We start from the raw sequence: 57,671 nt of genomic DNA on the forward strand, positions 1-57,671 counted from the left end.
ATAGCTGGTGACCATTAACTTAAAAGAGATTAAAATTTTCGGCTACTCTTTCTAATTACTTATTTTCTAATTTTTTTGTGGGTTATGTATGCACTTTTCCAATTTAAATAAGGTGGTTTTCACTGCCTCTCTTCTCGCCACTAGCTTATCTTATGCAGACAGTGACCGCCCACTGTTCTCTTTAAGCGTTAATCAATCAGGTGGTACTGCCTAAAATAATGAAGGATCATTAGATACGCGCACCCCAGCAAGCCAATCTCGTGTTCTTCCTATTTGGGGTGATGAAGCCCGCGCCCGTGGTTATGATTTAGCTGAGCCTTTTGGTGCAAGCTATAGTTATATGAATCTACGCCAAGATATCGTTGTGGATAAGATTGGTTTTATCATGCCTAAAAATCCGGATACAGCTGGCGCTTTAAAAATTGATGCGGGCCATACTCGCGAAAAAAGTGAAACCCATATGCTAAAACTAGATAGCTGGGTTTTTCCTTTTATGAACGTTTATGGCTTATATGGTCGAACTAAAGGTACATCAAAAACAATCCTGAATGGAGGTAGTTTTGCTGGTATGCCTTTACCGTTTGTAGAGGGTATGCCTTTTGACCTTGATTTTAAAGGTGATACTTATGGTGGCGGTTTCACTTTAGCAGGGGGTTATAATCAATATTTTGCTACTTTTGACTTAAATTATACAAAGACAAATCTTGATATTTTAGATGGTGATATCAAAGCATTAATAATTTCACCTCGAGTAGGTTATGAATTTGTATTTTCACCTCTAATTGCCGGACAAGGCAATACAAAACTACAAGTGTGGACAGGTGCAATGTACCAAGATATTACCCAACGTTTTAAAGGTGATATTAATAAATTAAACCTTCCCCCAGCATTTGCTGGTTTAATCCAAGCATTAGATGATCCTGGTATGAAATTCGACGTTGAACAGCATCTTGCTCATAAATGGAGCCAGACTTTAGGTGCGCGTTTAGAAGTTACTCGTAATTTTAATGTTATTACTGAGCTTGGTTTTAATAATCGTAATAGCTTCTTTGTTTCAGGTGAGTTCCGTTTTTAATGGTTAAGTACCCTTTTATTTTTGGGCTGGCATTTGCCAGCCTCTTTATTTCGCACACAGCACAAGCACAACTCTTTCCTGATAGGCAACAAATAGACCAATGGCTTGCCGAATTAGGGGGCGAAAATAGCTTTGATCACAGCAAAACTATTGACTGGGGGATTCTTCCAGGACCTTTTTATACGCCAGAATTAGAATTTGGTGTTGGCATCGCTTTAGTAGGGCTTTATCAAGCAGATATGCGCCCCGATAGCAAAATATCCTCAATTTCATTAAGTGGCTTTGGTTCATCAACCGGTGCTTTTGGCATGACTTTTAGCAACTACACTTATCTTGCGGATGACACTTGGCGCTTTTATCTCACTGGCACACTAAATAATGTACCAACGAATTTTTGGGGAACGGGCTATCACGAAGGGCGAGTTAACGAGCATTTTGGGGAGTATCGCTCTCAAGAATTACGCCTAACCCCTACACTACTGCGCCAAATCACTAAGAATACTTATATTGGTTTGGGATGGGATTACTCTAACTTACAAGCAGCGGCACCAGATAATCCATTCAAACAATATATGAATGAACGTAATTTACCGTTACGTTCCACCAGCTCAGGATTAAGTGTGCACTTTAGTTATGATAGCCGTGATTTTTTGCCTAATGCTCACCAAGGGCAGGCTTTTGATATTAGCTATACACACTACTCCCCAGATACGGGTAGCAATAATCGATTTAATGCAACTCAACTACAATATAATTACTATTATCCTTTAAGTGATAATTCAGTATTAGCATTTGATAATTACGCGCGCTTTACTTCTGGCGAAGTACCTTGGAGCCAACTTTCTAAATTAAGTAATGGACATCAAATGCGTGGTTATTACGAAGGGCGTTACCAAGATAACCATGTATTTTCTAGCCAAATAGAATATCGTCAGAAGCTGAATTGGCGTCATGGTATTGCACTATGGGCAGGTGGTGGAACGCTCAGTGATCAAGCGCGTGATTTAGGTAAAGGTCATTGGTTGCCAAGTATTGGTATCGGCTATAGGTTTGAATTTAAACCACGTATGAATGTGCGTTTGGATTTCGGTATTGGTAAAGAGAGCACTGGCTTTTATTTTCAGGTTGGCGAGGCATTTTGATGTTGAGGTTTTTTCCTTTTCTTAAAATTATTGCTTTTTTTCTACTGCTATCGGGCTGTACCAATGTTGCTTCTGTAAAACCGCTTTCAGCTAACCTTGAAACCGAAACACAAGAACAAGCCGCTCAAGCTTGGCAAGTACCTGCGCCACTTGAAGCGCCTAATGGCTTAAGGCCATGCTGTGCTTTTGGCTACAATTTAAAAGTCAAAGCGTTAGGGATCCCCATTCCTTTTTATCGTATTGATAATGTGGTTGAAAGCTCAACATTAGGTAACCACCGTTATAACGATAATTTTTGGTTAGGCACCGCAGCAGTATTTGGAATTGGTAGTGAGAAGTCTGGCTTAATTTATTCTCATAAAGGAGGATTTATTGATATTGCCCATGTCCGCGATACTGCCGATTACACTTATTACTTATTTACCCATATTTATCCTAACTTAGGAAAAGAGTGGACTCTCACTCTTAGTGATGAGCTAGCAGAACGTAAAATTTATTTTAAAGCCTTTACACCGCCTGAAGATAAAGCACAACGTTACACCTTAAGCGCTTATCTTGCAGCCCGACTTGGCTTTCGCCTTGCTGTATGGCATGAAATTGCACAATGGTATGGATTTCGTTCGGTTCCCGGCTTTTCAGAAAGCATTTCGGCCTTCTCCCCTGAAGATCTTTATTCTAACTTGATTGGTGCACGCCTTGCTCTTACGCTGATTGTGAATGGTCACGCCACAACACTAGAACACTACAATCAATCTATGCAGGGTATTATTCCTTCAGCATTAGCTCAATTAGAAGCTCAACCTCGCGCACTAACCCAGCAATGGTTTGATGTTATAGATGGTCAATGGTGGGATAGTCAACAGCGAATACCTGAAAAATTTCTCGTGTTAAAGCGTGATTATAATATTTCAGATAGACGTGTTCCGCTGTTACCTTTTGAAGAAAATAGCGCACCTCATTTTCTTACACTACCAAGTGTTTACTTGGGTTATAACTTAAAACAATTAGCAGAATTTCAGCTTTGGAAAACAGAACATATGGAAGATTTACCTATTCCTAAAACCTACTGGAGCGAAGCGGATTTTACTGATTTAGCGGAAAAAGCGCTTCACACAGATAGCAAAATAAGCCCAAAAACAACAAAATTTGAGTAATTTTTAAACAAAAAGTACATATTAAAAATCCCTTTTTAAAGTAAATTTGAGTTAAATTGCACTATTTTTCATAAGATAAATTAAATATTACCGAGGAAAAGCATTTTTTGTTAAAACAAAAATTGATTATAAAACGGTATGTTCCATCAACATAAGTGTTTTTACTTAGTAAATCACTCGTAGTTATCCTAATGTGAAGCGATATTTTGTAGCTATGAAAAAAGTAATTTGCTAGTATTCGTTCGATTTTTATCCAGTTAAACGAGGAGAAGCAATGCCCTCTCAATTGATGAGGACAAGTGCCGTCTTCGCTTTCTTGATTTCACTACTCTTTACTGGGGCAAGCTTTGCTTCCACCAGTACCGGCAGTTCCCATATGCTGCAGGAGTATTCTCTCAAAGGTGTGTCGACATCATTGCCTGATTTGAGAAAATATCCTTCGGGAACACAGCGTAAGAAAGCGTTTTTAAATGTCATTGTTCCTATTATTGAACAAGTCAATAATAAGATATTGCAGGATCGTGAGTGGTTACTCGCTCAACGTAAAGCCCAGCACTGGGGCAGCGCAGATTTAAAAAAACTGCGTGATATCTGTCAATACTATGGCATTACATGTACCAGTCCAAAAAAGGTAAATTGGGATTCGTTAATGGCTCGCGTTGATATTGTTCCGACACACTTTGTCGCAACTCAAGCAGCTACAGAATCTGGCTGGGGAACATCAAAATTGGCACAACAAAATAATAATTTATTCGGCATGCGATGCGCAAGTCAGTCTTGCAATAATGTACCAGGGAAAACCAAAGGCTATGCAGCCTACCCTGATATTGAAGGCTCTGTAATTGCTTATGTGCGTAATCTTAATACGCACCGTGCTTATACTTCGTTGCGTTCATCAAGAGCACAACAAAGAATGACACAACAGCAACTTGATTCGCGTCAGTTAATCACTGACTTAAGGGGATATTCAGAACTTGGTTCAAGTTATAACGATTATCTCACCGAAATGTTCGACTCAAATAAAAAACTGATCTCTCAAGTTCAGTTGCAATCGAAGCCGAATAGTTAAGCCTTAATAGGCTTTCATAATGAAAAAAGCCACTTTTCTGTATAAGGAAAAGTGGCTTTTATTTATCACAATATAATCTTTTGATTGAAAGCCTGCTAAGAATTCATAATATATGGGTAAACATGTTTGATATGACTTTTGAACCATACCCTTAGAGCCATTTATGAATTTTTTTTCATTCGAGTTTCTCGGAGCCTTTATTAGCTTTTTTGTTGTCTATTGGCTCTTCCAAAAGCAGGTCAAAATACAAAATATCTTACTTATAACAGTAAGTTATGGGTTCTTATTTTATGCAGATTATCGTCCTGCGATAGTCTTATTAAGTTATACACTCTGTATTTATTTAATTACCAACATATTAACCCGATATACTTCGGCTAAAGTTATTTATTGGCTATTAGGTATATTGGTAGCCATTTACTTTATCCTCTTTAAATATTACTCATTTTTCCAAGAATCTTTGACTCAAGTTTTTCAGCAATGGGGACTCAGCGTTGAGCTTCCACTGATTGAGTTACTTGCGCCATTAGGGCTCTCTTTTTATATTTTTCATTCCGTTAGTTATGTGGTTTCTGTTTGTAAAAAAGAAATCCCCAAAGCCCCGTTTCTTGATGTCGTGCTCTATCTGTGCTTTTTCCCTAGCATTGTTGCTGGACCAATTAATAGAGCTAAAGAGTTTCTACCTCAAATTCAAGCGCCAACCCGAAAGATCATTGATTATAAAGGGGCGTTAATGCTGATTGTCTTAGCCATTATGAAGCTGTTTTGGTTAAGCGGCTGGTTTTCCACTAACTATGTTGATCCGGTATTTAATGCACCCGATTTAGCGCAGAGTGGACAAGTATTAACTGCAATTTATGCTTATGCATGGCATATCTATTTTAACTTTTCGGGTTATACCAACCTAGTGACAGGTATTGCATTATTACTTGGATTTGTGGTTCCTCGTAACTTTAATGCACCTTATTTAGCGATTAACTTAGCGGACTTCTGGCGTCGTTGGCATATTAGTTTATCAACCTTTATTCGTGATTACGTCTATATTCCTTTAGGGGGAAATCGCAAAGGTGCGATAAGACAAAATTTTAATGCTTTTGCAGCAATGGTTATTTCAGGCTTATGGCATGGCGCAGCAATGACCTTTATTATTTGGGGTGCTATTCATGGTGTTGGTGTGGTGTTATTAAATATTAAACACCGCCTGTTCCCTGCGCGTAAAAATGCGGCACCTAACTTTTTATCTTCATTAAATATGTTGTTGTCATGGATAATTACATTCCATTTTGTCTGTTTTGCTTGGATATTTTTCCGCAGCCAAACTGTTAGTGATGCAATAGTACTTATCCAACAACTTTTTAGTACAGGTGCTTGGGCCTCATTACAAGCGCAAGGATTAACGCTAACAATGTTCTGGGGTTTATTCCTCCTCTATCCGTGCTTTGTCACATTAAGAGACGTTATTATCCGACTTGAACGTAGAATACCGTGGTATGTCTATCCAATTCCTTTAGCGCTTATTTTGACTGTCATTTTTATGTTGTCTCCTGATGGGGTTCCGGGGTTTATTTATGCCAGCTTTTGATTTCTGTTCAAATTTAAAAAAGACAGCAAAAGTTGCTTTTATGGCACTTGCAACTGCCTTGTTACTCATTTGGCTAAACCAAACCTCGTTAGAGCGTTTTTGGCAACAGCAATATCATCGTCCTGCACCTTGGTCTGGATTATCTAATCATTACGGGTGGCAAATTGGTGGTCAATTGCGTGACGGAATTTTTATCGCTGCTGAAAGTTATGGTGATTATCTACGCATTCATCACCCAGATAATCAAGCCAAACCGAGGGTGAAAGTCGATGTGATTGAACAGTTGCCAGAAGGCTTTGCTGTGGGACTGCATTTTTTCAATGGGTATACTCGTCCTGCTTATCAGTTAACTCAGCGCTTTCCGCAATTATTGCAACGACAACATGCCAAAGGTGCATTACCCTATATGTCAGCAACAGACATTTCTAATGCTGCTTTAGAAGCACCAAAACCGATAGTACAAAAAACCGAAGTCATTTTATTACCAAAAGATAAAGTCTTATTTGCTGGCGACTCGATGATGCAAGGTGTTGCGCCTTTACTTAAACGCCAGCTTCAATCTGATTATAAAATCAGTAGCATCGATTTAAGTAAGCAAAGCACAGGTTTAGCTTACCCTCGTTTTTTCAATTGGCCACAGACCATTGCCAACCGTTTAGCAAGCGACGATTCCATTAAGCTTTTAGTTGTCTTTTTAGGGCCTAACGATCCTTGGGATATGCCACCTGACGGTGGGGGTCGTTATCTTAAATTTGCCAGCGAAGCTTGGGAGTCGCTTTATCGCGCCCGTGTTGCCGGCATTATGGAAAATGCGCGTCAAAATAATGTTACTGTCATTTGGATTGGTCCGCCTAATATGCGCAAACAGAAGTTATCAGAAGGTATGGCCTATCTTGATAAACTTTACCGTGAAGAGGCCGAAAAACAGGGCGAAATTTATCTTTCTGTCAATGATATGTTTAAATATGAGAAAGATATTTACTCTGATTATATGGGTGATGGCAGCAGCCAAGTAAAATTACGTGCTGGCGACGGGATCCATTTCAGTTGGAAAGGCCAGCAAATTATTGCCCAACACGTATTCTCGCGAATTCATCTTCAAGAAGAACCGAAAGATGAAACCGTAGATGATGTAGATACAAAAGATAAAAATATGGTTATCTCAAATGAAACAAATAACGCACATCCTTGAGCGTAGAACCTTAGTCGGTAGCGCAATTATACTGGCTTTAGTTTCTCTCTTAGTGGCTTGTAATCAAGAGCAAGAAAAAACCGTTAAACTGCCGACATCAACGGTGTTGCCAGCTGATGGTTCAAGACAGCTTTATAATTATCATGACCCGAACTTTACTCGTTTTGTGCAAAAACTAAAGCAAGGCCATCAAACTGTACATATTGTTCAGTTAGGTGATTCGCATACGGCGGCTGATTTCTTTAGTGGCAAGTTACGTGATCGTTTTCAGGCGGATTACGGTAATGCGGGAATTGGTTTTGTGCCACCCAATACTATCCCAGGGCAGCGTACTGCCAATATGCAATATCAAAGTGATAAAAAAGCCTGGACGTTACTTTCAAGCCGCAAAGATAGTGATCCTGATTTCCCACTAGGTGGATTTATCAGTGAGCCTCAAGCAAAATGGGCAAAAATACAGTTATCAGAAAACCCAGCGACTCAGCAACGCTATCAATTACAAGCGTTATATAAAGCCCCTACAGCAGCGCAAATAAGTGTTCAGTCGTCAAATTCACGAACACTATCGTTATCGCAAACTCATGGTGAATGGCGATTTTCAAACCCTACACCGGTCACCTTCCCAGTGAATGTTACGCTAAATAAAAGCCAGCCAGTAAAATTAGGGGGGTGGTTAATTAGCAATCAAAAACCGGGGGTGATGCTATCTACTTTAGGTATTAATGGTGCAACTATTAATATGATGGATAAATGGGGTAGCCAATGGACGGAAACGTTAGGTCAATTACATCCTGATATGGTGATTTTGGCTTATGGCACCAATGAAGCCTTTAACGATACTTTTGATTTAGTCGCTTATCGTCAACAGTTAACCGATAAAATTCGCCAAATTCGCCAACAAGCTCCTAATAGCGCGATTTTATTAATTGGCCCTTCCGACTCTATCAAAAATAAAGAAGCGCCAGATTGTCGCTCTCAACAGCCACAATGGCTAACTGATATTGTAAAAATCCAAAAAGAAGTTGCTCAGCAAGAGAAAACACTATTTTGGGATTGGCGTAATTATATGGGTGGTGAATGTTCCATTAAGGCATGGGCAATTTATGATTTAGCGCGACCAGATGGTGTCCATCTTACTCGCGAAGGTTATGAAAGCAGCGCAAATACCTTATATGGACAGTTATCAGCACTAATCAAAAAAGGCTAATTTGTCTTTTATGATGACTAAAAAGGAGCTTCTTGCTCCTTTTTTAATTTTAGTAAGAAAAATCACTAAATTATTTAATTATTGAAGGATCCCAGCAATACATCAACATATTTAATCACATTAACGCTGGCTTGTTCCATTTGCTCAATATAGTGTTTTACTGCATTTTCATCACCGATTAAATTTGCAGCTAATGCCTGACGCCCACATTGGTGCACTAATTTATGTGGTTCTTCTAAACGGCGAAAAGCTTCTGTGCCGGCAAATTTACGTCCATCACCTTGGTAATACCATTTTCCTAAGCGACATTCAGTATGTTGATTAACACAATTTTCATCATCATTATTGAGTAAATGAACATAAATTGCTTCTTTCCACAAAACATGATCAAGTTTAACGGTGTTAAAAAATTGCTGCATCGACATAAATTGGCAGATATGTTTAAGCTCACCTGCATGTTCTGCAAGCGCACTTAAGTTTTCATGCCCTTCAGTAACAATTTTTTTAACTTCTTGTAATTGTTGCTGATTTTTTAATGTATTTTCTTTTACCGGAATAAATCGAGAACTGACATTATTATTAATTGTCGCAATAGCCGAAGCTTGGCGCTGAATTTCTAACGACAGTTTTTTCATTTCTTGAGCTAATACTGAAAAACCCGCACCCTCTCTACCAATATGTCCCGCTTCAATGGCTGAATTAATAGATAAAATATTTGCCTGACTTGAAAGCCGGTCAATATTGTTTGCGCTGTCTTTGATTTTTTTTAACCAACTAGAGAAGTTTTCAATTTCTTCATTGCTATGGGTAAAATGCCCATCAATTTCATTTAAAAATGAAGCCAATGATTGAGCATTATCTAACATGTCATGAAATAGTTGCTCCATCTCATCTAATAACACAAGCCTATCATGGAGTTTTTGACTGGATGTCAAAATGGAATCTCTGATAAGAGTAATCGTATGAATATTACAATCAGTATGTTGAATAAACAGCGTATTATAATCGACCATAAAGTTATGATCCCCACCTTGTTCACTAAGCAAATAAGGCTGTAGATTAATTAGCTGCTAATTATTTTCTGTCATAATTTATCGTTATTTATAGCAATGAAAAATGGCACATATATCGATGTGCCATTTCTAAAAAAGTGAATACTCTTTTTTATAAGAAGGCGAAGAAAACCATACCAATAATCGCCCCTGTCGTTCCTAAAATCGTTTCCATCAATGACCACGTTTTTAAGGTTTGTGATTCTGTCGCGCCAGTAAATTTACCGTATAACCAGAAACCAGAATCGTTTACATGACTTAAAATAATAGAACCACCCGCGATACAAATAGAAAGTGCAGCCATTTGTGCACCGCTATAACCTAATTCACCAATAACGGGTAAAACTAAGCCCACTGTTGTTAAACAAGCCACTGTTGCGGAACCTTGAATCACTCGCACTGCGCCCGCTAATACAAAGCACGCTATTGCAATTGGCATTCCCGCACTAATTAATGAATTACCTAAAGCAGGACCTACACCAGAATCGACCAATACTTGTTTAAAAACGCCACCCGCACCGGTAACTAATAAGATAATACCCGCAGGTTGAATAGCCGCAGAGCAAATCTCCATCACCTTTTCTTTACTCATACCACGGCGGATCGCTAAGCCATAAATCGCAACTAAACAAGCCACTAAAATCGCAATAAAAGGATGGCCAATAAATTCTAAGATATTGTATAAACGAGTACCTTGCTCTACAAAACGTGCACCAATGGTTTTACATCCCACTAAAATTAAAGGGAAAAGAACCAAAGCAAGACTAAAACCGAAAGAAGGCATTTTGTTATGACCTAAACTTGGTTCTTCTAAATCTTTTGGTAATTCTAATGTAACGTAACGACTAATAAAGTTACCAAAAATAGGGCCTGCAAGTAACATACTCGGGATCGCTGCAGATAAACCAATTAAAATCATCCAACCGAAATCAGCACCCATCTGGTCAGCTAATAACATTGGTGTAGGGCCTGGTAATAAGAAAGCGGCCGCCGCTGCAACACCCGCAAAAAGAGGAATAGCCATTTTAACGACATTGCCGCCAGTGCGACGAGCAACAGCAAATACCACACCAATTAACAGCACCACTGCAACATCAAAAAATAAAGGTAACGCACAGATAAGACCCGCAATACCTAACGCATAATTAGCGCGCTTTTCACCAAAATATTTTAATAATCGAACTGCTATTTGGTCTAATGCACCAGTTTCGTGTAATACCTTACCGAACATGGCACCTAATGCGACCACGATAGAGAGAAACCCAAGTGTACCTCCCATCCCGTTTTGCATGGTTTGGGTGATTTTTTCTAACGGCATTCCTGAAAAGATACCGGCACCAATAGCAACAATCATTAAGGCGATAAAGGCATGTAAACGTGCGTACATAACAAAAAAGAGTAGCAGTAATACAGAACCAACCGCAGTTAATACAAGCGTTAAAGTGCTCATACTTTATTCTCCTCAGAAAGCGCCGTTACTGATTTAACGGTGTTGATTACTTGTTTGATAACCGCATCAAGAGGCGCTGAAATATCAATTTCATACACATCTTTTTCATCTTTCGTTGGTTCTTCTAATGTTTCAAACTGAGTCACTAGCATTTGAGGTTTAAAGAAGTGCCCTTTACGTGCTTTTAAGCGGCTTTCAATCAGAGAATAATCACCTTTTAAATACAAAAAGTGTAAGCATTGGTTGCCGTCTCTTAGCAAATCGCGATACTGCTTTTTCAATGCAGAACAAACAATTAATGAAACTTCATTAGTACGTTGCATCGCAAAGGCGGCATCATTTAATGCTTTTAGCCAAGGTTTACGATCTTCATCATTTAGCGCATTACCTGACGCCATTTTGGTGATATTGGCACGAGGATGAAGAAAGTCTCCATCTAAAAATGCAGCGCCTGTATGCTGTGCAACACCGCTTGCCACCGCAGATTTACCGCTGCCTGATACCCCCATTAAAATGAACACATGGTGTAGGGATTGGGTATCGCTCATATATTGCTCCTTAAGGCAGACATTGATGTCTTTTTCTTGTAATGTTACCCGTAACTGTTACGGGTAACATTACCTGAACAGTGAAGATAAAAACAACAGCGAAAGTAAACTAAGAAGTGAAAATGTGAAGTTACTCGCAAATGAATATCGAGTAATCAACAAAGTTACAACAAATTGCCTTATTACTGATAAATTTTCGCGACATTATCTCACGCCTAATAAAGAACAATATCTCATAAAACCGACAACTCGCTTATAAAGATAAAAAAGAAAAATATGATTAAAAACTTATGGCAATAAAAAACCCTATTATTTTATAAAAATAATAGGGTTAAAAAATCTTTCTAATTTTATTTTTAATATAAATCAATCACCTAATAGCACTATATACTTTCGCCTGTAATAATGCGAAAGCCAACATCAATAATTTGTCCACGAGTCGTTTTGCCTTTCATTCGTTTAAGTAATAAATCAGCGGCTTGCTGACCCATTTCATCACGAGGCGTAAAAATACTGGCTAAACGTGGCGTCATTACTTGACCAACATCATGGCCGTGAAAACCGGATATCGCTATCTCATTAGGTACGGCAATACCTACACGCTGACACTCAAACACAGCCCCGATAGCAATATCATCGTTGGTACAATAAAGCCCATCTAAATCAGGATATTGCTGACGTGCGGCGTGTAATAACTCAGCACCTAATGAATAAGAAGAGCTTTTAGGTGTCATCACATTGCCTGTTGGTAGGTTGGCATTGTGCATCGCTTTTTCATAGCCTTGCAAACGCATAATTGTACGCTCATCTTGCCTTGCACCGAGGTAAATCACTCGCTTACAACCACGTTGGATCATCTCATTTACCATTTGGTAAGAGGCTTCAACGTTATCTAATCCCACCGCAGAATCAAAACACGGCGATACACTATCCATAATTTCAACAACAGGAATACCCGCTGTCTCTAGCATTTTTAAGGTTCTAGGTGTGTGATGACGTTCGGCAAGAATAAGCCCATCAATATTATAAGAGAGCAAAGAAAGCAGACGTTCTTCTTCTTTTTCAGCACGATAACCATAGTGCGCTAACATAGTTTGATAACCATATTTATCCGTTACCGATTCAATACCTCGGATAACTTCAGCAAACACTTGGTTAGTTAGCGAAGGCAATAACACACCTATCGCATGGCTAGTCGCGTTAGATAAAATATCGGGAGCACGATTAGGAATATAATTAAGGCTATCTAATTCACGAGCAATTTTTTCTCGTAAAGCTTCAGAGACCTGTTCTGGATTACGCAAAAAACGACTCACTGTCATTTTAGTGACACCAACTCGATCCGCAACATCCTGTAATGAGGGGCGCTTTTTCTTCATTTTATATCGTAGTTATCCGCAAACATCATCATTATTACTATGCGTTTTATTTTTCAATAAATCGATTATATCCCTACGTTATACACTATTTTGCATAAAGTTTATCGGCTGTGTAGTGAGATTTGATTTTGTCTGCCAATCCCTTGACTTAAACCAAGAGAAATATAGTATCTTTCGCTATATAATAGATGAAATAACGATATCAATATAAAACAATATAACAGTGTAAAATTATGGCTATCAATCGACGATTATTTCTTACCTACCTCACAACTATCGCAACACTTTCAGCGCTGCCTCACTCCGTAAGAGCGGCAATTACATCTCGTATCGCCGCACAGTTTGGACATATACCCGCACCTGATGCTATTCATCGGGTAATCAGCGCAGGTCCACCAACAGATCAACTATTACTGGCGTTAGCGCCTGAAAAACTGTTGGGTTTTTCCTCGCTAAGTTTAGAAAAAAGCCCAATATTTGCTGAAGAATTACGTCAATTACCTCGCTTAGGCCGGCTTTCAGGGCGAGGAAGCACGCTTTCTTTAGAAGCATTAATGAGCTTAGCCCCTGATATTATTCTTGATGTGGGAAATGTTGATGAAACCTACCGTTCATTAGCAAAACGCGTATCAGAGCAAACGGGTATCCCTTATGTTTTGATTGATGGCACACTAAAAGATAGCCCAGCACAATTAAGACAAACCGGAGCCTTGTTAGGAGTAAATGAAAAAGCAGAAATGCTGGCATTAATTGCTCAACAATATATTGATGATGCGTTGTTGTTTGCTTCACAGCAAAAAGAGAAACCTCGTTTTTATCTTGCTCGAGGAGCAAAAGGGCTACAAACAGGAACCAGAGGTTCTATTCATACCGAAGCAATTGAAATATTAGGTTTTGAAAATGTGGTAGATGTACCTGATTTTACGGGACTAACTGATATTTCACCCGAACAGCTATTAATGTGGGATCCTGAAATTATCATTACACAAGATGAAAATGCCTATCAGCAAATCACACAAGACTCAATATGGAAAAGCACCCAAGCTGTTAAAAACAAACATGTACTGCTATTTAAAGGGCTGCCTTTTGGCTGGTTAGATGGGCCTCCTGGCATTAATCGTCTATTAGGTATGCGCCGCTTGCAAAGTCATTTTGACCCTCGATTAGAAAAATCAGTCGCTAATGATCTGCAAAACTACTTTGCTCATTTTTACCATACGCAATTAAATGCTGAACAATGTCAGCAATTGCTGGGGTCTTCATGAGTCAATCGGCACGCATCACGCTTTTGTTGGCGTTATTTTTTCTTACTGCGTTAATCGCTATTACTAGTGGTAAGTATTCACTTACCACTCATGAGTTGTGGACACTCATCAGCAACAAAATCTCAGGCAGCCTTGAATATAACCGCACTGAAACTGTTTTTTGGCAGATAAGGCTTCCTCGTGTCTTAGCCGCCATATTAATTGGTGGTGGGCTTGCATTAGCGGGGGCGGCATATCAAGGGATGTTTCGTAATCCTTTAGTTTCTCCTGATATTCTAGGTGTTTCTTCAGGTGCAGGTGTTGGTGCGGTTTTAGGTATTTTTCTTGGGCAATCGATGTTCTCTATTCAGCTTTTCGCCTTTGCTGGCGGGCTTGCTACGGTTGCCCTCGTTTACTTTATTGCCAAATTAGCGCGACAGCACGATCCTGTTTTATCTTTGGTTTTAGTAGGAATTGCCATTAGCGCATTATGTGGCTCTGCCATTTCGTTAATGAAAATTCTCGCCGATCCTTATACTCAACTGCCTTCTATTACATTTTGGTTGCTAGGCGGGCTTTCTGCGATTACAGCTTCTGATTTGCTTTCTGTCGCACCACTGATGTTGATAGGTTTTATTCCTCTAATTTTACTTCGTTGGAGAATGAACATACTTAGTTTATCCGATGAAGAAGCACGATCACTGGGGTTAAATGTTGAAGTCACACGGCTTGTGTTTATTCTTTCAGCGACATTAATTACGGCAAGTGCTGTCTCTATTGCGGGAATTATTGGTTGGTTAGGATTAATCGTTCCTCATATTGCTAGGTTGTTAGTGGGTGCTAACTTCAGTCAACAGTTACCTGTTTCCTTGCTTGTAGGCGCGATTATGCTGTTAATCACTGATACATTAGCTCGTACTATCGCCAATATTGAACTTCCTTTAGGCATTTTAACATCTGCTATTGGTGCCCCATTCTTCTTGATGTTATTACTCAGAACAAGGAGAGATGGATGATTATCGCAAAAGCAGATCAACTCGCCATTGGCTATAAAAATAAAGCCTTAATAACAAACCTCTCATTTAGCATCAAACAAGGGCAAATTATCTGTCTATTAGGAGCGAATGGCTGTGGTAAAACCACATTAATGAGAACCTTGCTCGGCTTATTACCTGCAATCAGTGGCTCGATTACGATAGCGAATAAATCGCTAACAGAGTGGTCACCAACAGAGTTAGCCAAAGTCATTGCTTATGTGCCACAAGCTAGCCATATTCCCTTTGCTTTTAATGTAATCGATATGGTGATTATGGGGCGTGGGGCGCATTTATCTTTTTTTTCTATGCCTAATAAACAAGATAGAGCTATGGCGATGGAAACCTTAGAAATGCTTTCGCTTTCTCATCTCGCCAATAGAACCTTTGATACCCTAAGTGGTGGCGAAAAACAGATGGTATTAATTGCGCGAGCATTAGTGCAAAAACCGCAGCTGCTGGTGATGGATGAACCAGCTGCGAGCCTAGATTTTGGTAATCAAATCAAACTGCTTACCCAAGTTAAAGCGTTAAAACAGCTCGGCATTAGTGTGTTTATGTCCACTCATCACCCACAACATGCGGCAATATTGGCTGATGATGTCATTTTACTCACACCTCATACCCAAGTTTTGCAAGATAGTCCGACTATTTTACTGACACCCGATAATTTAGCGCACCTTTATGGTGTAAAACCAACAGACATTCAGGCGCATTTTCACGCCTACTCAGATAATAAAAACAGAATATAGGCAAGAATATGAATACGATAGAAACAACAGATTTTGATGAACTATATAAAAACCATATGGCACAGGCTGAAAGAACCAAAAAAGAGCCTGAACATTGGGATAAACGTGCTGAAAAAATGGCAGAAACCTGTGCTAATCCTAACGATCCTTATTTAATTAAATTTCGTGAAATGATGGATTTTACCGGTGCTGAAACATTACTTGATGTCGGTTGCGGCCCTGGCTCTATCAGCATTCACGTTGCAGATAAATTCAAACAAATCATTGGTATTGATTACAGCACTGGAATGTTAACTGTTGCTAAGCGCAGAGCCGAACAAGCAGGCATTAATCACGCGCAATTTATCACTTGCTCATGGGAAGATAGCTGGGATGAACTGCCTCGTTGTGATATCGCCGTTGCTTCTCGTTCTACGCTAGTGATGGATTTAAAAACCGCACTGATTAAGCTTAATCGCCAAGCCAAATTGCGTGTTTATACAACTCATACGGTTTCACCGACCTTTGTTGATCAACGTATTATTCGCTTGTTAGGTCGTGAAGTTCCTACACTGCCCACCTATATTTATGCGGTTAATATGCTTAACCAAATGGGTATTCACCCTAGAGTTGATTATATTCGTAGTCGTAATTGTCAAAGTAATTTCAATACACTAGAGCAATTTATTGAAGGTATTAATTTCTCAGTAGGCCCATTAAGTGAAGATGAAATCGCCCGTTTACAAAAATATTACCACCAGAGTATTAAAAATGGTGTTTCACTGATTTCGCCAACCCGCGATTGGGCGATGGTCTCTTGGGATGTGGTACCTGAAAGTGAGTTATTGTTATGATTTATTACCCTGATGCCTTTTTAGATAACCTATTGATGGAAGATATTCAATATGGTGATTTAACAAGTCGCGCGCTGAATATTCAAGACAAACCGGGTGTTATGACCTTTACACGCCGCGAAACAGGCTGCATCAGCGGTATTGAACTTGCTCGTCGCTTACTTGAAAAACTAGGCTTAAACGTAACAACACATCTGCAAGACGGTGATTTTGCCGAACAAGGTGCTTTGCTAATTACCGCTGAAGGCCGTGCTGATGCGCTTCACCAAGGCTGGAAAGTGGTGCAAAACGTATTAGAGTGGAGCTGTGGCGTTAGTGATTATATGGCGAAAATGTTAGCTATTTATCATCGCTATCAACCTAAAGGACAAATTGCCTGTACGCGCAAAAATATCCCTAATACTAAATTGCTTGCGACACAAGCGGTGCTCGCGGGAGGTGGAATTATTCACCGCCAAGGCTGCTCAGAAACTATTTTACTGTTTGCGAATCATCGTCGCTTTTTAGTTGAACCTGATAATTGGGCGCTGCATGTTAAACAATTACGCCAAGCAGCCCCTGAAAAAAGTATTGTTGTAGAGGCCGATGATATTGAACAAGCAAGAGAAGCGCTAAAAGCCCAGCCAGATATTTTACAGCTCGATAAATTCTCAATTGAAGATATCGCGCTACTTCAACAAGAAGCGCCTAGAACTGCCCCTCATTGCCATCTTTCATTGGCTGGCGGTATTAATCTTCATACGATAGAAAAATATGCACAAACAGGCATCACCTTAATGGTAACGTCTGCACCTTATTATGCTCCACCGGCAGATATTAAAGTTCGTCTGCGCCCAAAAGATTAAATAAAAATAGCAACTTACAAGTTAGTAAGTGTTTACGTATTTAGTCAATAATAAACAAAGGCAATACGCGTTGTAAATACAGTGAAGTAAACTACAAGGAGGCGGTAGTGTCGGCATAGAGGAAATCTCGCCGTACTTGAGTCACTTTCAACGCGATGAATTTGTTTGATAAGCAAACCGAGTACTTACAAGTTAGTAAGTGCTCATTTTATTTATTTTTACGCATATCGTTATATAAAAATTTATATATAGATTGTGAATTGAGATTGGAATGATGAAATTAAAACCTCTATGCTGCTGTTTATCTCTTGCCCTACTACCAAATATTACACTTGCTGATACTACTTATGGTCAATCAACGCCTGACTTACTCACGGTTTGGAGTAGCCCAATTGCAGCCAATCCAGATGTGCTAACGCAATCACAAATGCTGGAACAAAATAAAGTTAATGCGGCACAAGCCATTTCAACATTACCCGGCGTTGTGATGCAAAAATCAGGTAATCGCAATGAATACACTATTAAAGTACGCGGATTTGATAGCCGCCAAGTACCAGTATTCTTTGATGGTATTCCTACTTATGTACCTTATGACGGCAATTTAGATTTAGCGCGTTTTACCACAAATGATCTTGCCAGCATCGAAGTTAACAAAGGCTATACCTCATTACTGCAAGGCCCGAACTTAATGGGTGGCGCGATTAATATCACCACAGCAATACCCAAAAAACCATTAGAAGGCAGCATTGCTTATTCTCAAGGTTTTGCGCGTGGCGCTGATTACGCACACAATATGAGCGCACGTTTAGGCGTTCGTAACGAAATTGGCTTTATTCAAGTTAGCGGAAGTCAATTAAAACAACGCTTTACACCAATTCCAGGTGCTGATGAAAATAATGTAAATGCGGGAACACATGGCCGTCGTGCTAACTCAGCGACTGACGACAAACGTGGCATGATAAAAGTAGGCTGGACTCCACGCGCCTCTGATGAATATACCTTTACTTATATTAAACAAGATGGCGAAAAAAATAGCCCACCCAATACCAGCAGTAATGCAAAAGGTAAATATAAATATTGGGCATGGCCTGATTACAATAAAGAGAGTTTTTATTATAACGGGGTGACGCAAATTACAGATGGCATCAATCTGCAAAGTCGTGCTTATCACGATAAATTTGAAAATACCCTCTATATGTATCCTAAAAAAGGTAACTATGTTGACTATAGCCATTACGACGACTACAGCACGGGTGCCGCATTACAATTAGGTATTGATACTCGTGAAAATGACCTGCTCTCTTTTGCTGCGCACTGGAAAGATGACGTTCACCGCTCTCAAAAAGAAAAAGGTGGCGATTGGATGCGTTATAAAGACAGAACATGGTCACTCGCTTCTGAGTACCAATGGGCGGCAACTAACGATTTAGATTTAGTCGGTGCAATTAGCTATGACTGGCGTGATAGTGTTGACACTGATAAAGGCGCTGACGATAACAAACAAACCGCATTTAACTGGGAGATGATGGCAAAATACACCTTAGTTAATAATGATGCGGTTCGTTTCTCTGTTTCTGATCGCAGCCGTTTCCCTACACAAAAAGAGCGTTACACCACGGAAAAACCAAAAGATGGCTCAAAAGGAATTATCAATCCTGATTTAGATCCTGAACGCGCACTCTCTTTCGATTTAACCTATGAAGGACATATCAATGACAAATGGGGTTATCAAACAAGTGTTTATTATAATCGTGTAAGTGATGCGATTATGGCACACACGGTCTATCGTAATGGCACGACTTTTTTCCAAAACCAAAATAGCGGACGTATTGATTATGTTGGTTTAGATTTAGGTACAAAAGGTAATGTGGCTGATTGGTTAGAACTTGGCTTAAACTATAGCTATATCCATAGTGATCCTAAACAGATTGAACACATCGAAGGCTTACCAAAACACAAAGCTTATATGTGGGTTACTTTTATTCCCGTTGAACAAGTTCGCTTTACTATTATGGAAGAAGCACAAGGCTGGACTTATAACCGTATTGATGAAAATGACAAACTGGCAGGCTATGCAAAAACAGATCTTCGTTTAGATTATGATTTGGGTTATGGCGTTTCTGCTAATGCATCAATCAATAACCTGTTCGACAAATCTTATGAATATACTCAAGGTTATATGGAAGATGGTCGTAATTACTGGTTAGGTGTTGAATATAAATTCTAATTATAATTTACATATAAAGCGCTGCTATTTATAGATAACAGCGTTTTTTTATCATCCATAATATAACCATCATTTTTATTCCATTAATAAAAATTAAAAACGTAAAAAACCTTTAGCCATTTCTAATAAAGTATTCATTGTACTACTAACAATTTTAACAAAATTATCAAAATTACTATTTGCAGCACTATACTTTTTAGAGAGTTCTTCTAGGTTTGTGTTAACTCTTTTTTCTAGTATATCAATGGATTTTTTTATTAAATCAAATTCAGTCTGTAACAGATTAATACTTGTTGAATTCACATCTCCAACATTTTTTAACGTATCTAATAATTTAGTTAAATCTGATATATCAGGTTTTATAACTAAATAAACATCATAACCATCCATATCCCAATCATTGATAGAAATCCCTTTTATTTCATTAAATAGTTTTTTTATTGCACTAACAACATTACGTGCCTCATCTTCTGTATAATCAATACTATTATTATGAATTTCTCTTCTATATTTATTATCTATCTGTTTATAAAAATAAACTTTAAAATCCATTAAAATAGTTGAAGTATTATTCCCGTATTTAACATTTATCCCTTCAACCTTTGCATAAAATTTAGCAAGATTGAATTCAACATAACCATCTTTACTGCCCGCTTTAACACATTCACTTAATGAAGATAACGCCTCTCGTACTTCATTGACATAATTCATATAACTAGAAAAAAGATCTTTTAGAGTATCTAAGTAATCATTTTTTCCTACCACTATAGAATTTTTAACTTCATAAAAAAAATCATGTAATGAGTCAGAGGATGAATTATTTTTATCATCTGAATTTTGAATTAATGATATTTCCTCCGTTAACACTCTTACATTATTACTATTTTTCGCATAATTATTTTCATTAACTATTGCATTTTCTTTAAGTGAATTACTATTCTCATTATCAGTTGGATGATATATATTAAGATTATTATTTTGATATTTTAACTGTTCTTTCGCTTTATCTATTTCTTCATTAAAATTTTCTTGCTCAAGATATCTACCTTCTACATTGAAAATATTTTCGCTTTTTCTATCAAGCGTTTTTTTATTTAATCTATTTTTATTTTCATTTACATTATTATTTAAATTATTAACTATTGAATTTAGCATTATTAATCTCTTATATTGCGTACAATAAAGAAGCGACTCAAAAGATAAAATAATTCTTAAGAGTTGCATGTTAAGTATCAGCATAATTTACATCTGTTTTTTCAAAACCATAAAAATATAATTATAAAATTAATATAAAAAACTAAAATCGTAAAAAACCTTTAGCCATTTCTAATAAAGTATTCATTGTGCTACTAACAATTTTAACAAAGTTATCAAAGTTACTATTTGCAGCGCTGTATTTTTTAGAAATCTCTTCTAGATTTGTATTTATTTTTTTCTCAAATGCATCGATTGATTTTTTTATTAAATCAAATTCAGTTTGTAATATGTCATGCCCATCAGTGTTATCAGGTAGAGCGTGTCGCAGCTTTTGTATATCTGAAACATCAACACTCAAACTGAAATAGATATTAATTTTAGGGTCTTTAGATTTATCCTTTTTATTAAATATTAATCCTTTAATTTCACTTAATGTTTTTTCTACTGCTTGTAAACTTTGGTTAACAGCATCGTAATTTTCATAATAAACATTAACACCTTTAGATCCATCATTAACATTTCTGTTATATCCCCCCTTACCATCACTTTCAAATACTAAACCAATATCACTTATTAATGTGACGGATGGCATATGTGATATTAATTTACTTAAATTATTAAATAAATAGGATTCATCAAAATTAATATATCCATCTTTACTTCCCGCTTTAACATGCTGGCTAAGTGAAGATATTATAGTTCTTACCTCATTGACATAATCCATATAATTAGAGAATAATTCTTTTAGTACATCTAATCCATCATGCTTACCTACAACTATAGAATTTTTAACTTCATTAAAAAAATCATGTAATGAATCGGATGATGAATTATTTTTATCATCTGTATTTTGAATCAAGGATATTTCTTCTGTTAATACTCTTGCATTATTACTATTTATCGCATATTTATTTTCATTAATTATTGCAGCATCTTTAAGTGAATATTTTTTTTCAATATTAACAACAGAGTTTGTATCAAAATTATTAATTTGATATTTTAACTGTTCTTTTACTTTATATTTCTCTTCATTAAACTGTCCTAACTCTAACTCATTATTTAATTCATTAAAAATACTTACACTGTCTCTTTCAAGCGTTTTTTTATTTAATCTACTTTTATTTTCATTTATATTATTAATCGCTGGATTTAGCATTATCAACCTCTTATATTGCGTACAATAAAGAAGCGACTCAAAAGATAAATATATTCTTAAGAGTTGCATGTTAAGTACCAGCATAATTTATATCTGCTTTTTCAAAACCATAAAAATATAACTACAAATTATATATAAAAACTAAAATCGTAAAAATCCCTTAGCCATTTCTAATAATGTATTCATTGTACTGCTAACAATTTTAATAAAATTATCAAAGTTACTATTTGCAGCGCTGTATTTTTTAGAAAGTTCTTCTAAATTTGTATTGATTCTTTTTTCTAACGTATCAAGTGATTTTTTAAAAAGATCAAATTCAGTTTGTAATATATTACGACATTTTGCTTCTTCTTTTTTTCGATCATTCTCCACTCTAATTCGTTCTACTTCACAATCAATTACTATATTAATACTTTCTCTATTTAACACAATAGGGACACCAAATGAAGAACCAACAATAGCCCAGTCGTTATGCTTTTTAGTTATTTCCTCTTCCTTTTTCTTTAATTCCTCATCTGACAATATACCTTTAATTTCAGATACACTAGTATCGATACTATCTATAAATTTATTAAAATCAGACAAGTCAACATTAGCGATTAATTTAATATCAATATTTTCTTTTATTTCTTTATCAACTTTCGTTATTTGTATTCCTTTTAACTCTTTTAATACTTTTTCAATAGTCATTATCGCATCATTAACTTGATTTTTATTACGATAAGATAATTTACTTCCATTTATTTCTCTTGTATAAACACCATGATTCTCATGTTCAAAAATAAAGTGGGCGTAAAAAAAAGAGTTTTCACCTGTCATATTTTCATATTTATTCTTAATTTCACTTAATTTCTCATGAAACAATTTAAAATTCACACTAAGATATCCATCTTTACTAGCCGATTTGGTGTATTGAGTTAACGTAGATATTACATTTCTAAGATCATTTACATAATTCATATAGCTCGAAAAATTATTTTTTAAAACATCTAAGTAATCATGCTTTCCTGCAACAATAGTGCTTTTCACTTCACTAAAAAAATCACGTAATGAATGTGATACTGGCGGTGTATTATTATTTACTTTAAGTTCCACTTGTTGAATTGTTGATATATTCCTTATTAAGTTGTCAACATTATTATTATTAACTGCATATTTACCCTCATTAATTATTGACTCTTCCTCTATAGAAAAATGTTTTTTTGAATAATCTGGAACCCTAGGAATATAATCTTTTATTTTTTCCTCTAATTTTTCTTTTACGATCTCAATTTCTTTATTAAACTCTTCCTTTAAATTTTCTTCATTCGCTATTTCACATGAGTAATTTATATCTTTTTTTATATTTTTATTTATATTAACTTCATTATTATTTTTATAACAGCTAGTTGGGTTTACCATTTTATCCTCTTAAAGTTGCAGCGATAGAAGATGCAGCATCTTGATTAGCCCGAATAATAGCATCCATTGCTTGCACTAGTGCTTTAACAATGTCTAATGCTTCTCGTTGAATATCATTATTGTTATTAGCAACTTGTCCCATAGCATGAGTTCTTGCTTCTAGCACTTTAATATCACCCTCTATACGGTGTGCATTCATTTGAATTGATTGGTCAACTATTTTTGAAATAGGATCAGCTAATGATGTAAGAAGTGTACCCTTAATCATCATGGAGTTTGTGTTTGTATTTGCAACCGTTGACTTTCCTAACCCTTTTATAGAGGTAAAAGCACCTATACCATGAATAGCCATTGAAACAGCAGCACTTGAGATAGCAGCACCTAACATAAGATCTGCTTTTTTATACAGATCGTTTTTCATTTTATCTGCTATATCTAAACTTATTTGCATAAATAAATTGCCGAGTTCTCTTGAAGATTCGTATTTTTTTATCATATTTTTTAAATACTGAATCATCAATCCGATAATACTCATCATCTCATCAGATAAAAAATTAAAATGACTTGATGATATTGGATTATTTTTTTGTAAGTTATTATCGTTCTGTAACTGTTCAATTAAAGATTGTACATTTTCCACTTCGGCTTCTGGTTTTTTTAATTCAGGTTTAACCTTATTAATTTTCTCTTCACTTACTTCTACATTTTTAATAGCATAATGAAAACCATCCTCATTATTTTTAAGTATATTATCATTTATTTTTTTAGTTTCAACTTCCTCTTTTTCACTAACTAAATCTGCAATAGTATTTTTTTTAAAACTTATATTACTTATATTACTTATATTACTTATATTAGTTGCCATATTCATATTTCTCCAAAAATATCAAATAGAGATATTTTTTATAATATTTGATTTGGTTTTATTACTAATAGATGATTGTTCACTCATTGCATTCAGCATTTCAGTAAGTGACTCAACTTGTTCATGATAACTCTCCATTAACCTATCCATTAATAGTTGAATAATTTTTAAAATCTCCTCAAGCTTTTTACTTTCGGCTACAGAACGAATAATTTTATCTGTTATTGTTGCAGTATATATATTCACTATATTTGCAGCACCGGCTGTCATTAATTTTGATACCGCTAAAGTTTTATGTACTAAATTTAAAGCTTCTCCAGCAATATTCTTAGATAAAAATTTATTAAATGTTTTTAGCATCTCTTCCATAGCTTCAATAATAATTTGCTTAATCATTTTTCCTAGCATTGCTTCAAGAAAATCATTTAATATTCTCTTTAAAGTTTCTTTAACTTGTTCAGTAAATACTTTTTGCGCAACACTCGTTAATGCATTAGAAGCTGGACCTGCCACAAAACTTAATGCAACAGCACCAATAAGAAGAGCAACTCCGGTAATTATTTTAATTGCCATTTTTAATTTATTTTTCATAGCCTCTTTCATTTTTTCTAGCATGTCAGTAGGCATACCAAAATCTTTTAAGATATTGAGGCTAGTGTTCAACATATCAACAATGAAATCGGCAATTTTATCTATCGCCTCACCTATCGCTTCTGAAATAGGCTTCATCGCTTCTTCCATAAAAGAACTGCCATGAATAGCCTGATAAATCTCATCTGCGACAGTTAAAGTCACACTTGCTACCATCATCACAACCGCAACACCAACCAGTGCTAACGAAGCTCCTGCAGTAAAAATAGCCGCAACACCAGCAACAAGCGTTAAAAGTCCTCCTAATATCTTTAATCCAATACCAGCCCAAAATTGGATTTCTTCTTGTTTTTTAATTTGGGCTTTTTGATCTTCAATTTTCTCTTTTAGTGTTCTTGTTGTAACATCTTGCATCTCATCAAATAATTTTTGCTCACTTTCAGAACGTTGCAGCATGACTTTCATTGTCAGTTCACGAACCTTAGCTAACAAAAAAGTTAATAAAGCCATCCCAGACAAAGAGTCAGACATTATTTCTAGTTCAATCTTACTTTGAACGCCAACAATATTACGATATTGCTCTTGTAAACTAATTAAACTATCGCTAATTGATTTATCCTGGTTTTTATTAATCAATGCTTTCAGTTCATTGTGATGGGAAGAGATTGAACTTAGCTTATCTTCACTCATCACTACATTTGGCATAAATTTAAAAGCATTATCTAAGAAACTAGAAATTTGACTATATAAATTATCTAGTTCAGATAAATCAAACTTACTAATATCACTAGGTAAATTCATAAATGAAAAGTTGCTTTTTAAAAAATTTTCCATTTCTGCACGACTATTAATTTTCTTACTAAGAAGATCTTTTAGAACTGAGTTTTTAATATTTTTATTAGCTAAAAATGCGGCAAGATTACTCTCTGTTGTAATTTTCCTATCCTTTATCTCTTTATTGATTTCCATCCAATAATCAATAAAAGCATCTTTATATTTATTTACTTTATCTAAAGTAGGTTTATAATTTTCTCTTAACCCATCAACGCCTTTAGAAAGATCTTTTAATCTATTTAGATAATATTCATATTTATCTGTATTTTTAATTTTATCTAAAATATTTTGGTGTATAAGGTTTTGATAAGATAATTGAAGGTATAAGAAGTCGTAAGTTGAGTTTTCTTTCTTCGATGGCTCAGTACTTAACTTCGGGGTTGGACTATTTTCTATCTTATTAGATAATTTATTTTGCTTATTGGATAATATCGATTCATGTTTTTTTTCTTCTAAATGAGAACTTAATAAATTATTATTTTCATCATCATAAAAATTTTTTCGAACCGTTAATAATTCATTTTTCTTATTCCTAGATAAAGAACCCTCTGTCATATTAGAACTTTTCAAGATAAAACCCCCTTGTTTATCTTGAACAGAAAAAGCGCCAATTTTATACTTAGAATCAGATTTTAAATCAATTTTTTCATTGCTTTTTTCTTGTTCCAACGGTGCTCTTAATATAGGTGCATCATTATGTTTTTTTTCATCTGAAAGTTTATATGTTATATAATGAGAATTAACAGTTGCAGCGACTCTTTGAGACTCATTAATATTATTTTTTTTCATTTTTTCCACTTCATGACTAATCAAAGAGGAGAAAACGACCTTTATATTATGGTCACTATTTATTTTCTCACTCATATTGTTCTTCCTTATTAGTTTCTTCAATAAGAATAAGTGGTATATCTTTTAATGACTCTAAATAAACTTTGGCTTTTTCTTTTATTGATTTATCATTTATTTTTTCAAAAACTTGATTAAAACAATATTTTGCTTTTTCTTTTTCACCTAAAGATAAATTACATTGTCCTGCATAAAAAACCGGTCGATAATCATTTTTAGCATTAAGATAAGCTAGTGCATAAAGGTCAACAGCAGCTTGGTATTGTTTTTTCAATTGATTAACTGCAGCTAACCCCATGATATAATAGACATTATAAAAATCATAAAGACATAAAAATTTGAAAATAGCCTCAGCTTCATCCAGTTTTCCTTTCTGGTAGAAGTCATAAGCAAATGAATAAATTCCTTCCATAAATCCTTCTGGAATTGAGCTTTCGTCCTTAAGTGAAGTTCCATTTTGAACAATCGAAACAATGTAGCTTGCTAATTGGTCAAGTTCTTTTTCTGACATTTTTTCATATAATGACATTATGTTAATCCTTTCATCCAAGATGAATAATTAATGGTTAGATACTAAATAAGTTATTATTTAATTACTTTAATAAAACACACACCCATATTTATAAAAATAAACATGTTTTTTATCATTTAAATTCAAACTATAATTAATATTTAATTATTTTTTATATAATCCATTTCTTCTCTTAGCATACCTTCTATTTCTATCCTCTTAAGCCAAATTAAAATATCCATAACATCTAATAAATCGTTATCCATCATTACTTCAAATAAATGATATTTATGATAAATTTTTCTTGCTAGTTCAGGATAACGTACAACAGGTGTACCAATTTTTTTTGCATAAGTCTTAACAGCCAATGCTTGTGCATTTATACAACGTAATGAAACTAAAGGCATAATGCCATTATCTGGTTCGAAATAGATACCAATAGCAACATGCGTAGGATTGACAATTACAGCTGACGAATCACGAATAACTTGCTTCATTGGTTCATCAAGTAGTTCTTGATGTAGCTGTTTACGTGTTGATTTTATTTCTGGATCACCCTCCATATTTTTATTTTCTTGTTTTACTTCATGCTTTTCCATCATCATATCTTTCATAAAGAGAAAAAAATCAGCAATAATATTTAAAATAAGAATAGGTATAGATAACACAAAGAAAACAAATATAAAATTAATAACAAGAGAACACCATTTATCAATAACCTGTTCTAAACTAGATCGATATAATAAAAATACCTCATGCCCATGTAAAATAACAAATAAATAACAAGTAATAAAAAATACAAGTATAAATAATAATGTTTTAAAAAAATCCTTTACCGTTCTCATATTAAATATTTTTTTAAACCCAGAAATAGGATTAATATGATTAATGTCAAACTTTATAGCTTCTGTCGCTAACTTAAATCGTGATGAAAATAATGAAGGAATTGTTCCCGACAAAATAGTAACAGCTAATATAGGCAAAACAATGTCAAAGAATATTTTTACTATTATTTCTACATAACTTTTTAACGTGATATTTCTAGGATGCAGTAATAATGATTGATAAAACCGACTAAATTCATCTAAATTAACTTGATGGAATAGGTACATAATACCAACAATATAAACTAGACCTGAGGTTAACTCTTTACTTTTAAAGCTTTGGCCTTTCTTTGCTGAGTCATCAAGCTTTTTCTGAGTCGGTTTTTCTGTTTTTTCAGCCATGATAAATACTCATAAAAATTTCATAAAAGTATCTATTATTAAAAAATTCAGATAATTCATTTGTCAGTGCAGAAGTAAAAAATAATAATAATGATACAAATGCAATTATACCTTTTATACATAATGATAATGAAAATGCATTCAACTGGGGGCAAAATAAAGAATAAACACCTAATGCAACTTCACTTAAAAACATAATAACTAAAACAGGAGAAACTAAAATAATTGCAGTTTTTATCATATTATTTAACCAATTACCGATAAAAACATATCCAATTTTATTATTAAAATATCCAATCGGAAAAACATCGTAACTATCTTTTAATGTGTTCATTAATATTGGTAACCCACCTGTTGATAAAAAGTAAGCTACACAAAATAACCCTGTTAATGATGCAAATTCAGAAGATTCAATACCTGTGGTTGGATTTATAGTATCACCAATACTGGCCCCTCTTTGGTTATCAATAAACTCACCAAAAGCGGATGCTATCCAAAATGGTGTAGCAAGTAATAATCCAATAAAAATGCCAACAATTAATTCACTGATTAAAACAATACCCCATAAGTTTCTTATAGATTCAACAATTAGAATGCTAGGTTTTATACCCATAGCCATATAAAAAACAACGATATATTTTAATAATTGGCTGTTTAACACCCGACTATTTAAAAATGGTATAAACATAAAAGTGGGAAGTAATCTCGCAGCTAGCAAAAAGATATCAACTAAATAAAATTTTATATGTTCAAATAATATTAACATACTATTTATCCTGATAATCCTATTGTTATCATCTCTTTTGCATACACTAATATTTTATCACTCATCCATCCCATAGTTATTAATAAACAAACAAGAACACCTACTAATTTAATACCAAAAGGTAATGTTTGTTCTTGTACTTGAGTAATTGTTTGCAATAATCCAATAGCAAGTCCAATAAAAGTTGCTATTGCAATAGGTCCAGCAGAAAGTACAATAACCAAGTAAATGGCTTTATTTGCAGCATAGACCATATCCATTAATTCACCGCCATTAAATCCAAATATTGATTAATTAATCCTTTCGATAATAATGTCCAACCATCCATTGCAATAAATAAAATTAACTTTAATGGTACTGATAATGTAATTGGGCTCATCATCATCATACCTAGTTCTAATAAAATACATGAAACAACTAAGTCAATAACAATAAAAGGTAAATAAAGATAAAATCCAATAATAAAGGAAGACTTTATTTCACTTAATGCATATGCAGGTAACAAGGATAATAAAGAGCTCTCTATATTTTCTTTATTACCATCACCACTAGGTCTATTGCCTTGAGCTTCTTCAAAAAAACTTAATAATTCCGGTTCGGAATATTTATATAAATATTGTTTATATTCTCCTAATGCATCATCCGAAAACTGTTCAAAAGAATCGGGTGATGATATATCAATAGGATTATCTATAAGGTATTGATATGTATTTTTTGCTATAGGTGTCATTACAAATAACGCCATCATCAACGCAATAGCATTAAGAACCATATTAGAAGGAACTTGCTGAACACCAAGTGCATTTCGGGTCATAACAAGAACAATAGAGAATTTTAGATAGCATGTTCCAGCTGCAATAATAAAAGGTGCTAACGTCGCAACAGCTAATATTAAAATTAAGTTTGTTGAACTATCCATATATTTACTCGCAAGAAGGATATAAATGCTGAATTTCTACAGCAAATCTTTCACCAACCTGAATAAGTTCACCTTGAGCAATTGGTGTTCCATTTACAGTCAATGTAATATTACGAGAAGTATTTTCTGGTAATGAAATCTGCTGTCCTGCTACCAAACTTTCGATTTCCTCAATCAATAAAACTTTACTAGCCAATAAAAAAGAGACAGTAACTGGAATCGTACCGATAGATTTTAGATCTTTCTTTTCTTGTGATACCTCTTCAATATTTGTTTTTTCTTCTATTTCTAAATCATCAGATAGTTTATTTAATTCCACAATATCTTCCCCCTTCCATTTGAAGCCCATCCATTTTTTTTCACCAATGAAAAGCAACAATGAAACATTATCAATTAAAAAAATATCACCTAAAGAAAGCGTTCTTAATAAGGAAATTGATATTTTACTGTAGCCAAAATTAAACTTAGCTATTGATCCTATTCTTTTTCCTGATAAAGATACCCATTCATATTTTCCTTTTATATTACTAATAAATACATCACCTATTTCAGTATTCACTACAGGGTAAAGTATTTCTTTTTGATCATTTATCAAAATATTATCGATAAACAGCATCATTGGTTCTTTTGAAAAAGGAAATAATATTTGTGAGAAAATCATAGAAAGAAGTGATTGTAGATAAGAAAAAGGCACTAGTGTCCAATCAATATTTTTTTTAGGATAAGCAATATCCATAGCTTGATTAACCGAAACTAATCCAGTAAATGAGCCAGAAAAACTTTCTCCCTTGATTACAAAATAGTGTTCAGATACTTTTACTGCTTGAGGAGTAAATAAAGATGATAATATTTTTATTGTATCGTTATCTTTATTATTGAGCTCTACCTTTTTTAAATCGAGCTCGCTAATCATTCTTTATCACTCTCTTTATCAACACTCGAGTCAATAGCATTAATATGCCAATGCATACTTTTATTCTCAGAATTTAATGCAAGAGAAAGTCGGCCTTGATATTGATTAGAATTATCTATAGATGATTGATAAACACGCCCTGTAGATGCAATTAATTGCACTTGTCTATCAATGAAATTAATTTTCATTTGATGGATATCACTTCCCCATTGTTTGAAAACATAAGTAATACTTGGTGGCTGAGTAATACTTAATACATGTTTATGTAATATTTTCCACGAAGAGATATCAAGTATTTTGTCTGTTGTTTCAGATAACGCTATCGATGGTGAGGTTTTTGGGTTTGTAACACTAGAAAATATAATACTTTCTGGGTCAGCTATTTTTTCTTTTTTTCTCTTTGCCTCTATTTTTACATCTGAATTTATTCCTTCATGTAATGATGATATTCCGTTTTTCTTAATGTTTTTAATATTACTACTATTTTTGTTTATTTTGTTGCTAAAAATATTTTGTTCTACTTCAGTGTATTTAGATTTAACATCGGAATAATCATCATATTTATCTTTAATTAGATGTAAATCGATAGTATTTTTTTGTGATTGAGATTCTTCGAAAATTTGTGATTGAGGCTCTGCTACAAAAGGTGCCTTAAATTGAGTATTATCTGCATTTTCAAATTCACTTTTTTCTTTAAAAAAAGAAGGACTATTTTTATTTTTTACACCTAATATCTTAGAATATAAATTACCCTCTACTTTTTTTGATATTAAGGTGCTCTTTTTATCTTCTATTTTAATAGTTTTAGATATATCCACTTTGGTCTTTAATTTAGATACTTCTTTTTTTTCTTGAGAATTTAATTGCGGTCCTTGTTCAGAAACATTCGTTTTTATTATACATGTATGTACATGATGATTTTTATTCTGAATGGAATTTACACCTTGTTTAATATGTAATCTCTTCAAATCATTATAGGTATAATAAAAAAAATCTTGTTGATTTAACAACAAGCCCTCCGTATTTTCAAGTTGTTTTTCATCATATTTTTCTTCTTCAACATCTTTATTTTCATTTACTTCTTCAAATGAGTTTTTTTTTGTTAATATACTTTCTTTTTTACTTAAGCCCTCCATTAAATTTAATTTTTTCTTTAATTTTATTATATTTTCAGGCGATAGTTTTGAACTATCAAAACTGTCGTACATTACATGGTCTAGTTTTAATACAGATTTTAAAATACCATTTGAATTCAATTCACTCATTGAATTCAAACTTATTTTATTACCGTTAGATATTATGTGAATCATATAATGCCATCTCCTGTATTTCATTTTGTTCTAATCGTTCAATATATAACTCTTTTTCTAATGCTTTTCTTTCAAAATAAAGCTTCATTTTATTTTGTTTTTTTATACTACGCAGTCTATTTTTTTTTAACTCTAGACTATCAATTTTTAACTGATCTATTTTATATTCAATTTCTTTAATTTGAGCAGTGCTGTAATTTAATGATGATAAAATAATAGCTTGTTTACGTTTCTGTTGATTTAGTGAAATTAAAGAATAAATTCCTGCTTTTTCATATGTAGGAACCTCCTTTTTTAAGGCAAGAAATAATTGTTGTTGCTCTAGTTTTTTTACTTCAGCTTCAGTAATTAACTGTTGATTCTTTTTTTGCTCGTTTTCTATTCTTTTTTGTCGTTTCGCAATAGTATCAATTAATTGTTGCTGGTTAAGAGGCAAGCGCATAGAGTTGTTTCAATGTTTGTTGAAATTCAGCATTTTCTTTATATGATTGAATAAGAAAAGCTTCAATTAAAGCTTGCTTATTAACTGCATCATCATTTAATTCATTTTCACCATGATGATACTCACCAAGCTCTTGTAGTAATTTAATATCCTGCAAACGCATCAAAATTTGTCTTATTTTTAACGCTGCATTTTGTTGCTGAATACTAGTGATTTGTTGAAAAACACGACTAACACTTCCTAAAATATCGATAGCTGGATAATGTCCCGAAGCGGCAATCTTGCGAGAAAGATAAATATGCCCATCAAGAATAGAGCGGATTTCTTCACCAATAGCATCAGGCTCATCATCACTTTCTAGTAAAACCGTGTAAAATGCCGTAATAGAACCACTATTTGTAACGCCTGGTCGTTCTAAAATAGCAGGTAATTTATCAAATACAGAGGCAGGATAACCTTTACGAACTGGCAGTTCACCGGCGGTCAACGCAACGTCTCGCAATGCTCTGCAGTAACGAGTCATAGAATCAATAAATAAAACAACATTTTTTCCTTGCTCCCGAAAATATTCAGCAACTGTTGTTGCAACTAAAGCAGCATTACAACGCTCAATAGCTGGCTGTTCCGATGTTGAACAAATCAATACCGTTTTTTCACATCGTTTATCTTGTTTTAATTCTTCGATAAATTCTGTAACTTCTCTTCCTCTTTCACCAATTAATCCAATAACAAAAACATCAGCTTGAGAAAAACGAATAAACATATTCATCAACATTGTTTTGCCCGTCCCTGCACTTGCGAAAATTCCCATTCGTTGGCCTAATCCACAACTCAACAATCCATCAACAGCTCGAACTCCTGATTTAAATATCGTTGTAATTGGTTTTCTTTCACTAAATAAAGGCGGATGACCTTCTATGGGAAAATTCGTATAAAATACATCGTCAACAATTTTATTATCATTAAAACGAAACAAACAATTTCCTTTTATATCAATCATACTGCCTAATACATTAGGACTCAGCGCAACAGAAAATGAATTTCCCGTTGGCTCTATAATTACCTGTAAAGAATATCCCTGAGAGCTCCCCATCATACTTAAAATAGTCACGCCATTTCGAAATCCAATAACAATGGCTTCACCAATATTTTTTTCACTGGTAATAGATTCTTTTATTAGGCAAATTTCGCCAATAAATACATTACGCAGCATCACTTCAAGAATATTTCCTTGTATTCGAGTGGGATGTGCTGCGTAATGAAAAATAGAAAATGCGTTATTCATTATTAACCAATAAATTGCTGATGTATTCTATTCATAACTTGGAAATACTCATCAATTGCTTTTGCCATAGATTCGCCATTTTGTAGGGCAATAGGCATAAAAGAAGCACGTAATTCTAATTCTGATTCAACTTTTACTAACGCAGGTTGCCCCGGATAAAAGCTTTCAGTTTGATTGTTAATATTATCGATTAACATTTCAGATCCACATTGCTTTAATAAGCTTTCATCATAATCACGTAATACGGACCAAATCATAGGAACATCATCCACAACTAATAAATTAATGTCAGGCATTTCTCCTAAACTAATTGTAATTGTTGAGTGGTTATCAATAGACTTCCCTTCTGAAAAAAGATCATTGCGACCAATTACATTCATCGAATCCATTATTAAACTGGCAAGATCAAAAGACATAACATCTCCTAAATAGATTGCAAAACATTAATTTCAATATCTGATGATATTTCATCATAAGATAATACTGATAATTGTGGATATTGGGATTCCAACAATTTCCTTACAAATCTTCTTATATCTATTGCGGTTAAAAATACATAATTTTGGATATACTTTATATCATCTATCGCCAGTGTTATTTTTTCTATTATCATATCAAGTTCACTTGGCTCTAAATTTAGAAACGTTCCTGAAGAACTTTGCCTTATTCCACCTCGAATAATATCTTCTAATTCATGAGATAATATAATTACATTAATACAATTATCTTTTGAGAAAAAATGACTAATATAGCGTGAGAGTAATGTTCGAATATGTTCGGTTAATAGTATTGGATCTTTTTCTTTACTACCCCATTGAACTAACCCACCAATAATTGTTTTTATATTTCTAATAGGTATTTTCTCTTGTATAAGGCGCTGTAATACTTCATTAATTCGTTGAATAGAAACTTGTCGGTAACATTCTTTCAAAAGCTCTGGGGATTTCTCTTCTATTTTATCTAAAATATTTTTTGTTTCTTGTATTCCTAAAAACTCAACAATATTTAATGTCATTAAATTGGAGAATTTTTTATAAAAAAAATACTCTGGTGATTTTAATATATACCCTAATTCTTCTAAATTTTCTTTATCTTTTTCATCTATCCAATAATTTTTTATATTTTCATCTTCTAATTCTATCATTTTAAATCCTAGCGAGATAAATTCATCATTAGGATTTTCAACAAAATTCAAAGGAAATGGACAATCAAATTCTTCCGCTTTTACTTCATTAATTAAAATAAGAACTTTATTTTCATCAATTACTTCAGAATAATGAATGTTTATATCAGGCAATAATACACCATACTGTAATATAAATTCTTTTTTTAGCCACTTATCAAATACTATTTTCGTTAGGTATGTTTTTTTCTTATCTGATACTGTAATAATTAAAGGTATTGTTTCTGCTTGTGAAAGTGAAATACTTTCAGTTAATAAACTATTTTCCTCTTCATCTTTCTTTCCAGAAAAAAGATTCGAAATCAACCCTTTCTTACCTTCTACTTCTTCTTTTTTATCTTCACTACTTTCATTATTAAGTATAGTTGTTTTTTCTTTTTTCTTATTTTTCCATTGTTTTCTAAAGAAATAACCTCCTAGCATTGCAGATAATATAAGAAAAACAGGGGTAGGAAAGCCAGGTAAAAAACCGATAATAAAAGCAAGTATTGCTGTAACTAGTAAAGCAAAATCTTGAGCTAATAGCTCATTCATTATGCTAAAACCTAAGTTTTTATTTTCACCTCCAACTCTAGTGACTATAAACCCAGCACTAATAGAAATAAGTAATGCAGGTATTTGAGCAACTAATCCATCACCGATTGTTAATAGTGTATAGGTATGTAAGGCTTGCGAAATAGATAAATCCATTTGTGCCATACCAACAGATATCCCCCCTATTAAATTAACAAAAATAATCACAATACCGGCGATTGCATCACCTTTAATAAACTTCATTGCTCCATCAAATGAACCATAAAGTTGGCTTTCTTGCCCTAACTCTTTTCTTCTTATTTGCACCTCTTCATTAGTAATGATGCCTGATTTCAAATCAGCATCAATACTCATTTGCTTTCCTGGCATACCATCTAAAGAAAAACGTGCAGCAACTTCGGCAACTCGCTCAGAACCTTTCGTAATAACCAAGAATTGCACAATAGTAACAATAGAGAAAACGACAAAACCCACAACTAAATTTTCACCAATAACAAATTCACCAAAAGAAGTAATAATTTCACCAGCATCAGCATCTAATAAAATTAATCGGCTAGTACTAATAGAAAGAGCTAAGCGAAAAAGCGTGGTAATGAGTAATAGTGCAGGGAACGTCATAAAGTTCAATATTTTTATAATATAGAATGAACTCATAAAAATAAGTAGAGCAATGGTGATATTTAATCCTATTAAAAAATCAACAATATAAGTTGGTAATGGAATAATTAACATCATGATCACAAGGATCATAATAGCTAGCACTATAAGTTCTGGCCTATTTTTTATTGCCAAAAGAAATCTATAAATCATAGAATTATCCATTAATTATTATTGGTTTATTATATTATTTTCTTATTTGATATTGTTCTACATAAATATATTTATCTATAAGCTTTTGTATTATTATTTGGCAACTTTCTCTAAACTCATCAGATAAATATAATGATTCAGGATACTTATTAAACATACTTTTTATCTCTTGTAATAACTTCATTTTTATATTTATAAAAAAATTAAGCCATTTGTTATTTAATAAGTCAGATAAAAATTTATTCATTTCTTCTGGATATGTCATTCCATATAGTATTATTTTATAAAGATCTTTTTCCGTCATTGTGTTCTTGAGTTCTTCTCTAGAAAAAACCCTCATACTTATATCAATAAAGCTATATAAACCACGTAGTTTATTAACACGCCCTAATAATTGACCAAATTCTGAGCTTTGAGAACAACTTGGCATTAATGATTGCATATCACAAACCAAACTTTGAGTAAGAAAATTTAATATAATATTGCATTGAGTAATATCATACTCATTAATCCATAATTTAAAAAAATAAATAGGATCTAGATCTAGATTAAGATAGTTACGATATAATCCTCGTAAAGAGGATGGATTTAAAGAAAGTAATTTAGCAAATGTTTTCGCCTGAAGAGCTACATTTATCCCTGCGCGAATATTTTTTGCATTTTCACTATTGAGTAAGTAATTTATTTCATTCTCTATACCTGCATCTAATTGCGCACCTAATTTTTTTTTTCTTAATAGCTCTCGTAATGCCATGATGAGGTCACTTTCATCGGGGAATATTTTACGTAAAAAGCTAAGCAATTCTTGCAAACTTCGTCCTGATTTTTTAAACATCATCATTACTTTATTAAGTTTTCTATCTGCTCCTTCTTCTGTTATATAAAGAGTATTTTTACCTTTATCTGCTTTTCTATCTAATCGTTTACTAAAATTTTGTGAAAACTGTGTCGCAACCATAGACATATCATCAGCGATCTCAGCTAACTGATTTTGATAATTTTGTTTTTCACTTATATTAGGCTGTTTATATTCTGTTTCTTGTTGACTTTTTTTACTAATATGACTTTCTTTAGTTGCTATCGTTGTAGAAGTAGTACTATTAATCGATCCAATCATTACTTTATCTCATAAATATTTGAAGTTGCTGCAATGCTTGTGATGTTTTCTTATTAATAGGTTTAAATGGACTTTGAGTTAAAGATTCCATTAATTCTGTCTCTGTTTTTTCTAGTAAACGAGGCTGTAGCATAAATATACGCACCATTTTATTATTATTATCAGAATGATAACGAAACAACCCTCCAATTAACGGTATTGAACCTAATACTGGTACTTTAGACTCAGCTTTAATATTATTCTCACGAGTGTAGCCACCAATTAATAAACTTCCCCCCTCTGAAACACGAGCAACAGTACTAATATTTGTTCGATTAATAACCGGTAAGTTCTCAACTTTTTCATCATCACCATTACTATCTTTTTTCTCTGCTCCATCTTCAAGATCAATGACCATCTCAATTTCTTTATTCAATTCATTTATTCTTGGTAATACACTAATCATTGTTCCAAAAGTCGTTGATTCTAATGAAGCAACTCGCTCACCTTTAATTTGAGTATAAAATGTAGTGTTATTATCAAAAATAGCTGGTGTATTTTCTTGAGTTAAAATAATAGGGCGAGAAACCATTTGAGCTTCGCCATTTTCACTTAATGCTTTAATTTTTGCCAAAAAATTTAATCCAGATGCAGCACTTAAACTTGCAGAATTAAAAAAGAATGAACCTTTATTTGATCCATAGCTTGCTTGCCAATTTACACCTAAGCTATCTGCCGTATTTTTAGAAATATCAATAATCCATAACGATAATTCTACTTGTCGTTTTGGCTTATCTAGTTGAGAAATTAAATTACTGATTAATGCTAATCCTTCTTTGCTAGTTTTAACTAATAAACTATTTGATGCAGGTAATGGCACTAGCTCAACATTATATTGACCTATTTTTGTGATAATTGAAGAACTCGATAAATTATCGATTTGATTATCCTGTTCATCATCAGTTTCTCCATTACTTTCTAGTGATACATTTGTACCGCCTACTATATGAGCAGATCTCGCATTCTTTGTATCGTTAGCTGATGACATAAATAATTGCTGTAGAACAGAAGTAATCCCTGGTAATACCACCTTTTCGTCTCGTAAAGAAAATGTTCTGTCTTGAACGAATATATTTTTTAATTGAAAAATTTGTACAAACTCATCGCCATAACGAGAGCTTCCTGTTGGTACTTGATTATTAGTACTTTCATTTATTTGTTCTTGAGCATTATTATCTAAATAATCAGCCGCAGCCCTTACTAATTTAATATAAATTGGAGCACCAGAAATATAGAAGGTTCGTTGATCTCTACCAGATCGTAATGGAAAGCGTTGATCATATAATCCAACATCTTGTAAATAGTCTTTAAGCTCGTTCATATCTATGTTTTTGACTTGAAAAAGCTCTTGCCGTATTTCGTTATTGTCATAAACATAAACTGATTTACCATCGTTAAAATAAAGTAATGACATTCTTCTTACTATCAACTCAAAAGCTTCTTCAGGTGAAGAAATGTCAAAATTTCCTGTTATTCTCATCTTTTTAACAGAATTACTGAGAATGAATGGTTTATTTAGTTTATCTGATAGCACATAAAAAAATTGTTCAATCCTTGTATCTACAGCTATAAACATATCTGGTTTTTTAACCTGATGTGTATAAATTACTTTTCCTTCTGTAGCCTGTGTTTGAACAGTAAAACTACAGCATAGAACTAGTGCAACAATACAATAAATCTTATTTTTTATTTTCATAAAGAAGATGACCAATTCGACGAAATTCAGTCGGAGTAATACCAAATAGCATCTTAATTTCATTAGAAAAATGAGATGCCGAACTAAATCCGTTATCTACAGCAATTTGGGTTAAAGATTCATCAGTCGATAATGTGGTTAAAATAGATGATGCCGCTCTCCACGAACGTAATTGACTTTTACCGCAGTTACCTAAATAACGTTTACACAACCGTCTAAAATGTGTACCTGATACACCATACCGCTCTCCTATTTGTGCAATATTGCTTTTTTTCTCATCTAAATAACTAATCAAATGCAAAATAAGCCAATAACTTTCACTATGTCTTATCGTGACAAAAAGTGGTTCTAACTGACTTTCTTTTTTTAATGCTTCACTAATCAAAACATATTCCAAACTTCCATTGACATTTTCTATATAAAAAATCTGTTGATTAATATCAAATTCAGATCCTATTGCTGTCATTTTTGAAAAATCACGAGCGTAATCAATAAACGCCAATAATCGAGCACAAATAAAAAAAGAACGTTTTTCTATTTTCCATGAGTTATTTTCAAATTGAAAAACAACATCACTTGTTTTCGCACTATAAATAAATGCATTTCCTTTTATTACTTTATTATTTTTTTCATCACATATTTTAATAGGAAACTCATTACCATCAGGAATGCAAAAGAATAATGAATTCCCCATTAATATATTTTTATCACCGCTTATTTTTATATCATTAATCAACATGCTAAATACCTCAAATAATTTCAAAAATAATTAACCGCATAGACTTGTTAATGAAAGGAATCTTACTTTTGTTATTTTATATGTTCTTACAATAATATCACCAATAATTAACTATAAAAGTAAACAGTACGATGTTTTCGTTTATTATTTAAAAAAACACATCGATAAAATAAAATCAGATAACAAATAAAAAACATGTATCTTTTTTAAAAGAATTTTTCGAGGAAAATAACTAAACTATATTTATATTAAATTAATAATGTTTTATTATCAGGCTAACTCTATGTTCTATTATTTATATATTCTTCATGGTCCATTGAAAGGAACAATATTTCCCTTGACTGCTAACCATTATTTTATCTCTCTATATAAAAATCAATCAGAAGATATCAATAATGATAGCGCTGTACTTCACATTCCTTGTTATGAAGAAGCAGAAGAAAAAACACTATCTATTACACTTGATACCTCAGATATAAAAAATAATAAAATTAAAATAGAAAATAGTAAAATAGCAGATGAAATAGGAAAAGAATTCCAATTAGAGATAGATAAGGTTTTTTATCTCAATGATATTCCTATTTTTTTAATTAGCAACAAGGATAACTCACCTTTATCATCAATTCATTTAAAAAAAACAAAAAAAATCTCAAAAAATAAAAAAATAAAAATAGGAACATTTTTATTAATAATACTACCTTTAATTTTATTTTTTTTATTTATATCTCCATCATCGATTACATCTATTGAAGTAAAAAAAATAGCACCAAATTCTTTAGAAAATTTAAATCTAAAAGGATTTAATGGGAAGAATGATTATTACTGTGTTTATGATGATACATTTTCTGAATGGAGCAAAAAACCTCAAATCTATAGTAATATTATATATATAGATATCAAAAATATTAAATCATCACTCAATAATAAAATTTATAACCTAATATTAAAAAACAAACAAAAACCTATTATTAATTTTATTTATCATAATGTAAATGAAGAGATGAGCATTATAAAAACAATAAATAAATCTTTTCCTTTAAACTGCCAAGCTAATATTAATAGATTTTCACTACCTAAAATAATTGATGATATTAATAAATTTTCATTTACACAAAGTATTGGTTATACCATACAAGAAAAAAAGAATGGAATTATATTTATTTTTGATGATAAGTTAACATCTGGTAACAAAGCCATTCTTGATAATTATATAAAAAAACAGACTTCTATTTTTGGTAGAAAATTTATTTTTTATAATGAAAATATAGACGATATTTATTTAAAAAACAAATCAATGTTACAAGAAGATAAAGGGTATATTTTTATTAACAATCAACATCGCTATTTCCCACAAGGATTATAGCAAATACTTAAATTAAGAGGATTTATATTATGTCAGACGCAAACCCACCAGCCATATCAAATGAAGATGTGAGTTCAATAAAAAATATCGATGAATATTTTAAAGACCCGGTAAAAAGCCAAAGCGATGCATTAAAATCTGCATTAGCAGCTTTAAAAACAGATAGTTCAAATGCAGCGTCATTAGCAGACTATCAAGCAAGATTAGCTGAATATAATATTACTCGCAATGCAGAATCAACATCGATTAAAGTCGTGAAAGATCTAGCAATGAGCATTATTGGTAATATGCGCTAATTTTAATATGAGGAAAACGTATGGCTATTACGCCTATTACTTCCGTTAACTTATCTTCATTGAAAAATGAAGATAATAATAACGATGAAACGCTGTCATCCATAATAACAACGAGTGTTGCTAATGGGTTTCAATATGAAGCTCAGATTCAAGAGAAATTAGCATCACTCAGTCAGCTTTCTGATATTCAAAGCTATACAAAATTACAAACAACATTAAATGATTATACGATTACTATGAATTTAGCGAGCACACTTGCTCGTAAATCACTAAATATTGTTGAAACATTACTCAAGGCACAATAGTAATGAAAAATCGATATTTACTCTTTGTTTTTCTATTCAGCTTGGCTTCATTGTTAAGTGGTTGTAAGGAGCAATCACTACTTACCAATTTAGACCAACGTCAGGCCACTGAAGTCCAAGCTGTTTTGCAAAAACACCAAATACCCAGCACTCGTGCAGCTCTTGGAAAAGGGTTATTTGATATTGCAGTAAAACAAGAAGATGTAGCTCTTGCGATTCAAATATTAGAAGAATACCAGTTACCCACTGTTGCTCGCATTGAAGTCACTCAACTTTTCCCTTCAGATGCATTGGTTTCATCACCACAAGCAGAAAAAGCTCGACTGATCTCAGCAATTGAGCAACGACTAGAACAATCTTTACTCGTTATTGATCATATTATTGATGCAAGAGTTCATATCAGTTACCCACTTTCTCCGACTGATCGTATTATTCCAAAACCTCACTCTTCTGCGCTTATTTTTTATGAAGACAGCATAATTAATAGCGATCAACTTGGCGAAGATATACGAGCCTTTATCCATAATGCATTTAACGATATGGATGAGGATAATATAACCGTATTACTTTACCCGAGAAATATAAATAAATTCAATATGATAAGAAAAGAAACCTCATCAGAAAACAACTTTCTACTCTCTAATCTGTGGATCTTCTTTTCTTTATTATTAGTAGGAGTTGTCATTATTTTTGCTGTCATTCTTATGTTTTATCGTCATAAAAAAATGACTCTAATTGAGAAAGAAAATGAATCTAACAGCTAAACAATTTGAGCTATTTGCGGGCATTATGTATGACCCTCTGAGCTATATTCACTCTAGCTATCCTACATTAGCCTCTACAAGCGATCATTCAGTCTGGCAAAAACTCGCAAATAGTAAATTAATTAATCAATATAATCTAATGACCGAATTAGATTGTCCTATCAATAGTATTACAGAAAAAATAATTAATTATTGGCACTTACTTCCTCGTTGTGCACTATTTCTTGGTTATTTTTACTCGCGTAATTCTATTTTACTATCCGAAAATTATTATCGTTTAGATAAATCGCTACAGGCATTTTTATCATTATATCCTATTGTTAATATAAATAATGATAATCAATTTCAGGGAGTACCGCCTCTCACCATTGGTTATCATTTACTCTTTCATTTTATTTCTACTATTTCGTTAGCATTATCCCAACGATTTATTTTTCTTTTTGATATTCAAATGTCACAAATAACATTATCTGATTCTCCTGTTTTATCTCATTCTCTTTTTCTTTTGGTATTAAATTATGCTGCGCTCACTGCCTGAAACACTTTTAAAATACACTTGTGAAGGTGTAATTATACAAGCCCGTTATATTCGACAACTGGATGATATTCATAAAATAAACCTAGTAACAAAAAATCGAGCTAAAAAATTAATTAAAGATATAGATAAAAAACTAGAGTTAAAAAAAGAAATTTTTATAAAAAAAGCATATAGCAACGGATTAAAAACATTACTGGGAGATATATTACGATTTTGTGCACAATATCAAGATAAATTATCACAGTATGAAATAAAACAAAGAGAACAAATAACGGCAACTATTGCACAATTTTTTCAGTCACCAGAAATACAAATTGAATTAACCCAACGTCTTATAGCTATATCGCCATCAAATAAAAAGATCACCTTGGAAATACCCGCTACTTTAAAGGATTACCTCGAAAAAGCGCTTAATAATCAAAATATAGAATTTGTTACTCATAATAGTACCGTGATATCAATGAATACAGGTGATCAAATTACCTTTTTTGATCCTGCTCTTTTAATAAAAGATCTACAATCGCAGTTTCATCAACCTTTTACTGAAAGCTATCAACCTATTTTTAATAAAGAAATCAAAGAGATATTAATTAATTATATTTCTAAATTCGATGAGCTGGATGATACACAAGTTCAACCTAATTCTAAATTCGACTCTGATATAGATAGTGAGGTCAATAATGAAGATTGATGCCTTAAATTCATCACATAGCCTACATAATCAGCAATCAATACAGCGACCAACATCAATTTCTTCATCCTCGTTAGGCAATGCTCAGTTTGATCCATTAATGGCGACATTAAATCCCTATTTCTATCAGCAACTACAAAAAGAGTCCATTAACACCCCCAAAGATGTGCTGAATTTCCTTAAGCGCTTTGATGTAAAAAACGAAGTAAATCAAACATTAAAAGAAAAACGTCAACTCGCACTCTTAACTTATACTCATCAAAAAAGTGAACTAGAACAGACTGAGAATAAAGAGATAATTAATCAAGCTTTACTCTCTTACCTTTCTTTTCAAGGTATTTATCATCAATTTGTATTAGAAATGACGGGAATGATAGATAACCAAGAAGAGTACGCCGAATTTTTCAAACCTGATAGCACAACATTTTCATTATAAATTATAAAATTTGCGCTCCTGGCCCTTTTTCACCCAATACATCATCTGGATTACGCAATGGGCAATCACTTAAAGAAAGGCAACCACAGCCAATACAGTGATCAAGCCCATTGCGCAGCCGTTTAAGGCGACGAATTCGTTCATCTAATCTCACTTTCCAATCCGTTGATATTTCGTGCCATTGATCTGCGGTTAATTTACTGTTAGGTGGGTATTTTCCAAGGATCTCTTGAATTTCTTTTAATGGGATCCCCGTACTTTGGGCAGCTTTAATAATTGCAATATAACGCAATACAACTGGTGGATATCGTCGCTGATTACCTGCACTTCGATAACTTTCAATCAATCCTTTCTCTTCATAAAAATGCAGTGTTGATATTGCCACACCACTTCGTTTTGCAACCTCTCCAACAGTTAATGCGCGATTAAAATCTATTTTCTCTTTTTCCATTCTTCCGCTTGACCTCAACTTAACTTGAGGTTTTATAGTCACCCCCTCTTCTCACTAAGTCAAGTCAGTGGGATAGCTGATTTAAATTTTTAAGCTTGTTGAGGATCGATAAATGCCTAACTCAATTGCCCGTATTCTTGAAAGCCAAACATTGTGGTTCATTGCCCGGCTATTAATTTTATTACTATTTATCTCATCTGGTTTTGCCAAAGTATTTGATTATGAAAATAGTTTGGCTGAAATGCGAGCGGCTGGATTAAACCCTGATTGGTTTTTTAATATTGCCACCATAATTATTTTATTTTCTAGCTCATTTTTAGTGCTCTTTGAGAGCTATTTATGGCTTGGTGCTGGCGCATTAGCTGTTTTCTTATTTTTGACCATTGTGATTGTACATACGTTTTGGAATATGACAGGTGATGTAGCCATGTTGTCGATATATTTCGCCATAGAGCACATCTCAGTCATCGGCGGATTAATGGCAATAGCAATAGCGAGTCATTTCAGAGCGTTATGGAAAAGAACCAACGCATAAAAATAGAAAATTATCACTAGGGAACCTGCAACAAAATGAATAAAAAAACAACCCTGTCTCTTTGTGTATCACTGCTTTTATTGAGTGCTGGTGTCATGGTTTATGCCACTAATACAACCTCTAATAAAGATGAAAAACAGCAAGTTACTTACCCACCAACGAAAGTCGCATTAGCTATTGTGCAAACTTCAGAGCTTCCTAACAATATGCAAGGTGTGGGTGAATTAGAAGCAGCTCGACAAGTCTACCTTGCCGCTGAAACCAGTGGTCGTATTGCAATGATTAATTTTGAATCAGGACAAATTGTTAAAGCAGGGCAAGTACTTGCAAAACTAAATGACGAACCTGAACAAGCTGAATTATTACGATTACAAGCGCAACTCATAAATGCTGAAAAACTCTATTCACGTACTCGCCAGCTCTATAGCAAAAATGTGGCAGCAGCCGCGCAATTAGATAGCACATTATCAGAACGCGATATGATTGCCGCCTCTATCCGTGAAGTAAAAGCGCGTATTGCACAAAAAACTATTAAAGCACCTTTCGATGGCATTGTCGGTATTAAACAAGTTCACGAAGGACAATACCTGAACGCGGGTGAACGTGTTGCCTCTTTGGTTGATGCTAGTCATCTAAAACTAAATTTCTCATTAGATGAACAAGTTGCACCACAAATCTCAACAAAACAGCCAATTAATATTGAAGTAGATGCTTATCCCAACATCATATTTTCAGGGAAAATTAATGCCATTGACCCACTCATAGGGCCTTCTCGTACTGTACAAGTACAAGCTGTTTTACCAAACGAAAACAATCAATTGAAGGCGGGTATGTTTGCTCGCGTTCAAGTGACATCTCCAAATAGTCCATCGGTGTTAACCGTACCGGAAACCGCTGTCACTTATACAGCCTATGGAGATACCGTGTTTGTAGCGCAATCCGACAATCAAAAAAACCTTATCGCTAAGCGTGTCTCTGTGAAAGTTGGATTGCGCTACAACGGCCTGATTGAGATCAAAGAGGGATTATCTCTTGGCGATCACGTGGTCTCATCTGGTCAAATAAAACTCAGTGATGGCATCGCGATTGAGCCCATTGATCAAGATACACTGACTCAATTAGTCAGCACTAAGCCATAACAGGAGATAATAATGAAGTTTACCGATATTTTTGTTCGGCGACCTGTATTGGCGTTAGTCGTCAGCACACTGATTTTTTTGTTGGGTGCTTTTGCATTCAGTAAATTGCCGATTCGCCAATACCCAATGCTAAAAAATTCAACAATTACAATAGCAACGGATTATCCCGGCGCTTCATCAGAATTAATGCAAGGCTTTGTCACTCAACCAATCACGCAAGCTGTCTCTTCTGTTGAAGGTGTTGATTATATTTCATCATCTTCAGTACAAGGAAAAAGCTTAGTTACAGTAAGAATGGAGCTAAACCGCGACCCGACACAAGCACTTACGCAAGTGATGGCAAAGGTAAATCAGGTTCGTTATAAGTTGCCAGAGCAAGCTTATGATCCTGTAGTAGAGCTTTCATCTGGTGAATCAACAGCCGTTGCATATGTTGGTTTTTCTAGTGAACAGCTCTCTATTCCTGAACTAACCGACTATCTTTCTCGTGTTGTTGAGCCCATGTTTTCATCTATTAATGGTGTGGCTAAAGTTCAAGTATTTGGCGGTCAACAACTGGCAATGCGCTTATGGTTAGATGCTGATCGACTGGCAGGACGCAATTTAACAGCCAGCGATGTGGCAGAGGCTGTTCGTCGTAATAACTATCAAGCCGCTGCGGGTAAAGTCGAAGGCGAGTTTGTTATTGCCAACGTTTATGTGAATACTGATTTAACTAATGTTGACGAATTTAAAGATATGGTTATCAGCAACGATGGCAATAGCCTTGTACGTTTACGCGATATCGGTACAGTTGAATTAGGCGCTGCCGCAACAGAAACTAGCGGCATAATGAATGGTAAAAAAGCAGTTTTTCTAGGTTTATTCCCAACACCGACAGGTAACCCATTGGTGATTGTAGATGGTATTCGTGAACATCTTACCGATATTAAAAAAACCTTACCACCCAATGTAAATGTTGAATTAGCATTTGAAACATCGCGTTTTATTAAAGCCTCGATCAGCCAAGTTGTACAAACCTTAATTGAAGCGATTTTGATCGTGATCGCCGTGATCTACCTCTGCTTAGGATCATTTCGTTCGGTTATCATTCCTGTTTTAGCGATCCCATTATCAATGCTGGGTGCGGCGGGATTAATGCTAGCATTTGGTTTTAGTATTAATTTACTCACTTTATTAGCGATGGTATTAGCAATTGGTCTTGTGGTAGATGATGCCATTGTAGTGGTTGAAAACGTACATCGTCATATCGAAGAGGGATTATCGCCTGTACAAGCGGCATTAGTTGGGGCGCGAGAAGTTGCCGGCCCTGTTATTGCGATGACAATAACGCTTGCTGCGGTTTATGCGCCAATTGGATTAATGGCCGGTTTAACCGGTGCTTTATTTAAAGAGTTTGCCATCACCCTGGCTGGTAGCGTGATTGTTTCAGGTATTGTCGCCTTAACATTATCACCAGTGATGAGTTCGCTTATGCTTAAACCTAAAGAGAATGAAGGCAAAATGGCAAAAGCCGCTGAGTTTGTCTTTGATAAAATGGCGCACTATTACGGCTATTTATTGAATTTTTCGTTAGCTCGCCGTTGGATAACCGTTCTTTTTGCCTTAGCCGTTTTTGTCAGCTTGCCATTTTTATACGGCCAAGCAAAACAAGAGCTTGCTCCATCAGAAGATCAAGCCAGCGTGTTAACAGCAGTGAAAGCACCACAACATGCAAATTTAGCTTATGCAGAACATTTCAATCTAAAGCTTGATGAAATTTATATGAGTCTGCCAGAAACAGACAGCACATGGATAATTAACGGCACAGATGGCCCATCAGCAAGCTTTGGTGGTATTAACTTTGATGGCTGGGATTTACGTGACCGCAATGCAGACCAAATTCAAGCTGACTTACAAAATCGGGTTAATAATGTTGAAGGAACCAGCATTTTTGCTTTTCAATTAGCCTCATTACCCGGGTCTGTGGGGGGATTGCCTGTGCAAATGGTACTACGTAGTCCATTAGGCTACCCAATATTGTTTGAAACCATGGAAAATATAAAACAGCAGGCACGAGAAAGTGGTCTATTTGTCGTGGTTGATAGCGACTTAGATTACAACAACCCTGTTGTTCAAGTTGCAATAGACAGAGCTAAAGCCAATAGTTTAGGCATTCGTATGCAAGATATTGGTGAATCACTTTCTCTGTTAGTGGGCGAGCACTATATTAACCGTTTTGGTATGGATGGTCGCTCTTATGACGTTATTCCACAAAGTGTGAAACACCAGCGTTTAACGCCGGCTGCGCTGGCTGGGCACTATATTCGCACTCAAGATAATGTCTTAATTCCATTATCTACTGTGGTGAATATTACCACTCAAGTTGAACCTAATAAATTAACGCAATTTAATCAACAAAATGCAGCCATTTTCCAAGCGATCCCCGCACCGGGTGTCACCATGGGGCAAGCGGTCGCATTTCTTGAAAACGTGGCAGATTCATTACCAGCAGGCTTTAGTCATGATTGGCAATCTGATTCTCGCCAATTTACTCAAGAAGGAAATACGTTGGTTTTTGCGTTTATTGCCGCACTGATCATTATCTATTTAGTGTTAGCAGCACAATATGAAAGCTTAGTTGATCCGCTGATTATTTTGATCACTGTTCCATTATCGATTTGCGGTGCATTAGTACCATTGGCTTTAGGTATGGTAACACTCAATATCTACACACAAATTGGTTTAGTCACATTAATAGGACTAATTAGTAAGCACGGCATTCTAATGGTGGAATTTGCTAATGAGCTGCAAATTCATAAAAATCTAAACCGTCGTGATGCGATTATTGAAGCTGCAAAAATCCGCTTACGCCCTGTATTAATGACCACAGCAGCAATGGTAATTGGGCTTATTCCACTGTTATTTGCCAGTGGTGCGGGAGCGAATAGCCGCTATGGATTAGGACTAATTATTGTATCAGGTATGTTAGTTGGCACACTGTTTACCCTGTTTGTATTGCCAACAATGTACAGCTTCTTAGCCCGAAACCACCAAATTAGTGCACAAACTGAACGTCAAAAACAGCTAGAAAAAGTGAGTGAGTTGTAAGTCAGATATATAACAAGAAACAATAATGTCGTAAAAATAATCCCCATTGTGAATGCAACGGGGATCTTTTATAGCCATTTAAACAAATGTTATTTTATTTTAATATCATCATTAAGTAGCGGAATATCATTATTTATTGCATATTTCAAGAGTTCAGCAATTTGCTCAGGCTGATAAAGCGCTCTGACACTGCGTTTTTCCCTTAAATCAGAGATAATACTTTCTAAGCTTTTTCCTCCTTTATTCCCTGATTGTTCTGCTTTCATCATTTCCATTAGAGCAATAAATTCCCCTGTTCTTCCTAATCCAGCAAGACAATGGACAGCGATATTTTCTTTTGTTGGATTTGTTTTTAAATTGTCAGCAATAATATCGATGGTATTTTTTAACTTCGTTGCATCTATCCCTGTATGATCAGCCCAATCATAAATATGGACAAAGTTTATTCTTCTCTTTTCATTACTGTTTTCTTTAGTCACTAACTTAGTATATGTTTTACAATCTAAACATGCTCCATTGGCTTTACTTAAACTCCACTTTTCAATATGACTAGACTTTATATCACCTAAGTCTAAATTCTCTCTAAAATATTTAAAGCCTTCCTTTTTTAAACTATCTTCATTATATTTAACACCCATTTTAGGGAGTTCTTTTCTTACATAATCTTTTATTTCACCGCTATCATCTTTTATATTTTTCATATCCTTTATATCTTTCTTGTCTTTTTTAATATCGTTTTTAATATCATCATTCGATGCTAAAACATAAACTGTATTTATCTTTTCATTAAAGAACATATTGAAATAATGATATAGATTCTCTTTAGTATTCAAAGGATATTGGGATGCAATAGTTATATTAGGAGAATTATAAGAACTAACATCATTCGCCAGTAATGATACATTGCCAGATTTTATTAAAGTATCTGTACGATACGTTAATTTATTACTGTATCTAGAATTTTCAACCGATTGATAATCAGTTGAATTATATTTTAAACCATTTAAGTTATTAAATAATATTTTAGCTTTTTCATTATACTTATCTGTTCCAGTACATTTTTCAACCGCAACTAAAAATTTATCTCTAGTATCATTCAATGTTACTTCTTTATTAGAGTGAGAAAAATTAAATTTTTGTATATCTGTATTATTAGCTTGTCGTCTAAAAAGTAAGCTCTTATTTTCTTTATTTATTCTCTGGGACTGTAATAAATGAGGCTCATTATTTACTATTCGTATTTTATATGACAAGTCAGTAGGAGGACTATAAGTCGTATTTGATAATTTATATATTGGTGAACCTGCTGGTGGTTTATGAAGCAGTATTGGCTTAATTTCTTTATCGTTATTTTTAATACTTATTATATTGTTCCAAGTACTATTTTTTACCTCTCCACTTGATCCTAATGAAGTTGTAATAGGTACACATCTTAAATTAACTGGTGATAATAACATATCTATTCCCTTAAATATAAAACTGTATTATCTTATTAGAGAACGAGTTGATATATAAAAAAAACACCTTTATAAACTTTATAAAAAATAAAAATACCGATACTGTTTAATAACATATCGGTATTTTTATTTAAAAGGTAAAGTATAATATCTAATTTACAAATTTTTCTTACATCGTTGAAAATGTATTCATAATTATCCCGCCTGAGATAATTAATGCCATTGAAAATATAGCCGGTAAGTCTGGTTTTTGTTTATATAAAATCATGGCAACTAATGTTACACCCACAATACCAAATCCACACCATAATGAATACGCCACCCCCACAGGGATATATCCCATTGCACGCGTTAAGGCGAAATAACAAATACAGTAAGCAGTAATCACTAAAACAGAAGGAGCTAATTTACTAAAGCCATTGGTTTTTTTAATCATAGAGGTTCCTGTAATTTCAGAACCAATAGAGAGTGCCAGCCATAAGAATCCGGTAAGCATAATTGTTATCCTTATTTATATTAATAACGTTGTTATCTATTTTTTATTTGCTAATAAATAACATTATTTATTGGCTGACGATGCAACTTGTTTAACCGGTTGTGTTTCGGTGGTTTCTTCTTCCTCTTCTGAGCCCATTTTGGAGAAGAGATTCATAATCACGATACCACTGGCAATAACCGCCATACCTATCATTGCTGCGGTATCAGGGTGCTGACCATAAAAAACCATACCCAACGAGGATACAACTAAAATACCCGTGCCAGACCAAGTAGCATAAGCTAGACCAACAGGAATATTTTTCACTGCGCGTGATAATGAGTAATAACAAATAACATAAAGCACAACAATAAGACCTAATAATAATGTTTTGGTTGTACCTTCACTATTATCAAACATTTTTAAGGTAGAGGTTGCTGAGGTTTCTGAAATAATAACCGCCAGCATCCAAAGCCATGATTTAGCTTTTGGTGACATAATAAGACTCCTGAGTTATCAGATATAATTTAATATTAATTTTTCAAACTTTTTAAATATTCAATTGCAGAATCAGTTAATTTATTCTGAGATAAACTATATTCTTCGGGCTTCTTCATTACTTCGTTCAAAGTAATATAGCGATTATCATTCTCTTTTTTTATTTCAGGATAATGTTCAGATTTTTCATTAAGATTAATATCATTATTAACTAAATAAGTTTCTATTTCATTGATAGAGTAAAAACAAATACCTAATAATTTTAATCGATTAATATTTTCCTGAATAAGCAGGTTATACTCTTTATTTTTATTTAAACCTAAAATCTCATTTAATTCACTTTCTGGTTGGCAAAAATAAGGTAGTGCTATAACGGGAATATTTTTAGCCAGTGCTGAATGAATTAATTTCCCTTCTTCACTAATAAATAATCCATTAACAATTTCACCCACCAGCTTTTTATCGAAATAGGGAACAAATAAAGCACGATAAGAAGATAATTGGTTGATATCAAATTCATCCGCTTTATATATATCACCTAGATGACGCCATTTCGACAAATCATGACAGGCTTGAGCTTGTGCTGTGACAAAAAGAGAAAATCGAAGTGCTGAAAAAGTCCCGATACGTTGACAGATTTCATCTCGATATCCTGGCGCTGGCGTTAATGCCAGCAGCACCGATTTTTTCATTCGTTTTTCTATTTCTGCTACAATCCTTTCTATTAGCTGATTGTCCATTACGTCACCTCATTGTCTTAGCTGACAATAAACACGCTGTCGTTATTGCGAAGTCCTGCCGCATTCGCTTCATCAGTATCAATATGAAATTCCAAAACAAAATTGCTACTTACACGAACAACCACTTCATCAAAAATCAGGCTGCGTTCACCTTCTGTTTTAACGTGCACTTTTTGCCCATTGCTCACATTTAATACTGTCGCATCCACTTCACTCATATGAATATGGCGTTGAGCGCAAATAACTTGCTCTTTCAGTTCAACATAGCCCGCAGGCCCCATTAAAACGGCATTGCCAGAGCCAACTAAATCACCCGATTCACGCACTGGCGCTTTAATACCCAAAGCAAAACAGTCTGCTTTCGAAATTTCTAATTGACTTTGTGGACGAACAGGTCCCAATACACGTACTTTACTAATTGAGCCTTTAGATCCCACCACAATCACACACTCTTTAGCAGCAAATTGCCCTGGTTGTTTCAGCTCTTTAAAAGGAGTGAGCTGATAACCTTGACCAAATAACACTTCAACATCTTGCTGTGAAAGATGCACATGACGATTAGAAATACCAACAGGGATAGCCATTCCTTGTGTTTCTCCCATCGCCAAGTATTGGGCCGGTAAACGAGAGAGAATTTTTCCCATGAGCTGTTGATTAATCATTATTTTTTACCTTTACGACTCTCTGGCTTGTTCTCTTTTTTACTACTTTCTGTTTTATCCGCTACCGCTTTGGTTTCAGATACCACATTGTATGTAAGAGGATCAGCCAGTTCTTTTACTGATGAAGACACTATCGGTTTTTCTGCGATTTTTTCTGCCACTGTATCAACTATGTTATTTACGACAGTTTGAGATTTAACAGCCTCAACCGATGATGCTTTTTTCTTACTTTTGATGGTCAATAATTTAGTAATAACACTTGGCTCAGGTCTTGCGATCACCAATGATCCAATCACTAATTCAGATTGACTCACAACCTCGACACCATGATCTATTGCTGTTTTCACTGCACTAATTTCACCTTGAAAACAAACAGATACCAACCCTGAACCCACTTTTCGGTATCCAACAATTTCAACATTCGCTGCTTTACACGCGGCATCTGCGGCTTGAATGGCGGCGGTTAATCCTCGTGTTTCAATAACACCTAAACTTTTCATCATTCTCTCCTACTTAGTGACGGACAAGACGGATATCGAAATCAAACTTCTTAAAGAAGGCTTCTAAGCTGTCTAATTCTTCTGGCGTATAGCTTGGATCGTTTTTCATTGGATAGATCATTTCCAATTTTTCGTATTTATTACGTCCAAACTGATGATAAGGAAGAATATCAATGCGCTGAATATTGCCGCGTTTCGATAACTCCATCGCGTAATTTATTGCACCAGTAATGGCATCATAAGAGTCGTTATAACCGCGTACTAATGGCATACGGATCACCACATTTGCGCCTAATTCCATTAATCGTTCTAAATTACGACGTACATTCTCATTACCAATACCAAATAACGCTTTATGCTGATGAGTATCGATGTGTTTGATATCAAAAAGAAATTGGTCAACAACCTCTGCTAATTTTTCATAATTAGCCACATTCGTTGTACCTTGTGTTTCAATGGCGGTGTTGATCATCATCTTTTTGCATTCACGCAATAGCGCAACAGCGAAATCAGTTTGTAAACTCATCTCTCCTCCACCTATCGTGACGCCACCACCTGAAGAAACATAGAAATCGTAATCTTGCATAATGATCGACATTAATTCAGAGACAGAAACATCTTTTCCCATAATATCAAGCGCATCGGAAATACAGACTTCTTCACATTTACGACAACCAATACAATCTATTGCACGATCAACCCGGTGAACTTGTTTTCCATTTTCATTGGTTGCCATGTAATGCACACCCGCAGGACAAACATCGACACATTTACCACAATCAACACATTTATCGTGGGAATACATCACTTGGAATTCACTGCTAAGACCTTCTGGATTTGAACACCAAGGGCAGCGGATATTACAGCCTTTTAAAAAAACCAGAGTACGAATACCATCACCATCATAAATAGAGTATTTTTGGATATTAAATATCCGGCCTCTAATTTCTGCCGCCGTTTCCATTATTGCGCCTCCAAATCAGCATCAAACATCCTTGTTCGATAAATTTAAATCTTGTCTTGTCGATGAAAAAGGATGGTGTTTTGCCATCCTTAATAGCTATGATTTAGAATTTCTCAATCACAGTACGACTGATAATTTCATCCTGAACTTCTTTACATAATTCAACGAAGTAAGCACTGTAGCCAGCAACACGAACGATTAAATCGCGATATTTTTCAGGCTCTATTTGTGCTTTTTTCAGCACTTCATTATCGACATAGCTAAATTGCATCTGGCCATTACCCAGAATTGAAGCGGTTCTTAGTAAGGTGATTAGACCTTGGCGGCCTTCATTGGTATCTAACAATCCTTTCAAAAATTTGAAGTTATGAACCATACCGATATTCATGGTTTCAACATTCATTTTGCTGATAGATTTGATAATCGCAGTCGGACCATGTTTATCAGCACCTTGTGTTGGACTGATGCCGTCAGATAACGGTTTCCATGCTAAGCGTCCATTTGGTGTGGCTGCGGTTAACTCACCAATTGGCGTATTGTTAGAGATAGACAGCGTACCGTGACTCAATGTGGAATAGAGCATTTTGTATTGACGACATTCGCGCTCAGTCCATTCCGTAATATCTAATGCGTATTGGTCAACAACATCGTCATCGTTACCAAATTTTGGTGCATTTAAGCAATCGCGTAATAGCTCTTCGTGACCCTCAAAATTAGCTAATAGCGCATCACGAATTTGTTCTAAGCTATATTTCTTATCGTCGTAAACCAATTTGCGAATAGCGGCCATTGAATCAACATAGGTTGCTAAGCCAGAGAAGATAAGACCCGGGCCGTGGTTAACCATCGCACCACCCGCAGTAACGTCTTTACCCTGTTCCATACAGCCTTCAACTAACAGCGACATCAATGGTTTTGGCGCAACATCACGGTGTACACGCTGGCTAATAACAGTACCTATCGCAGATAAGCGAACGATATGCGCAATTTGTTCTTTAACCGCTCTGTCAAAGTCTTCATAAGTACGTAAATCACGTAAATCGCCAGTATCTAAGCCTTGATAGCTATCAAACAGCACCATACGACCACGATTTAATACGAATTCAATCGCAATTGGCCATTGGGTGTAACCTGTTGATGTCCATTGATAAATACGACCTGATTTTTGTGGCTCAACACAACCCATTAAGCAGTAGTCACGCGCATCTTCAAAGTCGAAGCCTTTACGTAGCATCATTTTGATATGAGAATCGTCGAAGTGGCATGCAGGGAAACCCATACCCGCTTTAACTACATCAACGATTTTTTCCATATATTGTGGTGGTGACTGGTTATGAATACGGCATGCCAATGAAGGTTGATACACTTTCACAAAGCGCACGGCATCCATAATTAGGAACGTTAAGTCATTACACGCATCGCCACCAGAACGTTTTTGCCCACCTACGGTTAAGTTGATAAATGGCTGATAACCAGCAAAATATTTTGCACCTAACTCACTCGACATCCACATTAACTCAGCACATTTGATGATAAAGGCTTGCATCATCTCCAGTGCTTGCTCTCGGGTTAAAACACCTGTTTTGATGTCGTTTTCATACATTGGGAAGCAATATTGGTCTAATCGACCTAAAGAAAGACCGGTTTGGTTCTCTTCAACTTCAAACAGTGATTCAACAGTCCAGATACTTTGCAATGCTTCTTGCAACGTTTTTGGCGGATTAGCAGGTACGTTTTCATTAACTTGCGCGATGGTTAGTAACTCTTCACGGCGTTGTGGATTGCTCTCTTTTGAGGCCAGTTCACGCGCATGCTCAGCAATACGATGAGCATAAGCAATAACCCCTTCACAACTTTCAATCGATGCTTTATAAAAATAGATACGGTCGATATCAGCAGGATTATCCATGCTTAATTCAGCCAGTTTTGCCTGAGCATCAGCTTTAATACCATTCATCCCTTTGGTAAATAGTAAAACGTCATAACCTGGGCAAGTATCGCCACCACCGTTGATTTGGTGATAAGAAAGATCACTGACAAAGGTTTCTCCGCTAAATTCCCAAACACCCGCTTCGCGATATTGTGCTTCACAAATTTCATCAAGAGAGCGGCCTTCCCAGAAAGGAACTAACTCTTCGCGGATCACTTTTTTGTCTTCTTCTGAGATAACAAAGGGATCTTGTGGACGCGTGCTCATGGTATCAAGTTCATCACGAACCCAACGCCATGCGATATCAGGAGAGAAAGCGCCAGCACGCGGTTTTCCACAAGGATGCCCAACAATCAGCTCTTCATCTTGAATTAAAATTGGTGCGGTTTCACAAGCTCGACGGAAAGCTTTAGCTCGCAGCAAAATTGGTGGTAAACCTGGGTTTTCACGTACGATTTCAGTAAACGCTAAAGCTCTATAAATAGAAACACTTGGGCGCGCTTCTAAATAGCGATTACGTAAACGTTGTAGGCGAGGCGTTAAGCCTTCCATTACTTTAAATTCGCTATCAGCTTGTGCTGTTGGTGCAACAAAACCTGCTGATGGTGCAGAATATTCAGGCTGGCTATTCATACGTCCGTTATATAAACGAACTTGTAGGGCGCTGTGTAA

At 34.5% G+C, this 57,671-nt stretch carries 54 protein-coding genes and 1 pseudogene (1 of these 55 only partly in view); 23 read left to right on the top strand and 32 right to left on the bottom strand.

All coding sequences use genetic code 11. The features are described 5' to 3' along the window. Positions 1-88: 88 nt before the first annotated feature. From M997_RS16440 to M997_RS16470, 7 genes and pseudogenes are all read left to right on the top strand, one after another. Positions 89-1,075 (top strand): annotated as a pseudogene (locus M997_RS16440) (hypothetical protein). After that, complete coding sequence (locus M997_RS16445) at positions 1,075-2,217, top strand: BamA/TamA family outer membrane protein (RefSeq protein ID WP_064721201.1); 1,143 nt, start codon at positions 1,075-1,077, stop codon at positions 2,215-2,217. The pseudogene M997_RS16440 and the gene M997_RS16445 overlap by 1 nt, the downstream one beginning before the upstream one ends. Then, complete coding sequence (locus M997_RS16450; RefSeq protein WP_064721202.1) at positions 2,217-3,371, top strand: DUF4056 domain-containing protein; 1,155 nt, start codon at positions 2,217-2,219, stop codon at positions 3,369-3,371. The genes M997_RS16445 and M997_RS16450 overlap by 1 nt, the downstream gene beginning before the upstream one ends. 274 nt (positions 3,372-3,645) lie before the next feature. Then, positions 3,646-4,440 carry a protein bax gene (locus M997_RS16455; RefSeq protein WP_064721203.1) on the top strand — a complete coding sequence of 265 codons (795 nt, stop codon included), beginning with the start codon at positions 3,646-3,648 and terminating at the stop codon, positions 4,438-4,440. A gap of 163 nt (positions 4,441-4,603) precedes the next feature. Then, positions 4,604-6,022 carry an MBOAT family O-acyltransferase gene (locus M997_RS16460; RefSeq protein WP_064721204.1) on the top strand — a complete coding sequence of 473 codons (1,419 nt, stop codon included), beginning with the start codon at positions 4,604-4,606 and terminating at the stop codon, positions 6,020-6,022. Then, the gene (locus M997_RS16465; protein ID WP_064721205.1) at positions 6,009-7,214 is read left to right on the top strand and encodes an SGNH/GDSL hydrolase family protein; all 1,206 of its coding nucleotides are present in this window, start codon (positions 6,009-6,011) and stop codon (positions 7,212-7,214) included. The genes M997_RS16460 and M997_RS16465 overlap by 14 nt, the downstream gene beginning before the upstream one ends. Then, positions 7,189-8,421 (top strand): SGNH/GDSL hydrolase family protein, encoded by a 1,233-nt coding sequence (locus M997_RS16470; RefSeq protein ID WP_064721206.1) that lies wholly within the window; start codon positions 7,189-7,191, stop codon positions 8,419-8,421. The genes M997_RS16465 and M997_RS16470 overlap by 26 nt, the downstream gene beginning before the upstream one ends. A 74-nt stretch (positions 8,422-8,495) precedes the next feature. On the opposite strand, the gene M997_RS16475 is transcribed toward M997_RS16470, so the two are convergent. The 4 genes from M997_RS16475 to gntR all read right to left on the bottom strand — a co-directional run bounded on the left by M997_RS16475 (position 8,496) and on the right by gntR (position 12,850). Continuing rightward, positions 8,496-9,434: a methyl-accepting chemotaxis protein gene (locus M997_RS16475; RefSeq protein WP_064721207.1), complete on the bottom strand. Its 939-nt coding sequence runs from the start codon at positions 9,432-9,434 to the stop codon at positions 8,496-8,498. A gap of 151 nt (positions 9,435-9,585) precedes the next feature. Beyond that, a complete protein-coding gene (gene gntU / locus M997_RS16480) occupies positions 9,586-10,923 on the bottom strand; it encodes a gluconate transporter (RefSeq protein WP_064721208.1) in 1,338 nt (445 codons plus the stop codon). Then, positions 10,920-11,471 carry a gluconokinase gene (gene gntK, locus M997_RS16485; RefSeq protein ID WP_064721209.1) on the bottom strand — a complete coding sequence of 184 codons (552 nt, stop codon included), beginning with the start codon at positions 11,469-11,471 and terminating at the stop codon, positions 10,920-10,922. The genes gntU and gntK overlap by 4 nt, the downstream gene beginning before the upstream one ends. Positions 11,472-11,854: 383 nt before the next feature. Next, positions 11,855-12,850: a gluconate operon transcriptional repressor GntR gene (gene gntR / locus M997_RS16490; protein WP_064721210.1), complete on the bottom strand. Its 996-nt coding sequence runs from the start codon at positions 12,848-12,850 to the stop codon at positions 11,855-11,857. 233 nt (positions 12,851-13,083) lie between these two features. Here gntR and M997_RS16495 point away from each other — a divergent pair, with 233 nt between their 5' ends. From M997_RS16495 to M997_RS16520, 6 genes are all read left to right on the top strand, one after another. Next, the gene (locus M997_RS16495) at positions 13,084-14,115 is read left to right on the top strand and encodes an iron ABC transporter substrate-binding protein (protein WP_064721211.1); all 1,032 of its coding nucleotides are present in this window, start codon (positions 13,084-13,086) and stop codon (positions 14,113-14,115) included. Beyond that, positions 14,112-15,110, top strand: coding sequence for a FecCD family ABC transporter permease (locus M997_RS16500; protein WP_064721212.1), 999 nt, complete (start codon positions 14,112-14,114; stop codon positions 15,108-15,110). The genes M997_RS16495 and M997_RS16500 overlap by 4 nt, the downstream gene beginning before the upstream one ends. Continuing rightward, positions 15,107-15,880, top strand: coding sequence for an ABC transporter ATP-binding protein (locus M997_RS16505; RefSeq protein WP_064721213.1), 774 nt, complete (start codon positions 15,107-15,109; stop codon positions 15,878-15,880). The genes M997_RS16500 and M997_RS16505 overlap by 4 nt, the downstream gene beginning before the upstream one ends. Positions 15,881-15,888: 8 nt before the next feature. After that, a complete protein-coding gene (locus M997_RS16510; protein WP_064721214.1) occupies positions 15,889-16,713 on the top strand; it encodes a class I SAM-dependent methyltransferase in 825 nt (274 codons plus the stop codon). Then, entirely contained in the window at positions 16,710-17,558 is an 849-nt protein-coding gene (modD, locus tag M997_RS16515) for a ModD protein (protein WP_064721215.1), read from the top strand. The genes M997_RS16510 and modD overlap by 4 nt, the downstream gene beginning before the upstream one ends. A 274-nt stretch (positions 17,559-17,832) precedes the next feature. Further along, complete coding sequence (locus M997_RS16520; protein ID WP_064721259.1) at positions 17,833-19,785, top strand: TonB-dependent receptor plug domain-containing protein; 1,953 nt, start codon at positions 17,833-17,835, stop codon at positions 19,783-19,785. Between the two features lie 93 nt (positions 19,786-19,878). On the opposite strand, the gene M997_RS16525 is transcribed toward M997_RS16520, so the two are convergent. From M997_RS16525 to M997_RS16615, 19 genes are all read right to left on the bottom strand, one after another. Beyond that, positions 19,879-20,940, bottom strand: a complete 1,062-nt coding sequence (locus tag M997_RS16525) for an IpaD/SipD/SspD family type III secretion system needle tip protein (protein ID WP_064721216.1) — start codon at positions 20,938-20,940, stop codon at positions 19,879-19,881. 142 nt (positions 20,941-21,082) lie between these two features. Next, positions 21,083-22,138 carry an IpaD/SipD/SspD family type III secretion system needle tip protein gene (locus tag M997_RS16530; protein WP_064721217.1) on the bottom strand — a complete coding sequence of 352 codons (1,056 nt, stop codon included), beginning with the start codon at positions 22,136-22,138 and terminating at the stop codon, positions 21,083-21,085. Between the two features lie 141 nt (positions 22,139-22,279). Next, entirely contained in the window at positions 22,280-23,539 is a 1,260-nt protein-coding gene (locus tag M997_RS16535; protein ID WP_064721218.1) for an IpaD/SipD/SspD family type III secretion system needle tip protein, read from the bottom strand. Between the two features lies 1 nt (position 23,540). Then, positions 23,541-24,410, bottom strand: a complete 870-nt coding sequence (locus tag M997_RS16540) for a hypothetical protein (protein WP_082918462.1) — start codon at positions 24,408-24,410, stop codon at positions 23,541-23,543. Between the two features lie 15 nt (positions 24,411-24,425). Next, a complete protein-coding gene (gene sctE, locus M997_RS16545; RefSeq protein ID WP_064721219.1) occupies positions 24,426-26,693 on the bottom strand; it encodes a type III secretion system translocon subunit SseC family protein in 2,268 nt (755 codons plus the stop codon). Next, positions 26,686-27,204, bottom strand: coding sequence for a type III secretion system translocator chaperone SicA (sicA, locus tag M997_RS16550; RefSeq protein WP_064721220.1), 519 nt, complete (start codon positions 27,202-27,204; stop codon positions 26,686-26,688). Before sicA ends, sctE begins: the two co-directional genes overlap by 8 nt. A gap of 143 nt (positions 27,205-27,347) precedes the next feature. Continuing rightward, positions 27,348-28,412 (bottom strand): EscU/YscU/HrcU family type III secretion system export apparatus switch protein, encoded by a 1,065-nt coding sequence (locus tag M997_RS16555; protein WP_064721221.1) that lies wholly within the window; start codon positions 28,410-28,412, stop codon positions 27,348-27,350. Continuing rightward, entirely contained in the window at positions 28,405-29,178 is a 774-nt protein-coding gene (sctT, locus tag M997_RS16560) for a type III secretion system export apparatus subunit SctT (protein WP_064721222.1), read from the bottom strand. Before sctT ends, M997_RS16555 begins: the two co-directional genes overlap by 8 nt. A 5-nt stretch (positions 29,179-29,183) precedes the next feature. Next, positions 29,184-29,438 (bottom strand): type III secretion system export apparatus subunit SctS, encoded by a 255-nt coding sequence (gene sctS, locus M997_RS16565; protein ID WP_064721223.1) that lies wholly within the window; start codon positions 29,436-29,438, stop codon positions 29,184-29,186. Then, entirely contained in the window at positions 29,438-30,097 is a 660-nt protein-coding gene (locus M997_RS16570; protein ID WP_064721224.1) for an EscR/YscR/HrcR family type III secretion system export apparatus protein, read from the bottom strand. Before M997_RS16570 ends, sctS begins: the two co-directional genes overlap by 1 nt. A gap of 4 nt (positions 30,098-30,101) precedes the next feature. Beyond that, positions 30,102-31,010, bottom strand: a complete 909-nt coding sequence (locus tag M997_RS16575; protein ID WP_064721225.1) for a FliM/FliN family flagellar motor switch protein — start codon at positions 31,008-31,010, stop codon at positions 30,102-30,104. Continuing rightward, positions 31,007-32,320: a hypothetical protein gene (locus tag M997_RS16580; protein ID WP_064721226.1), complete on the bottom strand. Its 1,314-nt coding sequence runs from the start codon at positions 32,318-32,320 to the stop codon at positions 31,007-31,009. The genes M997_RS16575 and M997_RS16580 overlap by 4 nt, the downstream gene beginning before the upstream one ends. Further along, entirely contained in the window at positions 32,301-32,762 is a 462-nt protein-coding gene (locus M997_RS16585; RefSeq protein ID WP_064721227.1) for a hypothetical protein, read from the bottom strand. Before M997_RS16585 ends, M997_RS16580 begins: the two co-directional genes overlap by 20 nt. After that, the gene (gene sctN, locus M997_RS16590; protein WP_064721228.1) at positions 32,746-34,047 is read right to left on the bottom strand and encodes a type III secretion system ATPase SctN; all 1,302 of its coding nucleotides are present in this window, start codon (positions 34,045-34,047) and stop codon (positions 32,746-32,748) included. Before sctN ends, M997_RS16585 begins: the two co-directional genes overlap by 17 nt. A 2-nt stretch (positions 34,048-34,049) precedes the next feature. Beyond that, on the bottom strand, positions 34,050-34,463 hold the full coding sequence (locus tag M997_RS16595; RefSeq protein ID WP_064721229.1) for an InvB/SpaK family type III secretion system chaperone: 414 nt from the start codon (positions 34,461-34,463) through the stop codon (positions 34,050-34,052). 8 nt (positions 34,464-34,471) lie between these two features. After that, positions 34,472-36,574, bottom strand: a complete 2,103-nt coding sequence (locus M997_RS16600; protein ID WP_064721230.1) for an EscV/YscV/HrcV family type III secretion system export apparatus protein — start codon at positions 36,572-36,574, stop codon at positions 34,472-34,474. Between the two features lie 34 nt (positions 36,575-36,608). Continuing rightward, positions 36,609-37,691 carry a type III secretion system gatekeeper subunit SctW gene (gene sctW / locus M997_RS16605; protein ID WP_064721231.1) on the bottom strand — a complete coding sequence of 361 codons (1,083 nt, stop codon included), beginning with the start codon at positions 37,689-37,691 and terminating at the stop codon, positions 36,609-36,611. 4 nt (positions 37,692-37,695) lie between these two features. Continuing rightward, positions 37,696-39,426 carry a type III secretion system outer membrane ring subunit SctC gene (sctC, locus tag M997_RS16610; protein WP_064721232.1) on the bottom strand — a complete coding sequence of 577 codons (1,731 nt, stop codon included), beginning with the start codon at positions 39,424-39,426 and terminating at the stop codon, positions 37,696-37,698. Further along, positions 39,410-40,165: a helix-turn-helix domain-containing protein gene (locus tag M997_RS16615; RefSeq protein ID WP_064721233.1), complete on the bottom strand. Its 756-nt coding sequence runs from the start codon at positions 40,163-40,165 to the stop codon at positions 39,410-39,412. Before M997_RS16615 ends, sctC begins: the two co-directional genes overlap by 17 nt. 283 nt (positions 40,166-40,448) lie before the next feature. Between M997_RS16615 and M997_RS16620 the strand changes: the two genes are divergently transcribed. From M997_RS16620 to M997_RS16650, 7 genes are read left to right on the top strand one after another with little or no spacing between them, the layout of a single operon-like run. Continuing rightward, positions 40,449-41,528 carry a PrgH/EprH family type III secretion apparatus protein gene (locus M997_RS16620; RefSeq protein WP_064721234.1) on the top strand — a complete coding sequence of 360 codons (1,080 nt, stop codon included), beginning with the start codon at positions 40,449-40,451 and terminating at the stop codon, positions 41,526-41,528. Between the two features lie 29 nt (positions 41,529-41,557). Further along, positions 41,558-41,824 (top strand): type III secretion system needle filament subunit SctF, encoded by a 267-nt coding sequence (gene sctF, locus M997_RS16625; protein ID WP_064721235.1) that lies wholly within the window; start codon positions 41,558-41,560, stop codon positions 41,822-41,824. A gap of 20 nt (positions 41,825-41,844) precedes the next feature. After that, entirely contained in the window at positions 41,845-42,129 is a 285-nt protein-coding gene (sctI, locus tag M997_RS16630) for a type III secretion system inner rod subunit SctI (protein WP_064721236.1), read from the top strand. Between the two features lie 2 nt (positions 42,130-42,131). Beyond that, positions 42,132-42,893: a type III secretion system inner membrane ring lipoprotein SctJ gene (gene sctJ, locus M997_RS16635; RefSeq protein ID WP_064721237.1), complete on the top strand. Its 762-nt coding sequence runs from the start codon at positions 42,132-42,134 to the stop codon at positions 42,891-42,893. Next, complete coding sequence (locus M997_RS16640; protein ID WP_064721238.1) at positions 42,877-43,431, top strand: type III secretion protein; 555 nt, start codon at positions 42,877-42,879, stop codon at positions 43,429-43,431. Before sctJ ends, M997_RS16640 begins: the two co-directional genes overlap by 17 nt. Then, entirely contained in the window at positions 43,412-44,122 is a 711-nt protein-coding gene (locus M997_RS16645) for a hypothetical protein (RefSeq protein WP_064721239.1), read from the top strand. The genes M997_RS16640 and M997_RS16645 overlap by 20 nt, the downstream gene beginning before the upstream one ends. Then, the gene (locus tag M997_RS16650; protein ID WP_064721240.1) at positions 44,112-44,558 is read left to right on the top strand and encodes a hypothetical protein; all 447 of its coding nucleotides are present in this window, start codon (positions 44,112-44,114) and stop codon (positions 44,556-44,558) included. The genes M997_RS16645 and M997_RS16650 overlap by 11 nt, the downstream gene beginning before the upstream one ends. A gap of 1 nt (position 44,559) precedes the next feature. Here M997_RS16650 and soxR read toward each other — a convergent pair whose 3' ends face one another. Beyond that, entirely contained in the window at positions 44,560-45,009 is a 450-nt protein-coding gene (soxR, locus tag M997_RS16655; RefSeq protein WP_064721241.1) for a redox-sensitive transcriptional activator SoxR, read from the bottom strand. A gap of 112 nt (positions 45,010-45,121) precedes the next feature. Here soxR and M997_RS16660 point away from each other — a divergent pair, with 112 nt between their 5' ends. From M997_RS16660 to M997_RS16670, 3 genes are read left to right on the top strand one after another with little or no spacing between them, the layout of a single operon-like run. Further along, positions 45,122-45,544, top strand: coding sequence for a DoxX family protein (locus M997_RS16660; RefSeq protein WP_064721242.1), 423 nt, complete (start codon positions 45,122-45,124; stop codon positions 45,542-45,544). Positions 45,545-45,579: 35 nt separating this feature from the next. After that, on the top strand, positions 45,580-46,683 hold the full coding sequence (locus M997_RS16665) for an efflux RND transporter periplasmic adaptor subunit (protein ID WP_064721243.1): 1,104 nt from the start codon (positions 45,580-45,582) through the stop codon (positions 46,681-46,683). Between the two features lie 12 nt (positions 46,684-46,695). Beyond that, the gene (locus M997_RS16670; protein ID WP_064721244.1) at positions 46,696-49,773 is read left to right on the top strand and encodes a MexW/MexI family multidrug efflux RND transporter permease subunit; all 3,078 of its coding nucleotides are present in this window, start codon (positions 46,696-46,698) and stop codon (positions 49,771-49,773) included. An 89-nt stretch (positions 49,774-49,862) separates the two neighbouring features. Here M997_RS16670 and M997_RS17365 read toward each other — a convergent pair whose 3' ends face one another. The 8 genes from M997_RS17365 to cutC form a co-directional block, all read right to left on the bottom strand. After that, positions 49,863-51,230: a protein-tyrosine phosphatase family protein gene (locus tag M997_RS17365; protein ID WP_082918464.1), complete on the bottom strand. Its 1,368-nt coding sequence runs from the start codon at positions 51,228-51,230 to the stop codon at positions 49,863-49,865. 169 nt (positions 51,231-51,399) lie between these two features. Further along, on the bottom strand, positions 51,400-51,726 hold the full coding sequence (locus M997_RS16680) for a DMT family transporter (protein ID WP_064721245.1): 327 nt from the start codon (positions 51,724-51,726) through the stop codon (positions 51,400-51,402). A gap of 63 nt (positions 51,727-51,789) precedes the next feature. Then, entirely contained in the window at positions 51,790-52,203 is a 414-nt protein-coding gene (locus M997_RS16685; RefSeq protein WP_064721246.1) for a DMT family transporter, read from the bottom strand. Positions 52,204-52,238: 35 nt separating this feature from the next. Beyond that, positions 52,239-52,943: a hypothetical protein gene (locus tag M997_RS16690; protein ID WP_064721247.1), complete on the bottom strand. Its 705-nt coding sequence runs from the start codon at positions 52,941-52,943 to the stop codon at positions 52,239-52,241. Positions 52,944-52,960: 17 nt separating this feature from the next. Beyond that, the gene (locus M997_RS16695; protein WP_064721248.1) at positions 52,961-53,605 is read right to left on the bottom strand and encodes a phosphate propanoyltransferase; all 645 of its coding nucleotides are present in this window, start codon (positions 53,603-53,605) and stop codon (positions 52,961-52,963) included. Further along, positions 53,605-54,105, bottom strand: coding sequence for a BMC domain-containing protein (locus M997_RS16700; RefSeq protein ID WP_064721249.1), 501 nt, complete (start codon positions 54,103-54,105; stop codon positions 53,605-53,607). Before M997_RS16700 ends, M997_RS16695 begins: the two co-directional genes overlap by 1 nt. Positions 54,106-54,118: 13 nt before the next feature. Beyond that, complete coding sequence (cutD, locus tag M997_RS16705; RefSeq protein WP_064721250.1) at positions 54,119-55,069, bottom strand: choline TMA-lyase-activating enzyme; 951 nt, start codon at positions 55,067-55,069, stop codon at positions 54,119-54,121. 103 nt (positions 55,070-55,172) lie between these two features. Continuing rightward, positions 55,173-57,671, bottom strand: partial view of a choline trimethylamine-lyase gene (cutC, locus tag M997_RS16710; protein WP_064721251.1) — the 3' portion only. Its footprint extends 933 nt past the window's final position; only the last 2,499 of its 3,432 coding nucleotides appear in the window; the start codon falls outside the window, past its right edge; it ends in the stop codon at positions 55,173-55,175.

The sequence above is a fragment of the Proteus hauseri ATCC 700826 genome, from assembly GCF_001654965.1.
Classification (GTDB): domain Bacteria; phylum Pseudomonadota; class Gammaproteobacteria; order Enterobacterales; family Enterobacteriaceae; genus Proteus; species Proteus hauseri.

Bases quoted from the DNA above. Each gene is read 5' to 3' on its own strand.
- M997_RS16445 (WP_064721201.1), top strand. From the start codon at position 1,075: ATGGTTAAGTACCCTTTTATTTTTGGGCTGGCATTTGCCAGCCTCTTT.
- M997_RS16450 (WP_064721202.1), top strand. From the start codon at position 2,217: ATGTTGAGGTTTTTTCCTTTTCTTAAAATTATTGCTTTTTTTCTACTG.
- M997_RS16455 (WP_064721203.1), top strand. From the start codon at position 3,646: ATGCCCTCTCAATTGATGAGGACAAGTGCCGTCTTCGCTTTCTTGATT.
- M997_RS16460 (WP_064721204.1), top strand. From the start codon at position 4,604: ATGAATTTTTTTTCATTCGAGTTTCTCGGAGCCTTTATTAGCTTTTTT.
- M997_RS16465 (WP_064721205.1), top strand. From the start codon at position 6,009: ATGCCAGCTTTTGATTTCTGTTCAAATTTAAAAAAGACAGCAAAAGTT.
- M997_RS16470 (WP_064721206.1), top strand. From the start codon at position 7,189: ATGAAACAAATAACGCACATCCTTGAGCGTAGAACCTTAGTCGGTAGC.
- M997_RS16475 (WP_064721207.1), bottom strand. From the start codon at position 9,434: ATGGTCGATTATAATACGCTGTTTATTCAACATACTGATTGTAATATT.
- gntU (WP_064721208.1), bottom strand. From the start codon at position 10,923: ATGAGCACTTTAACGCTTGTATTAACTGCGGTTGGTTCTGTATTACTG.
- gntK (WP_064721209.1), bottom strand. From the start codon at position 11,471: ATGAGCGATACCCAATCCCTACACCATGTGTTCATTTTAATGGGGGTA.
- gntR (WP_064721210.1), bottom strand. From the start codon at position 12,850: ATGAAGAAAAAGCGCCCCTCATTACAGGATGTTGCGGATCGAGTTGGT.
- M997_RS16495 (WP_064721211.1), top strand. From the start codon at position 13,084: ATGGCTATCAATCGACGATTATTTCTTACCTACCTCACAACTATCGCA.
- M997_RS16500 (WP_064721212.1), top strand. From the start codon at position 14,112: ATGAGTCAATCGGCACGCATCACGCTTTTGTTGGCGTTATTTTTTCTT.
- M997_RS16505 (WP_064721213.1), top strand. From the start codon at position 15,107: ATGATTATCGCAAAAGCAGATCAACTCGCCATTGGCTATAAAAATAAA.
- M997_RS16510 (WP_064721214.1), top strand. From the start codon at position 15,889: ATGAATACGATAGAAACAACAGATTTTGATGAACTATATAAAAACCAT.
- modD (WP_064721215.1), top strand. From the start codon at position 16,710: ATGATTTATTACCCTGATGCCTTTTTAGATAACCTATTGATGGAAGAT.
- M997_RS16520 (WP_064721259.1), top strand. From the start codon at position 17,833: ATGAAATTAAAACCTCTATGCTGCTGTTTATCTCTTGCCCTACTACCA.
- M997_RS16525 (WP_064721216.1), bottom strand. From the start codon at position 20,940: ATGCTAAATTCAATAGTTAATAATTTAAATAATAATGTAAATGAAAAT.
- M997_RS16530 (WP_064721217.1), bottom strand. From the start codon at position 22,138: ATGCTAAATCCAGCGATTAATAATATAAATGAAAATAAAAGTAGATTA.
- M997_RS16535 (WP_064721218.1), bottom strand. From the start codon at position 23,539: ATGGTAAACCCAACTAGCTGTTATAAAAATAATAATGAAGTTAATATA.
- M997_RS16540 (WP_082918462.1), bottom strand. From the start codon at position 24,410: ATGAATATGGCAACTAATATAAGTAATATAAGTAATATAAGTAATATA.
- sctE (WP_064721219.1), bottom strand. From the start codon at position 26,693: ATGAGTGAGAAAATAAATAGTGACCATAATATAAAGGTCGTTTTCTCC.
- sicA (WP_064721220.1), bottom strand. From the start codon at position 27,204: ATGTCATTATATGAAAAAATGTCAGAAAAAGAACTTGACCAATTAGCA.
- M997_RS16555 (WP_064721221.1), bottom strand. From the start codon at position 28,412: ATGGCTGAAAAAACAGAAAAACCGACTCAGAAAAAGCTTGATGACTCA.
- sctT (WP_064721222.1), bottom strand. From the start codon at position 29,178: ATGTTAATATTATTTGAACATATAAAATTTTATTTAGTTGATATCTTT.
- sctS (WP_064721223.1), bottom strand. From the start codon at position 29,438: ATGGATATGGTCTATGCTGCAAATAAAGCCATTTACTTGGTTATTGTA.
- M997_RS16570 (WP_064721224.1), bottom strand. From the start codon at position 30,097: ATGGATAGTTCAACAAACTTAATTTTAATATTAGCTGTTGCGACGTTA.
- M997_RS16575 (WP_064721225.1), bottom strand. From the start codon at position 31,010: ATGATTAGCGAGCTCGATTTAAAAAAGGTAGAGCTCAATAATAAAGAT.
- M997_RS16580 (WP_064721226.1), bottom strand. From the start codon at position 32,320: ATGATTCACATAATATCTAACGGTAATAAAATAAGTTTGAATTCAATG.
- M997_RS16585 (WP_064721227.1), bottom strand. From the start codon at position 32,762: ATGCGCTTGCCTCTTAACCAGCAACAATTAATTGATACTATTGCGAAA.
- sctN (WP_064721228.1), bottom strand. From the start codon at position 34,047: ATGAATAACGCATTTTCTATTTTTCATTACGCAGCACATCCCACTCGA.
- M997_RS16595 (WP_064721229.1), bottom strand. From the start codon at position 34,463: ATGTCTTTTGATCTTGCCAGTTTAATAATGGATTCGATGAATGTAATT.
- M997_RS16600 (WP_064721230.1), bottom strand. From the start codon at position 36,574: ATGATTTATAGATTTCTTTTGGCAATAAAAAATAGGCCAGAACTTATA.
- sctW (WP_064721231.1), bottom strand. From the start codon at position 37,691: ATGATTGGATCGATTAATAGTACTACTTCTACAACGATAGCAACTAAA.
- sctC (WP_064721232.1), bottom strand. From the start codon at position 39,426: ATGAAAATAAAAAATAAGATTTATTGTATTGTTGCACTAGTTCTATGC.
- M997_RS16615 (WP_064721233.1), bottom strand. From the start codon at position 40,165: ATGTTGATTAATGATATAAAAATAAGCGGTGATAAAAATATATTAATG.
- M997_RS16620 (WP_064721234.1), top strand. From the start codon at position 40,449: ATGTTCTATTATTTATATATTCTTCATGGTCCATTGAAAGGAACAATA.
- sctF (WP_064721235.1), top strand. From the start codon at position 41,558: ATGTCAGACGCAAACCCACCAGCCATATCAAATGAAGATGTGAGTTCA.
- sctI (WP_064721236.1), top strand. From the start codon at position 41,845: ATGGCTATTACGCCTATTACTTCCGTTAACTTATCTTCATTGAAAAAT.
- sctJ (WP_064721237.1), top strand. From the start codon at position 42,132: ATGAAAAATCGATATTTACTCTTTGTTTTTCTATTCAGCTTGGCTTCA.
- M997_RS16640 (WP_064721238.1), top strand. From the start codon at position 42,877: ATGAATCTAACAGCTAAACAATTTGAGCTATTTGCGGGCATTATGTAT.
- M997_RS16645 (WP_064721239.1), top strand. From the start codon at position 43,412: ATGCTGCGCTCACTGCCTGAAACACTTTTAAAATACACTTGTGAAGGT.
- M997_RS16650 (WP_064721240.1), top strand. From the start codon at position 44,112: ATGAAGATTGATGCCTTAAATTCATCACATAGCCTACATAATCAGCAA.
- soxR (WP_064721241.1), bottom strand. From the start codon at position 45,009: ATGGAAAAAGAGAAAATAGATTTTAATCGCGCATTAACTGTTGGAGAG.
- M997_RS16660 (WP_064721242.1), top strand. From the start codon at position 45,122: ATGCCTAACTCAATTGCCCGTATTCTTGAAAGCCAAACATTGTGGTTC.
- M997_RS16665 (WP_064721243.1), top strand. From the start codon at position 45,580: ATGAATAAAAAAACAACCCTGTCTCTTTGTGTATCACTGCTTTTATTG.
- M997_RS16670 (WP_064721244.1), top strand. From the start codon at position 46,696: ATGAAGTTTACCGATATTTTTGTTCGGCGACCTGTATTGGCGTTAGTC.
- M997_RS17365 (WP_082918464.1), bottom strand. From the start codon at position 51,230: ATGTTATTATCACCAGTTAATTTAAGATGTGTACCTATTACAACTTCA.
- M997_RS16680 (WP_064721245.1), bottom strand. From the start codon at position 51,726: ATGCTTACCGGATTCTTATGGCTGGCACTCTCTATTGGTTCTGAAATT.
- M997_RS16685 (WP_064721246.1), bottom strand. From the start codon at position 52,203: ATGTCACCAAAAGCTAAATCATGGCTTTGGATGCTGGCGGTTATTATT.
- M997_RS16690 (WP_064721247.1), bottom strand. From the start codon at position 52,943: ATGGACAATCAGCTAATAGAAAGGATTGTAGCAGAAATAGAAAAACGA.
- M997_RS16695 (WP_064721248.1), bottom strand. From the start codon at position 53,605: ATGATTAATCAACAGCTCATGGGAAAAATTCTCTCTCGTTTACCGGCC.
- M997_RS16700 (WP_064721249.1), bottom strand. From the start codon at position 54,105: ATGAAAAGTTTAGGTGTTATTGAAACACGAGGATTAACCGCCGCCATT.
- cutD (WP_064721250.1), bottom strand. From the start codon at position 55,069: ATGGAAACGGCGGCAGAAATTAGAGGCCGGATATTTAATATCCAAAAA.